At 44.5% G+C, this 56,955-nt stretch carries 59 protein-coding genes and 1 riboswitch (2 of these 60 cut by a window edge); of the genes, 19 read left to right on the forward strand and 40 right to left on the reverse strand.

Annotation, left to right across the window (positions count from 1 at the left end; genetic code table 11):
* Nucleotides 1-918: the 5' portion of a VanZ family protein gene (locus tag GQ367_RS08090; RefSeq protein ID WP_215290455.1), read on the reverse strand. 171 nt of this gene lie to the left of the window's left edge; only the first 918 of its 1,089 coding nucleotides appear in the window; its start codon is at nt 916-918; the stop codon falls past the left edge of the window.
* 26 nt (nt 919-944) lie between these two features.
* On the opposite strand from GQ367_RS08090, the gene GQ367_RS08095 reads away from it, so the two are divergent.
* Genes GQ367_RS08095 through GQ367_RS08105 form a run of 3 tightly spaced genes read left to right on the forward strand, consistent with a single transcriptional unit; the run spans nt 945 to nt 2,763 of the window.
* A complete protein-coding gene (locus tag GQ367_RS08095; RefSeq protein WP_215290456.1) occupies nt 945-1,727 on the forward strand; it encodes a biotin--[acetyl-CoA-carboxylase] ligase in 783 nt (260 codons plus the stop codon).
* Nucleotides 1,724-2,512: a type III pantothenate kinase gene (locus GQ367_RS08100; RefSeq protein WP_215290457.1), complete on the forward strand. Its 789-nt coding sequence runs from the start codon at nt 1,724-1,726 to the stop codon at nt 2,510-2,512. Before GQ367_RS08095 ends, GQ367_RS08100 begins: the two co-directional genes overlap by 4 nt.
* Nucleotides 2,512-2,763 (forward strand): hypothetical protein, encoded by a 252-nt coding sequence (locus tag GQ367_RS08105; RefSeq protein ID WP_215290458.1) that lies wholly within the window; start codon nt 2,512-2,514, stop codon nt 2,761-2,763. Before GQ367_RS08100 ends, GQ367_RS08105 begins: the two co-directional genes overlap by 1 nt.
* Here GQ367_RS08105 and rfaE2 read toward each other — a convergent pair.
* The 3 genes from rfaE2 to GQ367_RS08120 are packed head-to-tail and all read right to left on the reverse strand — an operon-like array spanning nt 2,728 to nt 5,745.
* Nucleotides 2,728-3,231, reverse strand: coding sequence for a D-glycero-beta-D-manno-heptose 1-phosphate adenylyltransferase (gene rfaE2, locus GQ367_RS08110; RefSeq protein ID WP_215290459.1), 504 nt, complete (start codon nt 3,229-3,231; stop codon nt 2,728-2,730). The genes GQ367_RS08105 and rfaE2 overlap by 36 nt on opposite strands.
* 20 nt (nt 3,232-3,251) lie before the next feature.
* On the reverse strand, nt 3,252-4,778 hold the full coding sequence (locus GQ367_RS08115) for a cryptochrome/photolyase family protein (RefSeq protein WP_251370158.1): 1,527 nt from the start codon (nt 4,776-4,778) through the stop codon (nt 3,252-3,254).
* 1 nt (nt 4,779) lies between these two features.
* Nucleotides 4,780-5,745, reverse strand: coding sequence for a MerR family transcriptional regulator (locus GQ367_RS08120; RefSeq protein ID WP_215290460.1), 966 nt, complete (start codon nt 5,743-5,745; stop codon nt 4,780-4,782).
* Nucleotides 5,746-6,050: 305 nt separating this feature from the next.
* Here GQ367_RS08120 and GQ367_RS08125 point away from each other — a divergent pair, with 305 nt between their 5' ends.
* The 7 genes from GQ367_RS08125 to GQ367_RS08155 all read left to right on the forward strand — a co-directional run bounded on the left by GQ367_RS08125 (nt 6,051) and on the right by GQ367_RS08155 (nt 12,017).
* Nucleotides 6,051-6,575, forward strand: coding sequence for a glutathione peroxidase (locus GQ367_RS08125; protein ID WP_371818559.1), 525 nt, complete (start codon nt 6,051-6,053; stop codon nt 6,573-6,575).
* Nucleotides 6,575-7,378 (forward strand): GTP cyclohydrolase FolE2, encoded by an 804-nt coding sequence (gene folE2 / locus GQ367_RS08130; protein WP_215290462.1) that lies wholly within the window; start codon nt 6,575-6,577, stop codon nt 7,376-7,378. The genes GQ367_RS08125 and folE2 overlap by 1 nt, the downstream gene beginning before the upstream one ends.
* A 110-nt stretch (nt 7,379-7,488) precedes the next feature.
* Nucleotides 7,489-8,820 carry an NAD(P)/FAD-dependent oxidoreductase gene (locus tag GQ367_RS08135; protein ID WP_215290463.1) on the forward strand — a complete coding sequence of 444 codons (1,332 nt, stop codon included), beginning with the start codon at nt 7,489-7,491 and terminating at the stop codon, nt 8,818-8,820.
* The gene (locus tag GQ367_RS08140) at nt 8,817-9,590 is read left to right on the forward strand and encodes a DUF1365 domain-containing protein (protein ID WP_215290464.1); all 774 of its coding nucleotides are present in this window, start codon (nt 8,817-8,819) and stop codon (nt 9,588-9,590) included. The genes GQ367_RS08135 and GQ367_RS08140 overlap by 4 nt, the downstream gene beginning before the upstream one ends.
* A complete protein-coding gene (locus GQ367_RS08145) occupies nt 9,587-10,819 on the forward strand; it encodes a cyclopropane-fatty-acyl-phospholipid synthase family protein (protein WP_215290465.1) in 1,233 nt (410 codons plus the stop codon). The genes GQ367_RS08140 and GQ367_RS08145 overlap by 4 nt, the downstream gene beginning before the upstream one ends.
* Complete coding sequence (locus GQ367_RS08150; RefSeq protein ID WP_215290466.1) at nt 10,809-11,588, forward strand: SDR family oxidoreductase; 780 nt, start codon at nt 10,809-10,811, stop codon at nt 11,586-11,588. Before GQ367_RS08145 ends, GQ367_RS08150 begins: the two co-directional genes overlap by 11 nt.
* Entirely contained in the window at nt 11,589-12,017 is a 429-nt protein-coding gene (locus GQ367_RS08155) for a nuclear transport factor 2 family protein (protein WP_215290467.1), read from the forward strand.
* Nucleotides 12,018-12,066: 49 nt separating this feature from the next.
* Here the strand turns inward: GQ367_RS08155 and GQ367_RS08160 are convergent, their stop codons facing one another.
* From GQ367_RS08160 to argS, 3 genes are read right to left on the reverse strand one after another with little or no spacing between them, the layout of a single operon-like run.
* The gene (locus GQ367_RS08160) at nt 12,067-12,723 is read right to left on the reverse strand and encodes a thiol:disulfide interchange protein DsbA/DsbL (RefSeq protein WP_215290468.1); all 657 of its coding nucleotides are present in this window, start codon (nt 12,721-12,723) and stop codon (nt 12,067-12,069) included.
* A 7-nt stretch (nt 12,724-12,730) separates the two neighbouring features.
* Complete coding sequence (locus GQ367_RS08165) at nt 12,731-13,294, reverse strand: SPOR domain-containing protein (RefSeq protein ID WP_215290469.1); 564 nt, start codon at nt 13,292-13,294, stop codon at nt 12,731-12,733.
* Nucleotides 13,295-13,306: 12 nt separating this feature from the next.
* Nucleotides 13,307-15,067, reverse strand: coding sequence for an arginine--tRNA ligase (argS, locus tag GQ367_RS08170; RefSeq protein ID WP_215290470.1), 1,761 nt, complete (start codon nt 15,065-15,067; stop codon nt 13,307-13,309).
* A 44-nt stretch (nt 15,068-15,111) separates the two neighbouring features.
* Between argS and GQ367_RS08175 the strand changes: the two genes are divergently transcribed.
* Nucleotides 15,112-15,441 (forward strand): DUF1840 domain-containing protein, encoded by a 330-nt coding sequence (locus GQ367_RS08175; protein WP_215290471.1) that lies wholly within the window; start codon nt 15,112-15,114, stop codon nt 15,439-15,441.
* Here the strand turns inward: GQ367_RS08175 and metH are convergent.
* Together metH and GQ367_RS08185 are read right to left on the reverse strand one after the other, a co-directional pair.
* The gene (metH, locus tag GQ367_RS08180) at nt 15,410-18,124 is read right to left on the reverse strand and encodes a methionine synthase (RefSeq protein WP_215290472.1); all 2,715 of its coding nucleotides are present in this window, start codon (nt 18,122-18,124) and stop codon (nt 15,410-15,412) included. The two genes, GQ367_RS08175 and metH, sit on opposite strands and share 32 nt — an antisense overlap.
* On the reverse strand, nt 18,124-19,161 hold the full coding sequence (locus GQ367_RS08185) for a homocysteine S-methyltransferase family protein (RefSeq protein ID WP_215290473.1): 1,038 nt from the start codon (nt 19,159-19,161) through the stop codon (nt 18,124-18,126). Before GQ367_RS08185 ends, metH begins: the two co-directional genes overlap by 1 nt.
* A 113-nt stretch (nt 19,162-19,274) precedes the next feature.
* On the opposite strand from GQ367_RS08185, the gene GQ367_RS08190 reads away from it, so the two are divergent.
* Nucleotides 19,275-19,736, forward strand: coding sequence for a PhaM family polyhydroxyalkanoate granule multifunctional regulatory protein (locus GQ367_RS08190; RefSeq protein WP_215290474.1), 462 nt, complete (start codon nt 19,275-19,277; stop codon nt 19,734-19,736).
* Here GQ367_RS08190 and GQ367_RS08195 read toward each other — a convergent pair.
* A complete protein-coding gene (locus GQ367_RS08195) occupies nt 19,660-20,718 on the reverse strand; it encodes an MBL fold metallo-hydrolase (RefSeq protein ID WP_215290475.1) in 1,059 nt (352 codons plus the stop codon). The two genes, GQ367_RS08190 and GQ367_RS08195, sit on opposite strands and share 77 nt — an antisense overlap.
* Nucleotides 20,719-20,824: 106 nt before the next feature.
* Here GQ367_RS08195 and can point away from each other — a divergent pair, with 106 nt between their 5' ends.
* A complete protein-coding gene (can, locus tag GQ367_RS08200; protein ID WP_215290476.1) occupies nt 20,825-21,499 on the forward strand; it encodes a carbonate dehydratase in 675 nt (224 codons plus the stop codon).
* A gap of 49 nt (nt 21,500-21,548) precedes the next feature.
* Entirely contained in the window at nt 21,549-21,686 is a 138-nt protein-coding gene (locus GQ367_RS08205) for a DUF1289 domain-containing protein (RefSeq protein WP_215291933.1), read from the forward strand.
* Nucleotides 21,687-21,786: 100 nt separating this feature from the next.
* Here GQ367_RS08205 and GQ367_RS08210 read toward each other — a convergent pair whose 3' ends face one another.
* The 4 genes from GQ367_RS08210 to glmU form a co-directional block, all read right to left on the reverse strand.
* A complete protein-coding gene (locus GQ367_RS08210) occupies nt 21,787-22,770 on the reverse strand; it encodes a tripartite tricarboxylate transporter substrate-binding protein (RefSeq protein ID WP_215290477.1) in 984 nt (327 codons plus the stop codon).
* Nucleotides 22,771-22,953: 183 nt separating this feature from the next.
* Complete coding sequence (locus tag GQ367_RS08215) at nt 22,954-23,382, reverse strand: putative toxin-antitoxin system toxin component, PIN family (protein WP_215290478.1); 429 nt, start codon at nt 23,380-23,382, stop codon at nt 22,954-22,956.
* Nucleotides 23,379-25,199, reverse strand: a complete 1,821-nt coding sequence (glmS, locus tag GQ367_RS08220) for a glutamine--fructose-6-phosphate transaminase (isomerizing) (RefSeq protein WP_215290479.1) — start codon at nt 25,197-25,199, stop codon at nt 23,379-23,381. The genes GQ367_RS08215 and glmS overlap by 4 nt, the downstream gene beginning before the upstream one ends.
* A 42-nt stretch (nt 25,200-25,241) precedes the next feature.
* The gene (glmU, locus tag GQ367_RS08225) at nt 25,242-26,609 is read right to left on the reverse strand and encodes a bifunctional UDP-N-acetylglucosamine diphosphorylase/glucosamine-1-phosphate N-acetyltransferase GlmU (protein ID WP_215290480.1); all 1,368 of its coding nucleotides are present in this window, start codon (nt 26,607-26,609) and stop codon (nt 25,242-25,244) included.
* A gap of 13 nt (nt 26,610-26,622) precedes the next feature.
* Here glmU and GQ367_RS08230 point away from each other — a divergent pair, with 13 nt between their 5' ends.
* A complete protein-coding gene (locus tag GQ367_RS08230) occupies nt 26,623-27,540 on the forward strand; it encodes a DUF6279 family lipoprotein (protein ID WP_215290481.1) in 918 nt (305 codons plus the stop codon).
* Here the strand turns inward: GQ367_RS08230 and ttcA are convergent.
* The 3 genes from ttcA to GQ367_RS08245 are packed head-to-tail and all read right to left on the reverse strand — an operon-like array spanning nt 27,488 to nt 29,514.
* Entirely contained in the window at nt 27,488-28,339 is an 852-nt protein-coding gene (ttcA, locus tag GQ367_RS08235) for a tRNA 2-thiocytidine(32) synthetase TtcA (protein WP_215290482.1), read from the reverse strand. The two genes, GQ367_RS08230 and ttcA, sit on opposite strands and share 53 nt — an antisense overlap.
* Nucleotides 28,336-28,728: a dihydroneopterin aldolase gene (locus GQ367_RS08240; RefSeq protein ID WP_215290483.1), complete on the reverse strand. Its 393-nt coding sequence runs from the start codon at nt 28,726-28,728 to the stop codon at nt 28,336-28,338. The genes ttcA and GQ367_RS08240 overlap by 4 nt, the downstream gene beginning before the upstream one ends.
* A 3-nt stretch (nt 28,729-28,731) precedes the next feature.
* Nucleotides 28,732-29,514: an SDR family oxidoreductase gene (locus GQ367_RS08245; RefSeq protein WP_215290484.1), complete on the reverse strand. Its 783-nt coding sequence runs from the start codon at nt 29,512-29,514 to the stop codon at nt 28,732-28,734.
* A gap of 43 nt (nt 29,515-29,557) precedes the next feature.
* Here GQ367_RS08245 and GQ367_RS08250 point away from each other — a divergent pair, with 43 nt between their 5' ends.
* A complete protein-coding gene (locus tag GQ367_RS08250; protein WP_215290485.1) occupies nt 29,558-30,745 on the forward strand; it encodes a class I SAM-dependent methyltransferase in 1,188 nt (395 codons plus the stop codon).
* 26 nt (nt 30,746-30,771) lie between these two features.
* Here the strand turns inward: GQ367_RS08250 and GQ367_RS08650 are convergent, their stop codons facing one another.
* From GQ367_RS08650 to GQ367_RS08265, 3 genes are read right to left on the reverse strand one after another with little or no spacing between them, the layout of a single operon-like run.
* The gene (locus GQ367_RS08650) at nt 30,772-31,872 is read right to left on the reverse strand and encodes a polynucleotide adenylyltransferase (RefSeq protein ID WP_215290486.1); all 1,101 of its coding nucleotides are present in this window, start codon (nt 31,870-31,872) and stop codon (nt 30,772-30,774) included.
* Nucleotides 31,869-32,786 (reverse strand): complex I NDUFA9 subunit family protein, encoded by a 918-nt coding sequence (locus tag GQ367_RS08260; protein WP_251370160.1) that lies wholly within the window; start codon nt 32,784-32,786, stop codon nt 31,869-31,871. The genes GQ367_RS08650 and GQ367_RS08260 overlap by 4 nt, the downstream gene beginning before the upstream one ends.
* A complete protein-coding gene (locus tag GQ367_RS08265; protein WP_215290487.1) occupies nt 32,783-34,735 on the reverse strand; it encodes a lytic transglycosylase domain-containing protein in 1,953 nt (650 codons plus the stop codon). Before GQ367_RS08265 ends, GQ367_RS08260 begins: the two co-directional genes overlap by 4 nt.
* A gap of 41 nt (nt 34,736-34,776) precedes the next feature.
* On the opposite strand from GQ367_RS08265, the gene GQ367_RS08270 reads away from it, so the two are divergent.
* On the forward strand, nt 34,777-35,343 hold the full coding sequence (locus GQ367_RS08270; RefSeq protein WP_215290488.1) for a 5-formyltetrahydrofolate cyclo-ligase: 567 nt from the start codon (nt 34,777-34,779) through the stop codon (nt 35,341-35,343).
* 7 nt (nt 35,344-35,350) lie between these two features.
* On the opposite strand, the gene metF is transcribed toward GQ367_RS08270, so the two are convergent.
* From metF to metK, 3 genes are all read right to left on the reverse strand, one after another.
* Nucleotides 35,351-36,193, reverse strand: coding sequence for a methylenetetrahydrofolate reductase [NAD(P)H] (gene metF, locus GQ367_RS08275; RefSeq protein ID WP_215290489.1), 843 nt, complete (start codon nt 36,191-36,193; stop codon nt 35,351-35,353).
* A 14-nt stretch (nt 36,194-36,207) separates the two neighbouring features.
* Complete coding sequence (gene ahcY, locus GQ367_RS08280) at nt 36,208-37,647, reverse strand: adenosylhomocysteinase (RefSeq protein ID WP_215290490.1); 1,440 nt, start codon at nt 37,645-37,647, stop codon at nt 36,208-36,210.
* Between the two features lie 70 nt (nt 37,648-37,717).
* Nucleotides 37,718-37,815, reverse strand: a riboswitch (S-adenosyl-L-homocysteine riboswitch).
* Nucleotides 37,816-37,824: 9 nt separating this feature from the next.
* Nucleotides 37,825-38,991 carry a methionine adenosyltransferase gene (metK, locus tag GQ367_RS08285; RefSeq protein WP_215290491.1) on the reverse strand — a complete coding sequence of 389 codons (1,167 nt, stop codon included), beginning with the start codon at nt 38,989-38,991 and terminating at the stop codon, nt 37,825-37,827.
* Between the two features lie 165 nt (nt 38,992-39,156).
* Here metK and dapF point away from each other — a divergent pair, with 165 nt between their 5' ends.
* Nucleotides 39,157-40,032: a diaminopimelate epimerase gene (gene dapF, locus GQ367_RS08290; protein WP_251370161.1), complete on the forward strand. Its 876-nt coding sequence runs from the start codon at nt 39,157-39,159 to the stop codon at nt 40,030-40,032.
* Nucleotides 40,033-40,049: 17 nt separating this feature from the next.
* Here dapF and pyrE read toward each other — a convergent pair whose 3' ends face one another.
* Nucleotides 40,050-40,721, reverse strand: coding sequence for an orotate phosphoribosyltransferase (pyrE, locus tag GQ367_RS08295; protein ID WP_215291936.1), 672 nt, complete (start codon nt 40,719-40,721; stop codon nt 40,050-40,052).
* 7 nt (nt 40,722-40,728) lie between these two features.
* Between pyrE and GQ367_RS08300 the strand changes: the two genes are divergently transcribed.
* A complete protein-coding gene (locus GQ367_RS08300; protein WP_215290492.1) occupies nt 40,729-41,508 on the forward strand; it encodes an exodeoxyribonuclease III in 780 nt (259 codons plus the stop codon).
* A gap of 3 nt (nt 41,509-41,511) precedes the next feature.
* Here the strand turns inward: GQ367_RS08300 and GQ367_RS08305 are convergent, their stop codons facing one another.
* From GQ367_RS08305 to gatA, 16 genes are all read right to left on the reverse strand, one after another.
* Nucleotides 41,512-42,402, reverse strand: coding sequence for a M48 family metallopeptidase (locus tag GQ367_RS08305; protein ID WP_251370162.1), 891 nt, complete (start codon nt 42,400-42,402; stop codon nt 41,512-41,514).
* A complete protein-coding gene (locus GQ367_RS08310) occupies nt 42,386-43,645 on the reverse strand; it encodes an AmpG family muropeptide MFS transporter (RefSeq protein ID WP_215290493.1) in 1,260 nt (419 codons plus the stop codon). Before GQ367_RS08310 ends, GQ367_RS08305 begins: the two co-directional genes overlap by 17 nt.
* A complete protein-coding gene (gene metW / locus GQ367_RS08315) occupies nt 43,614-44,198 on the reverse strand; it encodes a methionine biosynthesis protein MetW (RefSeq protein ID WP_215290494.1) in 585 nt (194 codons plus the stop codon). Before metW ends, GQ367_RS08310 begins: the two co-directional genes overlap by 32 nt.
* Nucleotides 44,195-45,337 carry a homoserine O-acetyltransferase gene (locus GQ367_RS08320; protein ID WP_215290495.1) on the reverse strand — a complete coding sequence of 381 codons (1,143 nt, stop codon included), beginning with the start codon at nt 45,335-45,337 and terminating at the stop codon, nt 44,195-44,197. Before GQ367_RS08320 ends, metW begins: the two co-directional genes overlap by 4 nt.
* Nucleotides 45,334-45,990, reverse strand: coding sequence for a nucleoid occlusion factor SlmA (slmA, locus tag GQ367_RS08325; RefSeq protein ID WP_215290496.1), 657 nt, complete (start codon nt 45,988-45,990; stop codon nt 45,334-45,336). Before slmA ends, GQ367_RS08320 begins: the two co-directional genes overlap by 4 nt.
* On the reverse strand, nt 45,987-46,676 hold the full coding sequence (locus tag GQ367_RS08330) for a pyrimidine 5'-nucleotidase (protein ID WP_215290497.1): 690 nt from the start codon (nt 46,674-46,676) through the stop codon (nt 45,987-45,989). The genes slmA and GQ367_RS08330 overlap by 4 nt, the downstream gene beginning before the upstream one ends.
* Nucleotides 46,677-46,692: 16 nt before the next feature.
* Nucleotides 46,693-47,595 (reverse strand): acetylglutamate kinase, encoded by a 903-nt coding sequence (gene argB, locus GQ367_RS08335; RefSeq protein ID WP_089514903.1) that lies wholly within the window; start codon nt 47,593-47,595, stop codon nt 46,693-46,695.
* A 128-nt stretch (nt 47,596-47,723) separates the two neighbouring features.
* Nucleotides 47,724-49,823: a TonB-dependent receptor gene (locus tag GQ367_RS08340; RefSeq protein ID WP_215290498.1), complete on the reverse strand. Its 2,100-nt coding sequence runs from the start codon at nt 49,821-49,823 to the stop codon at nt 47,724-47,726.
* Nucleotides 49,824-49,881: 58 nt separating this feature from the next.
* Nucleotides 49,882-50,235, reverse strand: coding sequence for a hypothetical protein (locus tag GQ367_RS08345; RefSeq protein WP_215290499.1), 354 nt, complete (start codon nt 50,233-50,235; stop codon nt 49,882-49,884).
* Between the two features lie 53 nt (nt 50,236-50,288).
* Complete coding sequence (dksA, locus tag GQ367_RS08350) at nt 50,289-50,705, reverse strand: RNA polymerase-binding protein DksA (RefSeq protein WP_089514906.1); 417 nt, start codon at nt 50,703-50,705, stop codon at nt 50,289-50,291.
* A 150-nt stretch (nt 50,706-50,855) separates the two neighbouring features.
* On the reverse strand, nt 50,856-51,938 hold the full coding sequence (locus tag GQ367_RS08355; RefSeq protein WP_215291938.1) for a GTP-binding protein: 1,083 nt from the start codon (nt 51,936-51,938) through the stop codon (nt 50,856-50,858).
* A 48-nt stretch (nt 51,939-51,986) separates the two neighbouring features.
* The gene (locus GQ367_RS08360; protein ID WP_215290500.1) at nt 51,987-53,192 is read right to left on the reverse strand and encodes a class I SAM-dependent rRNA methyltransferase; all 1,206 of its coding nucleotides are present in this window, start codon (nt 53,190-53,192) and stop codon (nt 51,987-51,989) included.
* The gene (xerC, locus tag GQ367_RS08365; RefSeq protein ID WP_215290501.1) at nt 53,192-54,151 is read right to left on the reverse strand and encodes a tyrosine recombinase XerC; all 960 of its coding nucleotides are present in this window, start codon (nt 54,149-54,151) and stop codon (nt 53,192-53,194) included. Before xerC ends, GQ367_RS08360 begins: the two co-directional genes overlap by 1 nt.
* A 13-nt stretch (nt 54,152-54,164) precedes the next feature.
* Complete coding sequence (locus GQ367_RS08370; RefSeq protein WP_215290502.1) at nt 54,165-54,767, reverse strand: DUF484 family protein; 603 nt, start codon at nt 54,765-54,767, stop codon at nt 54,165-54,167.
* Nucleotides 54,764-56,233, reverse strand: a complete 1,470-nt coding sequence (gene gatB, locus GQ367_RS08375) for an Asp-tRNA(Asn)/Glu-tRNA(Gln) amidotransferase subunit GatB (RefSeq protein WP_215290503.1) — start codon at nt 56,231-56,233, stop codon at nt 54,764-54,766. Before gatB ends, GQ367_RS08370 begins: the two co-directional genes overlap by 4 nt.
* Nucleotides 56,230-56,955 carry the end of an Asp-tRNA(Asn)/Glu-tRNA(Gln) amidotransferase subunit GatA gene (gene gatA / locus GQ367_RS08380; protein WP_215290504.1) on the reverse strand. It continues 777 nt past the right edge of the window, so the window shows 726 of its 1,503 coding nt (coding positions 778-1,503); its start codon lies off the right edge, out of view; its stop codon occupies nt 56,230-56,232. The genes gatB and gatA overlap by 4 nt, the downstream gene beginning before the upstream one ends.

Genomic DNA, 56,955 nt, shown 5'->3' on the forward strand with positions numbered 1-56,955 from the left:
AAGCATTCCGAGTAGAGCGGAAATCGCCATCAAATACAAATAAACCCTGTTCAACTGCAAAGCCCCAAATAACAGGATTGTTGAAAAAATCATTCCCCACAATGCAGGTGGCGTTAACCAAGAAAAACTTTTATCGGCTCCAAACTGCATGCCCGAAAACAAGCCCTTCAAAATAATGGTGGTGACCAGCAAGCAAAACAGCAGTGGTAATTTTGGCGCACCCTTGCGCATGGTCAATGCAATGCTGATACCAGCAAAAATCCAGGCCAACATGGTTGTGGCGATTTCAATCGTGGCGAAATTAAACGTGCTCGTCCAAGGCATGGAATTAGGCCACTTGGTCGCAAGCCCGCCCATGGCCAGCCAAGCTGTTTGAGGATAAATTTGCGCCCACGGGAATGCCATTAATAGCAAAATGCCGCTAGATCGAACACCAAACCATTCAATCCTCTTTCTTTGAAACACACTTCCAGAAAGCCAGGCTGGATCCAAGGTGATAGCAAACAGTGCACCTATTGCGACACCAGATATATTGGCCCACCAATCCACATTGCTGGGTATTCGAGTGACCAGCCAAGTTTGTAAAGACTCTAAGCCTCCGGAAAGACATGCCCCAACGATGATGGAGAACAATAGTGCACGATACGATTTCAGGCGAGGATAAACGGCAAAAACAATTAAAAATCCCAGCGGGATGTAGCCTAAGATATTCGTGAAGACATCAAACGAAGTGATGTATTGGGGGATTGGCGCAAACATCCAATCCAAATAGGTGGCGCCCACACTGACATTGAAATTAAATGGATAAATGCTGGCATAAATGATCAACAAAATATATGACAGGCATGCCATCCTTGCGGTTGGCATTGGCAAATCAGGCCAATTTAGGCGTTGAGGTCTCTGAAAATTTCCTGTCATAACCACATAGTACCTACAATAATGAAATGGCAATCAATTGGATCTTAGAAAGTATTGATCAAAGTCCTTCAACCAATGAAGACTTGATGGTCAGGTGGCGAGCTGGTGAGCTATGGGAGCCCATCGCCAGAAAAGCCATCACCCAAACATCTGGCAAGGGTCGCCTTGGCAGAACTTGGGTCAGCCATGCAAAGCAAGCCTTGACCTTCTCAGTTGCCTATCCTTTCAAGAAAAGCATTGCTGAACTCTCAGGGTTGAGCCTTGCTTGCGGACTTGCAGTGATCAAAGGCATCAGTCAGGCCACCGGAATTTCTCAGGAAGACTTAAAGAACTTAGGCTTAGGTCTCAAATGGCCAAACGACATTTTCTTGAATGATAAAAAATTGGCTGGCATGCTACTTGAAGGCGGTCAATTAAATGCATCGCAAGCAACTTGGATTGTGATCGGTATTGGCATTAACTTGACTGCAGATGAGCATCTTGAAAACAGCATCAAACGTCCGATTGCCAGCTTAGATCAAATCAGCCAAATTAAATCGATGGATGCTGATGTTTTGTGGCTTGCCATCCTCAAAGAATTGGCAGAAACCATTGAAGTCTTTGAGCAATATTCATTTGTGAAGTTTCAAGATGAGTGGAACTCTTGGGATATTTATAAAAATCAAACCTGCGCCATCGTTCAAAATGAGCAAATACAGTTGGAGGGTCTTGAGCGAGGTGTTGATGCTCAAGGTCATTTACTCATTGAATCTGACAATAAAATACAAAAAGTTATCAGCGGTGATGTTTCTTTAAAGGCAAAACCATGAGCATCCTATTGATTGATCTCGGCAACACCCGACTCAAATGGGCTTTAGCACCGAGCCATGGTGACATGAGCTCTGATTTCACCGAACAAGGCTTTAGTACTCATGACTCACCAAATCAATTGAGTCAATTTGATCAATTATCAAAAAATCAAATCATTGAAAAAATCATTTGCTCCAGTGTCATCAGTGAAGATAAAACTTTGGCCCTTAAGAAACATTGCCAAACAATCATGTCCCAAGCAGCATGGTTTCAAATTAATGGCACATCAGCAATAAAACATCTGGGCAGTCAATACGATGAGGAACAGCAATTGGGTGCCGATAGAAGATCGATGGCACTGGGCGCTCATGAGATGTTTCCTGGCAAACATATCTTGGTGGTTGGAGTTGGAACTGCGACCACCATCGACCTCATCACACCAACCCAACACATGGGTGGCTGGATTTTTCCAGGCATGTCCTTGATGACCAGTGCCCTTAATGCAAACACCGCTCAACTGCCCAATGTATCAACTGAGGATCAAACTTCATCATTGAAGATAGGCACCAACACCAATGATGGCATCTATCAGGGAATTTTGGCCAGTCATGTTGGCGCCATCATGATGGCGCAAGAGTATGTGAAGAATCAAAAAATGACCCTGGACCTCATGATAGTCACTGGCGGTAACGCTAAAAAATTAATTGGCTATTTAAAAGACTCTGGCTCATCATTAACAATTCATCATGAGGAGCAGCTGGTGCTTAAGGGACTTTTGGCCTGGAATAAGATGGGATTATCTTGATGAGCAAGAAACTAAAAACTCTTTTGATCATTGCAATCAGCATCGTGATTTTGCTGTGGCTACAAATTACTGCCAACTCTTTTAGAGCTCAAAGCACCATTAATTCTTGGGTTGAAACTGCGTTTCAAGGATCAACACAACAATCAACAGCGACGATTCAAGAAAACGATCAAATCAAAATTCTCAGCCCAGCTCAATTAGGCCCAAGCAATCAATCAAGCCCTGATCTTGTTGACAAGAGCCGTCGTTGATCGATCGTGGATGAATGGAATCGCATACGCTTTTCCACCCCAAGTTTTGACCAAAGCTGTTTCAGCTAAATCATCCATTTGATAATCGCCGCCTTTGACGTAAATGTCTGGCTTTACTTTAGCAATCAATTCAACCGGTGTTTTTTCTTCAAACATCACCACCAAATCAACAGACTCTAAAGCAGCCAATAAAGCCATGCGGTCGTCTTGAGCATTGAGCGGTCTTGCGTCTCCCTTGCCCAACATGCGCACAGAACTGTCTGCATTCACACCCAGCACCAAACTAGCCCCAAGGCTTTTAGCTTGAGCTAGATAACTCACGTGACCTCTGTGCAAAATATCAAACACACCATTTGTGAAAACGATTGGTTTTGGCAAACGAGCCAAAGCTTCCTGCAGATTCTCTACAGAACAAATCTTCTTCTCAAATGCTGGCAGCGGTAATTTATCAAGGTTTGGCGTTGTCATAAGCGACATCTTACAACCGACTAGATATTTTCTAAATTATTTAAGATTGTTTGAGCATGCTGACTGATCAGGAGCTGCTCTTTCTCATCAATTTTCTGCAGATTGGCCGTCATCAAACGAGTTCTTGGATTTTTCTCAAATTCTGCTCGATGATTGATTAAAAAATTCCAATACAAGGTTGTCATGGGGCAGGCATCTGGCCCATATCGTTGACTAGACTGATATGAGCAAGACTCACAATAATTACTCATTCTTTTGATGTATGCGCCACTCGCAACATAGGGCTTGCTGGTGAATCTGCCACCATTGGCAAACAGAGCCATGCCAGCCGTATTGGGTAACTCCACCCATTCAATGGCATCCACATAAATGGCGAGATACCACTCACAAACTTGCTGAGGCAATAGTTCAGCCAACAAAGCAAAATTACCCGTCACCATCAATCGTTGTATATGGTATGCGTAACCATATTTCAAAGTTTGCCCAATGGCATCTTTCATGCAGGCCATTTTGGTATCAGCAGTCCAGTACCACTTGGGTAACTGTCGTTGGTGCTGATAAAAATTATCCTCTGCCATTTTTGGCATATCCAAGTAATACATGCCTCGAATAAATTCACGCCAACCTAATATTTGACGCACAAAGCCTTCAACGGCACTCAAAGATACTTGCTTAATTTCATAAGCCTGAATGGCGGCATCAACCACTTCTTTGGGATCAATCAGCTTTAAGTTCAGCGATGTTGACAGTATGGAATGCCAACCAAAAGGTGTATTGGTCCACATGGCATCTTGATGAGTTCCAAATAGAGGCAAGCGATATTCAATGAAATGATTCAAGGCCAACAAAGCCTGCTCTCTGGTCACGGCCCATGCAAAGCTATCGAGCTCTCCAGGATGCTTGGGATATGTTGACTCAACATAAGCCAGCACTTCTTTACTGATGGCATCAGGCGTAAACCACATGGGTTCAGTGATTTGTCCTGGGCCCTTTTTGGGATAAGGCTTTCTGTTTTGCTCGTCAAAGTTCCACTGATCGCCTTCTGGCTCACCATTGGCTTGAATCAGGACCTTGTGTTTTTTGCGCAGGTAGCGATAAAAGTATTCAAGTCTGATTTCTTTTTTATCGCCCACCCATGCTTTGAATTCATCAAAGCCGCAATAAAAGTGATCATCCGGCTCAATCGTCAAATAGATCCCAAGCTCACTGGCTAAATCTTGCAACTCTTTTCTTAAGCGCCATTCGCCAGGCTCAACACAAACCAAATGAGTGAAATGATGTTTCTGAATATGTTCTTTAAGGACAGAGACTATGGATGATTTACTTTCCTTCACATAGGTCAGCGTGTATTTTTTCTTTTTCAATACTTCTGCAAAATGTCGCATCGCCGATAAGAAAAGAGCGATCTTTGCTTTATGTGTCCAAACATAATTAGCCTCGGACTCTGACTCAACCATGATCACTTCATCGGTTGCCACATCGAAATGATTAAAGGCCGAACTATCGGCCTTTAATTGATCACCTAAAACTAAAACAAGTTTTTTCAAATTAGCTGTCTGAGCGCTTTGAACGCCAACCTTTGACGTTCGCAGAAATATCTTGCAACGCAGTCATGACAGTCACTCCATCAGGCGTTCTCTTGCGAAGTGCCTGATTCTCGCCACCCACCCACAACTCAATGCCTGGGGCCAACTTTGACTTGAGCTCATTCAAACCATCGACCACTTGGTTTTGATTCATTTGTGATGAAAACGACAAGGCAATCACATCTGCTTTTTGAGCTCTGGCTGCTTGAGCAATTTCAAGAATCGGTGTTTGCGTTCCCAAAGACACACAAGAACATCCCTCCAAAGCCATCAATGCTTCAGCCATCAAAAGACCTAAGCTGTGATGCTCTTGTGGGAATGTTGTTAATAAAATTCTTGGTCTGGCCAACTCTTCGTTCTGACCAATGTGGCCACGTGGCACTGAATTGATTGCTGTTCTCAACAAATGCTTGATTTGCTCTGTGAACAAATGCTCTTCGTGGATCTCTAACTTGCCATTGGCCCAGTACTCGCCAATATTTCTAATGAGCGGTGCAACCACTTCAATCACAAAGCGGTCCAAGCCAATCTTCATCAAAGTTGTAGAAAGTGCCAATCTCAAGGCTTCAGTTTGATGAGATCTCAATAAATCTAAATACCGATCCATTTCCTCTTGAGAAATCATCGATAAAGAATGAGAACTGACTTCTGCCGCTTGATTGCTTCTAGAGCTTAACTCTTTGAGCGCCTCAATTGGTAGAGGCACGATGCGCCCAGGACGAAATCCTGAGTCTAATAATCTTTTTAAAATTCGAAGTTTTTCGATCTGATCGGCCGGATAAACGCGATCGTCATTCTTATCCCGAAGTGGCATCGGAAAGTTATAGCGTCTTTCCCACACCCGAAGTGTGTCTTTAGCAATGCCAGTGTCACGCTCGACTGCAGCGATGCTCAACATGTCCGGCAAGTTGTTAAATCTAACATTCATAAGGGGAAACTCAGGTTTGTCGCCAAGTTAATACGAGGTATCGACTAGTAAATTCTACACTGTCTTAGACATAATTTGCATTTATTTTGATTTATGCTTAATATTGCAACACATTGTTGATTTGCCCTAGACAAAACTAATAGTTGTCCATGGTCAACAACAAATACTTAAAAGAATGGGTCGAGGAGACAAACCCAATGATGGTCGGAACTGAGAGCAGATCCAGGGCCCCACAACAGGCAGTTAAAAGCCTGGGGGCTCATTTTTACAGAATGGCCTTTACAGCCCTTCTGTTGATCATTCTCATGTGGTCTTTTTGGCCAAAGGATGCTGTTGCCATGAATTGTTCAAAAACGCTGTCCCATACCTTTCTAAGACTTCAAGACGAAGCCCCTCAGAATCTGTGCCAATACCAAGGCAAAGTGGTTCTCATCGTCAATACAGCCAGTTATTGTGGTTTTACAAGCCAATATGACGGCTTAGAGAAGCTTTATAGCCAGTACAAAGACAAAGGTTTGGTGATTCTTGGCTTTCCTTCCAACGATTTTGGCAAACAAGAGCCTGGATCTAATAAAGAGATCGCTGATTTTTGCCACAATACCTATGGCGTGAAATTTCCGATGTTTGCCAAATCATCTGTGACTGGCCCGAATGTCAATCCGCTTTTCAAACATTTGATTGAACAAACGGGTACCAAACCTCGTTGGAACTTCTACAAATATTTAGTCGATCGTCAAGGCAATGTGATTGACGCATACAGCAGCATGACATCACCCACGAGCTCAAAGCTAGTTGCTCAACTTGAAAAGTTACTTCAGGAGAAACCGTAATGAATGCCCCAGAAAAGATTTTCCTTCCTGATGTTCAAGCAAGTCATGATGAACGCAACATTGTGATTCAAAAAGTTGGCATTAAATCTGTGCGTCATCCTGTCCAGATTAAAACCAAAGCAGGCTCACAGGCGAGCGTTGCGATGATTGATATGACTGTTAAGTTGCCATCAGATGTCAAAGGCACTCACATGTCTAGATTTTTGGAAGTTCTACAAAATCAACATGCGCCCCTTGAATTTGATTCTGTCAAAACATTGATGAGCACCATGCTTGACCGCCTTGAAGCAACAGAAGGTCACATTGATATGAAGATGCCACTTTTCTTAAATAAAGTAGCACCAGTGTCCGGTGTTGAGAGCTTGCTTGATTACGACTTACACATCAAAGCAGCTTTTGAAAAAGGCGCTCTACGTTACACGCTTCAAGTACAAGTACCAGTAACAAGCTTGTGCCCTTGCTCAAAGAAAATTTCTGAGTACGGCGCTCACAATCAGCGTTCACACATCGTGATTGCTGCTGAGATCACTGAAAATATGGACGCAGAAGATTTGATCAAAATTGCTGAACAAGCAGCTTCTTGCGAACTATGGGGCCTATTGAAACGCCCAGACGAAAAATACGTCACTGAAAAAGCTTATGACAATCCTAAATTTGTAGAAGATTTGGTCCGCGATATTGCTGTTGCACTAGATCATTCTGAAAAAGTAATTGCCTATGAAGTGTCATCAGAAAATTTTGAATCTATCCATAACCATTCTGCTTATGCATGGTTAGCCAAAGATAAAAGAAACACTCATTAACCCTTTTAACCACAAGACATGAAGCCCGCTGAGCGCAGTTTCTCTCCCTCCCTTATTTATGCTCAGGGGTGTCTTGTGGTTTTCTTATTCAAAGCCAATGAAAGAGTCTCATGAAAATAGCCATCGTTGGCGCTGGCATATCGGGCCTTGGCTGCGCATATGCTCTTAGCAAACTAGATAATTGCGAAGTCACTCTCTACGAAGGTGGCAATCACATTGGCGGGCACAGCAATACAGTTGATCTAACACTGGATACCCCATTGGGCAAAGTGAGCCATGGTGTAGACACAGGGTTTTTAGTCTTCAACCAAAGAACCTATCCAAGATTGATTCGTCTATTTCATGAAATTGACGTAGAGATTGCCAAATCTGACATGTCTTTTTCTGTGTCCATCCCAAAACAAAACGGTGATGTACTTGAGTGGTCAGGCACCAGCATTGATTCATTGTTTGCGCAAAGAAAAAATATCTTGAGCCCTTCGTTTTTACGCATGGTCAAAGACATCATTCGATTCAATCGAATCTGTACAAAATTGGCTGCAGATAAACAATTGGATGAGATTGATTTAACGGTTGGCGAATTTATTAAAAAACATCGCTTTAGTCAGCAATTTCAAGATTGGTATTTTTTACCGATGGTTGGCGCCATTTGGTCTTGCCCAGTGTCACAAATGTTGGCATTCCCAATTGCAACCATGATCAGATTTTGCTTTAACCATGGCTTGATTCAAATCGCTGATAGACCTCAATGGTTAACAGTCAAAGGTGGCTCAAGAGAGTACGTCAAAAAATTATGTGCTCATATTGAAAAGAATGGTGGCTCATTCATTCGTGAGCACGTCACATCTGTTTCAAGAAATGCGAATAACGTCAACATCAGCACTGCTCATGGCACCATCAGTTATGACCATGTGGTCATGGCTTGCCACAGTGATCAAGCCCTTGAGGCTTTAACAGATGCAAGCACTCAAGAAAACAATATTCTTGGCTCAGTTAAATATCAAGCGAATCGTGCCGTTTTGCACACGGATAGTTCTTTGTTGCCAAAAGAAGAAAAATGTTGGGCGGCTTGGAACTATGCAAGCACCCGAAGTGAAAACCTTCAAGATCAAGAAGTGTGCGTTAACTATTTGATCAACCAACTGCAGCCATTGCCTGAAAGCTGGGGCAATCAGCCAGTGATCGTGAGCTTGAACCCTGTGACTGAACCTAAAGCAGAAACAGTTCATGCAGACATTCAGTATGCACACCCCGTATTTGATCAAGCAGCCATTCTTGCTCAACAAAACCTATCTTTAATACAAGGTTCGAACAATACATGGTACTGTGGTGCTTGGACTGGTTATGGCTTCCATGAAGATGGCCTGCGTTCGGGCGAACTTGTTGCTGAAGCAATCCAGGAAATTTTAAGATCTCCGAGAAAAACACCACTATCAGCATGAGCATTGCAAAAATTTGTTTTGGTCAAGTTCGACATGCTCGGCTAAAACCTGCTATTAATAAGTTTGCCTATTCTGTCTTTACCTTGCGCATACCGATGCGTCAGAGAAAAACCAAGCCAAAAGGGATTTCTCAAATTGGCTTGGGCGACAACAAGCTTTCTTGGTTAACTTTCTATGACAAAGACCACGGCAGGGGTGAGAATGATTCTCTTGCATGGGCTCTTGCTCTAGTCAAAAGCGAAGGCATCACCGATATTGATGGAGAAGTTTGGTTACAAACATTCCCAAGAGTCTTAGGCTATGTTTTCAATCCAGTCAGTTTTTGGTTTTTTGAAAATCGCTCAGGAGAGTTAAAAGCCATCTTGGCTGAGGTCAACAACACCTTTGGCGAGAGACATTGCTATCTTTTGAGCAACCCAGACGGCCAAGCCATTCAATGGGGCCAAAGCTTTTTATCCAATAAGGTCTTCCATGTATCCCCCTTTTGCGAAGTCAAAGGGGAATACCATTTCAGATTCTTCTCAAAAGCTGGCTCTGGGCAACACGTTGCTCGGATTGAATATCATGACCAAGGCCCCCTCCTGATCACCAGCGTTAATGGGATCGAACGAGAAATTAATTTAAAAAGTATCATTTGGTCTGCGATTAGATATCCAGCCATGAGCATTGGAGTGATTGTCAGAATTCATTGGCAAGCTTTACGTTTATGGTTAAAAGGTGTCCAATTTCATAGCAAGCCAACACCACCTTCTACGGAAGTGAGTAAATGAGTTCAAACACCAATACCATCGATGGTTTCTTGCCAAGCTTGCCTTGGCACGCCAAGGCCGTTCTTTCACTTTTAAAGAATATCCAAGTTGGTCAATTACAAGTAATCAGCCCTGAAGGAGAGCAACTCACCTTTAAAGGCGCACACGCTGGTATCGAAGCAACCATTCAGATCCATGACTGGGAAGTTTGCAGAGCTTGTTTGAAATCTGGTGACATTGGCTTTGCAGAAAGTTATATCAAGGGCCTTTGCGACTCACCTGATCTTTTGGCTCTGCTTAGATTGTTATTGGCTAATAGACAAGAAATTGAGACCATCATCTATGGCAATTGGTGGGGTCGCTTAGGCTATCGCATCAAACATTGGTTCAATAAAAACACCAAAGCGGGCAGCAAAAAAAATATCCATGCGCACTACGACATCGGCAACGCTTTTTACGCTCTTTGGCTAGACCCGAGTATGACCTATTCAAGTGCTTGCTTTGATAGCAAAGACACGCCTTTGGTAGAAGCACAGATTGCCAAATATCAAAAAATCATTCAATCACTCAGTGTTGCTCCTGGAGAAAAAATTCTTGAGGTGGGTTGTGGGTGGGGCGGCCTCATGGAGCAAGCCTGCTTGAATGGCGTCAACATTGACTGCTTGACCATCTCTGAAGAGCAAGCCAAATATGCGCGCGAGCGTGGCGGAAGAATTCAGGCAAAAGATTTGGGTCAGCATCAAATTTTGTTACAAGACTACCGAGATCATCAAGAACAGTACGATGGCATTGCTTCAATTGAAATGTTTGAGGCTGTTGGCGAAAGTTATTGGCCAAGCTATTTCGAGATGATCAAGCGCTGCTTAAAGCCTGGCAAAAAAGCCTGCATTCAAACCATTGTGATTGCCGATGACTTATTTGAGAAATATCGCAATAGCTCTGACTTCATTCAACAGTACGTGTTTCCTGGTGGCATGTTGCCTTCAGAAGAAAAATTCAAAGAAGCCGCTGCCAAACAAGGTCTTATCACTGAAGCCGTCTATCGATTTGGGCAGGACTATCAAAAAACTTTGGTGATGTGGCATGAAAAGTTCAATCAGCAACTAGACGCCATCAAAGCACAAGGATTTGATCAAAAGTTCATCCGCCTATGGAACCTTTACTTGATGTACTGTGCCGCAGGTTTTGCTGAGAAGAGTACGGATGTTATTCAATTCACACTGAGAAAGCCTGACGAAAATGGCGCTTAATCAGCGAGTTATCAGTTTTTATAACAAGCGGGTCTGGATCATTGGCGCATCGAGTGGCATCGGCGAAGCTTGCGCCCAGGCTTTCCTGAGTCATGGCGCCAAAGTTGCACTCAGTGCGCGCCGCATGGACAAGCTCAAAGCCATTCAAGATAAATGGCCTGCCGATCAAACACTTTGCTTGCCAGCCAATGCGCAAAGCAATGATGAGCTGACTTCTACCTACCAATCAATCAAACAAGCATGGGGTGGCATCGATTTGCTCCTCTATGTTTCTGGCATCTATGAACCCATGCGTGCCGATAATTTTTATTTGGCCAAAGCCACTGACATCATCAACACCAACATCATTGGTGCGATGAGCGCCTGCTCAATCACTTTGCCTGATTTCATCCAACAACAATCTGGTGGCATTGCAATTGTGAGCAGTGTTGCTGGTTACAGTGGTTTGCCACAATCTCTTGCTTATGGCCCAAGTAAGGCAGCGATGATCAATTTTTGCGAAACCCTTTATTACGATCTAAAGCCAAAGAACGTGGCTGTTTATATGATCAATCCGGGCTTTGTGGCAACAGAGGCAACTGCTAAAAATGATTTTGAGATGCCAGCCTTGATCACCTCCAAAGAAGCTGCTGAAGAAATCTTGGATGGTATTCAAGCGGGGAAATTTGATATTCACTTCCCCAAGAGATTTTCATTTTTCTTAAAATTTTTACGCTTGCTACCTTACCCAGTTTATTTCTTCCTCATCAAAAAATTCATCAAGATTTAAATGACAAGTCAGCACATCCAACGAGTGATTGAGCAGTTTGAAAATGTCTCACCGAAGACCATTGATTCATTGGTGGCTCTTTACTCACGAGATGCGTTTTTCAAAGACCCCTTTAATGAAGTTAAAGGGCATGCTGATATCAGACACATTTTTACTCACATGTTCACGCAAGTGAACAATCCTCGCTTTGTGATTAAAAACACCCTAGAGAATGGCTCTCATGCCTGTTTAATCTGGGAGTTCATCTTCCAACTCAAGCAATCACCAAACCTTGATCAAGTCATCAGAGGTTGCACTTGGATGACGTTCAATGAAGCGCTGCTCATCACAGAGCACCGCGATTATTGGGATGCAGCTGAAGAGCTTTATGAAAAAATTCCAGTTCTGGGTGCGCTGATGCGCTGGCTAAAAAAAAGGGCCCGTCAATAGGGCCCATATAAAGATTTAAACAAGTACTTAATTTAATAAGTCTTGAGTTTTATTTCTTTTCTTTCCTGACCTTGTTCACTAAGAAATCCATGGCTTGAGTCGCTCTGACTTTTGATCCGCCGGCGATTGATGGTGATGTCAAATACTTGCCTTGTACCGCAACTGTTGGGACGCCATCAATTCTGTACGCCTGGGCAATTTGATTGGCTGCTCTTGCTTTTGATGTGACTGTGAATGATTTAAATGCTTTCAAAAAAGCTTGGCGATCAATTCCTTGGCTAGCAACCCAATCAGCTATCTCAGCCTCTGCTAAAAGCTTCTTCTTGTTAACATGCATTGCCACCATGACTTTGGCATGTAAATCATTTCTGCCCAAGCTATCTAAGGCATAAAACAACTGGCTGTGTGGCAGCAACTCATCTCTAAATGCAACCGGCACTTTTTTGACCACAACATCTTTACCCTGCTTGGCAATCCATGCGCTCAATTCAGGTTCAAAATCATGGCAGTGCGGACAGCCGTACCAAAAAAATTCTAAAACCTCAATCTTGCCTTTAGATTCAGTTACCTGAGCAACTGGCATCACACGATAGTCGAAGCCTTCCTCAATTGGTCTTGCTTGAGAGAGTGCCACATTAGAAAATCCGAGACAGAGAACGCCAAAGAAAATATTTCTAATCAGTGTGAATAAATTGATGTTTTTCATATAAGCATTAATTTGATTTATTGATGCGAATGATTGTAGAAGGAACGCCTGCACTTTGCAGTCTGGCCCTTGTTTGAGTCACTTCATTTTGCCCCACGAATGGGCCAACACGTACACGCCAAAGAGGGGCACCGTCTAATTCCCTTTCAGAAATAAGGGCTTCTAAACCTTGCATGGCTAGCATGGCTTTTTGGCGCTGAGCTTCTTCTTGATTCTTGTACGCTCCAGTTTGTAACCAATATTCAGGGCCTTGAGTTGCCGCAGCGATTGAGGCAATTGGATCCTTAGGGGCCATCTCACTTGGTAGTGGCACTTTACTTTGTAATGGCTTATTCAAATTAGGCTTATCTTCAACTTGAACTTCACCCTCTTCAATTGCTTCAACAGGCTTTGCTTTGCTGACAGCCTCTGGCGCTCTGAGGTTTAATTTTGGCTCCGGCGCTCCCTTGGTCAACATGATGGCAACACCAACAGCAATTGCCAAACCCAGCAATAAGCCGAGCACAAAACCCATCAGGGTTCCACCTGAAGAGCCAGCCTCTAGAGACAAGCGTTGATTATTGTTCTTCATCACATTAACTCCTCACATTTTTTCAGGTGCAGAAACACCCAAAATAGCCAATCCATTGCCAATCACTTGCTTGGTTGCTAAGAGTAAAGCCAAGCGCGCCAAGCGAATATTTTCTTCGTCAACCAATACTCTATCCGCATTGTAGAAAGTGTGGAAATCGCTGGCCAAATCTCTTAAATAAAATGCCAAGGAATGAGGTGTCATATCCTTTGCAGCCTCAGCCAATACCTCAGAATACTCAGACAAACGCGTCAAAAGCATATTTGATGCATGGCTATCAAGCGCAAGCAGAGAGGCTGACTTAAGGCTCAACTCATCTCCTGCCCACTGCCTCAAAATTGAACAAATTCTGGCATGCGCATATTGCACATAAAAAACAGGATTTTCATCATTTTGCTTTAATGCCAAATCAACATCGAAGACAAATTCAGTATCAGCTTTACGAGATATCAAGAAGAATCGAACAGCATCTCTGCCACGACGAATTGCATCTTGACGCTCAACATCATTCATTTCAGTTGTCACACCACCTGACCACTCAATCAGATCTCTCACAGTCACATAAGAGCCAGCGCGCTTAGAGATCTTCACCTCTTCGCCACCCTTCATCACGGTGACCATTTTGTGCAGCACGTACTGAGGGTAATCTTTTGGGATATCCCAAGAACGCTTTTGTGCAACACCCTGGATGCCAGAGCGAACCCTTGCAATCGTGCCATGATGATCACTGCCTTGGATATTGATCACATGAGTAAAGCCTCGTGACCATTTGCTCGCATGGTAAGCAACGTCTGGAACAAAATAAGTGTAGCTACCATCTGATTTTTTCATGACGCGATCTTTGTCATCGCCATCATCCGTTGTGCGCAACCAAAGAGCGCCTTCAGCTTCATAACTCTTACCAACAGAAGCCAAATCAGCCACCACCGATGCCACACTACCATCACTGTACAAAGATGACTCTAAGTAATAGCAGTCAAATTGCACCCCGAAGGAATTCAGATCAATGTCTTGCTCTTTGCGCAAATACGCCACGGCAAATTGTCGAATAGATTCAATATTATTGATATCGCCATCAGCATGAACGGGCTGACCATCTGAAGCAGCCACAGTGGCCTTTGCCAAATAGTCTTTTGCAATATCTGCAATGTATTCGCCGTTATACGCAGACTCTGGCCAATTCTGATCACCAGGATTAAGACCCTTTGCTCTTGCCTGAACAGAAATAGCTAAATTTTGTATCTGGACACCAGCATCGTTGTAATAAAACTCTTTATGAACAGACCAACCTTGAGTTCTTAAAATATTAGATAGAGCATCGCCTAAGGCTGCTTGGCGACCGTGCCCCACATGCAAGGGGCCCGTTGGATTAGCAGAAACAAATTCAACCAATACTTTTTTACCCAACTCTGCTTGCTGACCATAACAATTGCCATCGGCGAAGATCTTGCCGATCACCTGTAAACGAGCATTTTGGGTTAAACGTAAATTAATAAATCCTGGACCAGCAATTTCAGCGCTCGCGATTAATTCTTTAGCGCCCGATTGATTCAATAATTTCTCAACAAATACCTGAGCCAATTCTCTAGGGTTGGCTTTCCAGGCCTTAGATAACTGCATAGCAATATTAGTTGCCAAATCTCCGTGCTCAGCAACCTTTGGGCGCTCAACATGAGGTTCTGGTAGGGAATCAGCAATGCCTCGCTCTTTGGCTATCTGAGCCAAGGCATCTTGCATCAATGAAATAATTTGTTTTTTAATGGCTGGTAGCATAGAAGTTCAGTTTATCAGTTAACTTTTAGTGTTAATCTTTGCTTATGTTATATAAATTTCAATGTAAAAAATCTGCAGATGTTTTGATGTTAGAAGATTTAACCTCAAAAATATTTGCAATCATTGGCAGACCCTTGGAGCCAAGAGGCATCTTTTTGTTAGAGCAGCTGCCCATTGCGATTGCTAAATTAGAAGCGGCGGTCGCCGAAGACATTGAACGCAAAAAAAATGCCGCTGAAAACAGCCCCTCAGAATCTTCTGAAGAATCAGGCCACAACATCAACCATGATCGCTTAGGGCAAAGAGCATATCCATTCATAAGCTTACTCAAAGAGGCTTTGCTTAACGAAGAGATGGTGTCTTGGGGCGTTTAACAAAGTCCGCTTGCTGATCTTCACCAATGCGACCCACATCAAAGTATTGAGACTGCGGATTTGCTAAATAGAAACCGCTCACACTCGATGATGGCGTCATGGCCATCGACTCAGTCAAAGCCATATCAATTTCATCAGCCTTCAAGCATTCAAACATGTCCTTTTTAACCAAATGGTCTGGACATGCTGGATAACCAGGGGCCGGACGAATGCCTTGGTACTTTTCCTGAATCAAGTCCTCATTGCTCAAACCTTCATCAGAAACATAGCCCCAGAGTTCAGTTCTCACCCTCTGATGCATCTTTTCAGCAAACGCTTCAGCAAAACGATCAGCCAAAGCTTTCAGCATGATTGAACTGTAGTCATCATGCTTGTCTTCAAACTCTTTGAGTTTCTTTTCAATCGCATGCCCTGCAGTTACTGCAAACATGCCAACATAATCAGAAACACCAGATTCCTTAGGCGCGACAAAATCAGCCAAACAACGATTTGGTTTCTTAACGCCATCAACAACAGGTCGATCACTTTGCTGACGATAGTTCTTCCATGTCAATAAGACATCCTGGCGTGATTCATCGGCGTAGATTTCAATATCATCGCCAACGCTGTTCGCTGGATAAAGGCCAATCACAGCATGGGCTTGCAACCAACGGCCCTGAATGATTTTTTGCAACATGGCCTGAGCATCAGCAAACACCTTCTGCGCTGAATCTCCAACCACTTCATCTTTTAATATCTGCGGATATTTTCCAGCCAAATCCCAAGTCTGGAAGAACGGTGTCCAGTCAATGCACTGAGCAATGTCTGCCAAATCGTAATTCTTAAAAACACGGCGCCCGATGAATTTAGGCTTAACGATTGTCTGCTTAGCCCAGTCAATCATTTCTTTATTGGCTCTTGCATCTTCAATGCTGATGATTGGGGTTTGCTTTTTATTGGCATGCTGAACCCGAATTCTTTCGTAGTCCGCCTGCAAATCATCAATGTATTTATCCGCACCCTCTTCTGATAACAAGCTAGATGCCACTGAAACTGCTCTAGAAGCATCAGGCACATAAACAACTGGGCCTTCATAATGAGGGGCAATTTTGACTGCAGTGTGAACTCGCGATGTGGTTGCTCCACCAATCATCAATGGCATTTTTTTCGATCTGAAATAATCATCACGCTGCATCTCTTCAGCAACGTAAGCCATTTCTTCCAATGATGGTGTGATCAAGCCAGACAATCCAATCAAATCAGCTTTTTCTTCTTTGGCCTTTTTGAGAATTTCATTGCAAGGCACCATCACACCCATGTTCACAACATCAAAGTTGTTGCACTGAAGCACCACCGTCACAATATTTTTACCAATATCGTGAACGTCGCCCTTGACGGTTGCCATGATGATTTTTCCGCGAGAACGCACATCTCCGCCGCTCTCAAGAATCTGTCGTTTCTCTTCTTCAATGTATGGGATCAAGTGAGCCACTGCTTGCTTCATCACTCGGGCGCTCTTCACCACCTGCGGCAAGAACATCTTGCCTGCGCCAAACAAATCACCCACCACATTCATGCCATCCATCAAAGGTCCTTCGATGACCTCAATCGGGCGACCGCCTGCGTTTGATATCTCAAGACGCATCTCTTCAGTGTCTTCAACAATGTGTGACGTCACGCCATGCACCAATGCATGAGTCAAGCGCTCTCTGACAGAACCTTCGCGCCAAGCCAAAGTCTCTTCAGCGCGCGCACCACCGCCCTTGTATTCGTCGGCAATTTCTAGCAAACGCTCTGTAGGAGTTTTGCCATCTTTTTCAGTAAAGCGGTTTAAAACAACATCTTCAACACGCTCTTTTAACTTCTCATCCAAATCAGCATAAACACCCAACTGACCGGCATTCACAATGCCCATGTCTAAGCCAGCGCGAATCGCGTGATATAAAAATACTGTATGAATTGCTTCACGAACAACATCGTTGCCCCTGAATGAGAAGCTCACGTTAGAAACGCCGCCGCTTACTTTTGCACCAGGCAAGTTGGCTTTTATCCAAGCCGTTGCCTGAATAAAATCATTGGCGTAGTTGTCATGCTCATCAATGCCAGTGGCAATCGCAAAAATATTAGGATCGAAAATAATATCTTCTGGAGGAAAGTCCAGTTCATCGACCAATATCTTGTAGCTTCTTTCGCAAATCTCAATTTTTCTTTGGTAGGTATCCGCCTGACCTTTTTCATCAAAGGCCATGACCACAGTGGCTGCACCATAGCGTCGAATCAATTTCGCTTGCTGCCTGAATAAGTCTTCACCCTCTTTCATAGAAATAGAGTTAACGATGGCCTTACCTTGAACGCATTGCAAACCTGCTTCGATGACTGACCATTTTGATGAGTCAATCATGATAGGTACTCTAGAAATATCTGGCTCTGATGCAATCAAATTTAAAAAGCGCACCATCGCTGCTTTTGAATCGAGCATCGCCTCATCCATGTTGATGTCGATGATCTGCGCACCGTTTTCAACTTGCTGTCTTGCGACCGATAAAGCTTCATCGTATTGCTCATTCAAAATCATTCTTGCAAATGCTTTTGAACCTGTGACGTTGGTTCTCTCACCAACGTTCACAAAGCCCACGTGTGGGCTGATGTTGCATGGCTCTAAACCAGACAACTTCATTGGAGGGATCTGTTTTATTGCTGACATCACACAGACTCCTTATAAGCATTCCAGCGACGACTTGGTCTCTTTGCAACAGCATCCGCGATTGCCTTGATGTGCGCAGGCGTTGTGCCGCAGCAGCCACCCACCAAATTCACCAAACCATCTTTAGAAAACTCATCTAACAATCTAGATGTCATTTCTGGTGTTTCATCAAAGCCTGTGTCACTCATTGGATTAGGCAGGCCTGCGTTGGGGTAACAAGAAACAGCGACATCACATACTTTTGCCAGCTCAGCAATGTATGGACGCATCAGCGTTGCACCTAAAGCGCAATTAAGGCCAAACGTTAATGGTTTGGCATGACGCAAGCTATTCCAAAACGCTTCAACTGTTTGACCAGACAAAATACGTCCAGACGCATCTGTCACGGTTCCAGAAATCATGATCGGCAAACGAACCTGCTGCTCTTCAAAAAACTCATCAATCGCAAATAAAGCAGCTTTTGCATTCAAGGTATCGAAAATTGTTTCAACCAAAAACACATCGGCGCCACCCTCATACAAAGCCTCAACCTGCTCTTTGTAGGCTTGACGCAATTGCTCAAATGTCACGTTTCTAACAGCCGGGTCATTCACGTCTGGAGAAATGCTCGCCGTCTTTGGTGTTGGTCCTACTGCACCAGCAACAAATCTTGGTTTGTCAGGTGTTGAAAATTCATCACAAGCCTGTTTCGCTAATTTTGCTGCAGCCAAATTCATTTCTCTGGCCAATTCAGGCATTTTGTAATCGTCTTGCGCAATGGTTGTTGCGCCGAATGTATTTGTTTCAATTAAATCTGCACCCGCCGCCAAATATTGACGGTGAATATCTAAAATGATTTCAGGATGAGTGATATTGAGTAGCTCGTTATTACCTTTTAAATCAATCGCATGATTTTCAAAACGAGTTAACTCTGGCAAACCGCGGTATTGCTGCTCATTTAATTTGCGTTGTTGAATCATGGTGCCCATGGCACCATCCAAGACCAAAATACGGTCTTTTAATAATTGGGGCAAGTTTGCGCCGCGGGTATAAAGCATAAGTAAAACTCTTATTTGGCCGCAAATGATTGCGACAAATTGATTAAACCTATATTTTATCGGTATTACGTATATTTATCTGATTACATTAACTTTTTTATTTGGGGGTCACAATGTTTGGAGCGATGCCAGATTTCAATCAAAGTCTAGAAATGTTCAAAACCATGTGGGGTAATTCCCCCACCCCTGGCGATATGTCAGGCTTTGGGGCTGGAATTGGGGGCGGTGCCGGCATGCCTACCTTGGATATTGAAGAGCTTGATAAGCGGATTCAGGACCTTAAAAGCGTTGAAAACTGGCTCCAACTCAACATGAACGTCTTGCGCAGCACGATTCAAGGCCTGGAAGTACAAAGAGCCACTTTGGCGGCCTTGAAGAGCTTTAGTGCTGCAATGACCCCAGAAGCATTGGCTGAAGCCACCAAAGCAGCCCAAAAAGCCGCCAGCCAGGCAACCCAAGCAGCCTCTGATATGGCCACCGAAATGGCTTCGGGCAGCTTTACCGGCAAGAAAACCTCAAAACCCCGTCAGAGCAAACCTCGCGCAACAAGTACCCGCCGCGCCAAAGGTGATTAAGGTGGGCGATGGCCTCGCCCATCGCAAAGGTTAACTGATGCAAATCCAACTCCCGCTTGAATAAAACCGGGACTAAATCCCTGGCACTTTGAGGGCTGCTCTTGCAGGCCTCCAAAGTGTCAGCCAATCGATCTCGATGATGGTCATGAAGTTGTTCAATGCGCACATGCAGCCCCTTAAAAGGCTTTCCGTGGGACGGCAAAACCAAAGCATCCTCTGGTAATTGCTTTAAAGAAGTCAGTGACTCCAAATAAAGACCCAATGGATCTGCATCAGGCTCCGTATCAAAAACGCTGACGTTGGTTGAAATGCGCGGCAAAACCATGTCCCCAGAAATCAATGTTTGTGTTTTATCGCACCACAAACATGCATGCTCTGGCGCGTGACCATAGCCAACCAATACCTGCCAATCTTGCCCACCAATCTGAATAAGCTCTTGATCCATGATTCTTCTGAATCTTGGAGGAACCGAGGGAACCATATTGCTGAAATAATTTGCTCTGGCCCGAATCTTTATCAAGTCTTCTTCATTGGCTAGGCCATGACGCGCAAAATGATCTGCAGCTCCACCGCCACCTGCGACCGATCCAACTTCTGAACCCCTTGGATCAGACAACCATTTTGCTAAAACATAATCCGTCATCGTCATCCACAAAGGAGCCGACCATTTTTCTGATAGCCAAGAAGCCAAACCAATGTGGTCAGGGTGCATGTGAGTCACAATGATTCTCACGATGGGTAGATTTTCTAGCTCAGCATCAAAAATATTGAGCCATGCATCTTTAATAGCTTGGTTAGATACCCCACAATCTACCAAAGTCCAACCATCTCGCCCCTCGAAGCAATCCCTGATCAACCATAAATTAATGTGATCCAAAGCAAAAGGCAGAGGCATGCGCACCCACTTCAAGCCAGCATGAATCTCCTGCGTTGCACCGGTCTTAGGCATCTGATCATCAAATGGATAAATAATTTTTTTCATACCAATTTATAAGTTTTTTAAAACACTCGTATCAACTACCTGTAATATTCATCTATCAACATCCGTGACACATCATGATGTTCAATTAACACCGAAAATTAAGCCCATGATTACATCTAACAATCCTTATATTCTTAGCAAGCTTCTTGAGAACAATAAAGAGTGGGTTGACTCAGTGACCAAAAGCGATCCTGATTACTTTAGCAGACTTGTGCATCAACAAGCGCCTGAATATTTATGGATTGGCTGCTCAGACTCTCGCGTTCCTGCCAACCAAATCACAGGCCTCGCTCCTGGTGAAGTATTTGTTCATCGCAATATTGCCAACGTGGTTGTTCACACCGACCTCAACGCACTATCAGTTATTCAGTTTGCCGTTGATCAAATCAAAGTGAAACACATCATTGTGGTCGGACACTATGGTTGCTCAGGCGTGAAAGCTGCACAAATAAAAGCCAGAATTGGTTTGGCCGATAACTGGATCAGGCATGTTCAAGATGTTCAAGATAAACACGGCAAATATTTAGGGCAAGTTTTAAGAGAATCAGATCAGTTTGATAAGTTATGCGAATTGAATGTGATTGAGCAAGTCATGAATGTTTGCCAAACCACGAGCGTTCAAGATGCTTGGGCCAGAAATCAGGAAGTCACTGTGCACGGCTGGATTTATGACCTAAAAGATGGACAGGTACGAGACCTTGGTATCAGCATCAAAAATGCCGATGAATTAAATGCTCGCTATCAAACAATCCTAGAAAAAAATTACCCCCAAAGTGAATAAGCCAGAAATTATTAAGCGTCCAGAATCACCCTGCATTAATTTATGCACCATGGATGATGAAGACCGCTATTGTTTGGGTTGCCATCGAACCCTTGATGAAATTGCTCTATGGTCAAGTCTTGATCAAGAAGAAAAAGAATCGGTTTGGCTACTTCTTGAAGAGCGCTCAAACTTAAAGACTAAATAAATACCCATCTATAAATAAAGATGTAGAAACAATTTGGCCCCACCTACCAATAGGTAGATGGGGCCAATTTTTTACTGCAGTTATCTAATTAAATAACTAATTAATCTGCGTAAACGCCAGCCTTCTTGATGATTGGAGTCCACAAATCAATTTGAGATTTCAAATGAGCTTTGTGACCAGCAGCACTAGAATTCTTTGCATTAGGAATATTAGCGCCTAAGTCAGCCATCTTAGCTTTGTAGCCAGCATCGTTGATACCTGCTTGAAGAGCAGCAGAAATCTTGTCAGTTGCATCCTTAGGAGTTCCCTTTGGCGCATAAACACCGTGCCAAACGTTCACTTCAAAGTTCTTCAAACCTTGCTCATGCATTGTTGGAATGTCTTTGAATGCAGCAATACGTTGCATTGTTGTTGCACCATAAGACTTCACTGAACCTGCCTTCAGTTGGCCTGCCAAGTTTGTTGTTTGATCGCACATCAATTGAACTTGACCACCAATCAAATCTGTCAAAGCCGGGCCAGTACCTTTGTATGGAACAGTTGTCATGTCTTGCTGAATAGCGCTCATGAACAACAATCCGCATAGGTGTGAAGCAGAACCAAGACCAGCATTTGCATAGTTAACTTTAGTTCCGTTTGCTTTGATGTAAGCAAGCAATTCAGTTAAGTTTTTAGCTGGCAAATCCTTGTTAGCAACCATCACCATTGGCACATCTGCAACCATTCCAAGGTGCTCAAAATCTGTCATTGGATCGTAGCCCAAGTTTTTGTACAAACCTGGAGCTGTTGACATACCAATGTGATGAATCAACACGGTATAACCATCTTTAGGGGCATTCATTACTTTTTTAGCAGCAATCGTACCGCCAGCACCTGGTGAGTTATCAATGATCACCTGCTGTTTTAATGTCTTACCCATTGCTAAAGCAATTTCACGAGCAACTTTGTCTGTTGGACCACCAGCAGCAAATGGAACAACCATTGTTACTGGCTTGTCAGCTGGGAATGCTGCGTGTGCGCCAGCAGAAAGGCTGCCAGCGATAATACCTACTGCCAACATGGCATGACGAATACTTTTCTTCATAAATATCTCCTATATGGTTGTTGCCGTAAAAGAAGCAAATCAACAATACGATTGTAAGGAATTATTAAGAAAAATCACCAAAAGTAATTCTGAAATAGACTGGTATTTACCCTAGGGTTGCCGAATTTACTTGATAAATCAGGGATTCCGACAGTTTCAAAACCCATGTCTAACTTAAGGGATTTACTCAGGGAGACTCATGCCAAGCAGGTGGTCTGATGTGATGGTGACTTTTTCTTTGATGGCACGTTTGGCAATTTTTAAGACTTGCTTATCTTTGCTGATCAAAGCAGATGGTCTAAGACTGTAGGCCAAGTTAATGAACACTTGATCATCGCGGTCTTTACATTTCCATGGCGCTTGGCAAAGCTCATCATCAGAAATGATTCTTGCCCAATTTTTCCATTGCTCACTGATGAGCTGTTGCTGATCTTTATCTAAAGAAAATTGTTCTCGTCCGATAACGTCCAGAAACTCTGCAAAAGTTTTTTCAGTGGCAACGGCGTCTAATTGTTTGGCATCAAGAGCTGCTCGCAAAGGATGGGCTCGTTCATCATCAAATACCAAAACATCCAAAAGAATATTGGTATCTAAAACAATGGTTGGCTTCACTCCACCGTCACCGATTTTGCAAGATTACGAGGCTTATCAACATCAGTGCCTCTGGCGCATGCCGTGTGGTACGCCAGCAATTGAAGTGGGATGACGTGCAAGATAGGTGATAAATCACCATAGTGCTCAGGCATGCGAATCACATGGATGCCATCTTCAGCACGTATTTGTGTATCGCTATCGGCAAAAACAAACAGCTTTCCGCCACGCGCTTTCACCTCTTGCATATTCGACTTGAGCTTTTCTAACAAAGCGTCATTGGGTGCCACTGTCACTACTGGCATTTGTTCTGTGACCAATGCCAACGGCCCATGCTTTAACTCTCCAGCAGGATAAGCTTCTGCATGGATATAAGAAATTTCTTTTAACTTGAGCGCACCCTCAAGTGCGATTGGATAGTGAAGACCACGCCCTAAAAATAAAGCGTTTTCACATTGAGCAAAAGCCTCGCTCCATGCAATGATTTGTGGCTCAAGGGCCAGCACTGCATGAATCGCTGAAGGCAAATGACGCAAATGATTGAAGGCGTTCCGCTCTTGCTCAATCGTTAAACAGTTTTTATTTTTCGCTAAAGATAAAGCCAACAAATACAAACCAACCAATTGAGTCGTGAAAGCTTTGGTTGAAGCAACGCCGATCTCTGTGCCAGCATGCGTTAAGAATTGATACTTTGTTTCTCGAACCATCGCACTGGTCGCCACGTTACAAACTGCCAGAGTTTCTTGATGACCCAAGGATTGAGCATGTCTTAATGCTGCCAAGGTGTCCGCTGTTTCTCCTGATTGAGAAACCACCACAACCAAGGCGCGAGGATTCGGCACAGTTTTGCGATACCTGTATTCACTGGCAATCTCAACTTGAGTTGAAATACCTGCCACATCTTCAATCCAATACTTAGCCGTGCTCGCTGCGTAATAACTGGTGCCACAAGCCAAAATCAAAACACTGTCAATGTTTTTCCAATCAACTTGCTTGGCGCCAAACAAACTGAGCTCAGCAGACTCTGCATGACCCAAAGTATCTGCAACAGCGCGCGGCTGCTCAAAAATCTCTTTTTGCATGTAGTGTTGATATGGGCCTAAATCAACTTCAGCACTTTGCGTTGGCACTGGCTTTTTAGTTCGCTCTTGAACTTTGCCAGACACATCGGTGATGATGACTTGATCTGTTGTTAAAACAGCGATGTCACCTTCTTCTAAGTACGCCATCATGCTGGCATGATCAGACACAGCCAATGCGTCTGAAGCTAAGAAATTTTCTTGATCGCCATAAGCCACCACCAATGGTGAACCAACTCGTGCACCAATCAATAAACCTGGCGCATCTTTGGCAATCACAGCAATCGCATAAGCACCGTGTAACTTTGGCACAACGGCACGCACAGCTTTTGCCAAATCTCGCACAGACATGTTGATGTATGTTTGATGAATCAAATGCGCAATCACTTCGGTGTCCGTTTGAGACACAAACACATAGCCCGCGGCCTTCAATTCTTCGCGCAAGCTCTCATAATTTTCAATGATGCCGTTGTGCACCAAGCCAATCAAATCACCAGAAAAATGTGGGTGAGCGTTGACAGTGTCTGGTTTACCGTGCGTGGCCCAACGGGTGTGAGCAATACCAACATTGCCTGACATCGTCTGACCTTGATCAGCCAAATCAGCCACTCTTGCAGTGGTGCGTGCACGCACCAACTCTTGACCACTTAATAAAGCAAAGCCACAGGAATCGTAGCCACGATATTCAAGTCGGCGCAGACCTTCGACCAAAATACTGACGACATTTTTTTTAGAAACTGCACCAACGATCCCGCACATGATTTTTCCTGTTCCCTTGCTTAGCAATACTTCAAAAAGTATTTACTTTGATTTTTTTGTGGGCCTTTGCCAATTCAATGAAACTTGCTTGACCCTTGTGACAGTCAATTGATTGGCAGGGGCATCTTTGGTCAATGTTGTTCCAGCACCTAAGGTGGCACCTTTGCCAACAGTGACAGGAGCTACCAACTGAGTATCAGAGCCAATGAATGCCTCATCTTCAATCACTGTGCGATGTTTATTCACACCATCGTAGTTACAGGTGATGGTGCCAGCACCAATGTTTACTTTTTTACCGATGGTGGCATCGCCAACATAAGCCAAATGATTGGCTTTACTGCCTGTACCAACATCGCTATTTTTAATTTCAACAAAATTACCCACGTGAACTTCTTCGGCAAGCACTGTGCCTGGGCGCAATCTGGCATAAGGTCCGATCACACTGCCAGCACCAACGGTTGCTTGGTCAATATGAGTGAAGGCTTGAACCTTAACGTTGGCATCAATGACAGCGTCTTTGATCACGCAATGCGGACCAACCGATACGCCTGAACCAAGGACAACCTTTCCTTCAAAGACGCAACCGATATCAATTTGAACATCGGTGCCACATTGAAGTTCTCCACGAATATCTATGCGAGATGGATCCAATAATGTGACGCCTGACTCTAATAAACGATTGGCCAACTCGCGCTGCCAAACTCGCTCCAAGTCAGCCAATTGAGCGCGACTATTAACGCCGACTGTTTCCCAATCATTGCTGGCTTGAGTTGTATAAACCGGAACACCTTCGGCAACTGCCAAAGCAATCACGTCGGTCAAGTAGTACTCGCCCTGCGCATTGTTTGGCTTCAATTCTTTTAACCAGCCTTTTAATTTCTCAGTTGGCAACGCCATGAAGCCAGTATTAATTTCAGTGATTTGACGAATCTCGGCGCTGGCATCCTTTTCTTCAACAATCCCGGATACATCGCCATCTTGATTGCGCAGTATTCGTCCATAACCGGTTGGGTTGGCCATATGTTGAGTCAACAAACCAAGGCCGCCAGATGCTGCCAACCCTGCCAACTGTTGCAAGGTTTGGGTCTGTATCAAGGGCACATCCCCATAAAGGATCAATGTCACTGGATCATCAGATAATTGATCGCAGGCCTGTAAAACAGCGTGGCCAGTGCCTTTTTGCTCTGACTGAAGGGCTGTTTTGGCTTGAAATGCTGTTTTTGAGAGAAATTCTTGAACAAATTCACCGCCATGCCCCAGAACGAGGATGGTTCGATGCTCGCCCTCCAAGGCTTTGGCACTGGTGAGTACGTGCTCAAGCATGGGCCGTCCGGCGATTGGATGGAGCACCTTGGGAAGCGTTGACCGCATGCGCTTTCCCTGTCCAGCAGCTAATATGACAATATTCATTAATAATAATTATATGAGCTTATCCAAACCTCTCCAAACAATCAAAATAACGGCCATTTGCTGCGTTTTTTTACTGATCACTGCCTGCAGTGCGGTGAGGTTTGTCTACAACCAGGGTGACACCCTGGTTCGATGGTGGATAGATGATCACATTGGCTTAACCGCCGAGCAAGAAATTCTCACGCGCGAACTCTTAGAGCAACAATTCTGGTGGCATCGCACAGAACAACTGGCCGGCGTTTCTAAAACATTAGAGCAATTGCGCCGCCAGCTTAAACGCCCGCTCTCAACCGATGAGGTCAGCCAGTTTGCGGATGACCTCAAAAAGTTCATGTATGCCATCGCGAAAAAAACAACTCCGGATGCTGCCAAGATTTTTACTACTTTACAAAGTAATCAAATCGAAGCAATGCAAAAAAGGATGCAAAAGGGCAATGAGAAATTCGCTAAGGAATGGCTGCCCCCAACTTTAGAAAAACAAAATAAAGTTCGCGCAGATAAAGTCATTGATCGAGTGGAGTGGCTGTTTGGTAGCATCAATAAAGAACAAGAAGAAAAAATCAGGCAGCACATCAACAGCAATCCATTAGATATGAACATGGTGTATCAAGAGCGCTTACGCCGTCAAAGTGACTTAATCAAGATTGTTAAATCAATCCAACAAAATAAATTAAATCAGCAACAGGCCGAAGATTTGCTGACAACCTACATCAAAAACTTTGAATACGGCACCACCAAAGAACAACAAGAATTTGGCAAAAGAAGAAATGCTCTAGGCATTCAGCTGAGTGCGTTCATCACTCAAATCATGAATGATGAACAAAGAAAATACGCGAGCGGTCGAGTTGAAACGTGGGCCTTGGATGTTCAAGAGCTGATCAAAGAGTCATCTGTATTGGCTGCCAAGCGTTCTGCTCTGCAGAATCGCTAGAACCAACATCCTGACTTAAATCTTTGAAGTCAAATTGAGTAGCATCCATTAAATGTGAAGGCACCACATTTTGAATAGAACTGAATAGGCTCTCTACGCGACCTGGGTATTTCTTTTCCCATTCCTTGATCAAGGCCTTCATCGCATTTCTTTGTAGATTTTCTTGGCTGCCGCACAAGTTACAAGGAATGATTGGGAAGTCCATCTGCGCAGCATATCTTTCAAGATAACTCTCTGGCACATAAGCCAATGGTCTGATCACAATGTGCTTGCCATCATCAGACTTTAATTTTGGTGGCATGCCTTTTAACTTGCCACCATGAAACATATTCATCAATAGTGTTTCAATAATGTCATCACGGTGATGACCCAACGCAATCTTGGTGGCCCCAAGCTCGCCAGCCACTCTGTACAAAATGCCACGCCTTAAACGAGAGCAAAGACCACACGTTGTTTTTCCCTCAGGAATCACACGCTTCACAATCCCATAGGTATCTTGGTCTTCAATATGAAACTCCACACCCAATTTTTTAAAATAATTGGGCAAAGTTTCTTTTGGAAAACCTGGTTGGTTTTGATCCAGGTTAACGGCCACCAAATCAAAATGAATCGGGGCGCGCTCTTTCAATTTCAACAAAATATCGAGCATGGCATAGCTGTCTTTACCGCCCGACATGCAAACCATGACCTTGTCACCATCTTCAATCATGTTGTAATCGACGATGGCTTGCCCTGCTAGACGACAAAGCTTTTTGTCTAGCTTATTTTCTTCGTAGGCTACTTTGCGTGGATCTTTCATTCTTTGATCAAGAAAATTTCAACACCAACTGCTTCACAATCAGGATAAACATCTGGCTTTGCAGTTGAAACTTTAACGGCTCTGACATTTGGATGAGCCAACATGATTTTTGCAACATCATCACATAAAGTTTCTTGAAGATGAATGTGTCCCTTAGAAACTCTTTCTAAAATGCTTTGGCGCATGAAATCATAATCAACGACTTCATCCAGACTATCTTTTGATGGTGTGTTTTCTACCAAAGGTACAAATAAATCAACATTGATTAAAACGCGCTGCTCTCCGCGCTTTTCAAAATCATGAACTCCAATATTGATATAAACCTCGTAATTGCTCAGAAATAATCTTCGGCAATCCATCAAGCGAGGGTGAGATAACAATGCTTGCATAATTTACTCCGTCAAAAACATCACGTCACGATTAGTCGAAAGTAAATGCTGCCCACCATCAACATACAAAGTTGTACCAGTTATGGCTTTTGCTTTGGCCAAATAAATCACTGCATCAGCAATATCATCAGGGGTTGATGATTGCTCCAAAGGAGTCATGCTGTGGGCTTTAGCAAAGCCATCTTCAGATTGATCACCTGACACCATCGTGATTCCAGGAGCCAGTCCCACAACCCGCAAATTAGGTGCAAAAGATTGCGCCAACAAATTGGTTGCCGAATTAAGCGCGGCCTTTGACAAGGTGTAAGACAAAAAGTCTGGGTTCAAATTCTCTAATTTCTGATCAAGCAAGTTAATCACCACCCCGCTTGGACCACGAGAGTCGACAGTTCTTAGCTTTGCATGCTGACGATACAGATCTCGAGACAAGATCAATGGTGCAGCCACATTGGTGAGCATGTGACGATCAAGTGAAGCATAGCTAAAGCTTGAAGCCACGTCGTATTGGAATAAAGAAGCATTGTTCACCAAACAAGTGGGCAAACCAAGAGCTTCACAGCACCGATTGATCAACTGACTGGCCTGAGATTCATCTGATAAGTCTGCTTGTAAAGCAACGCCACGCTGCCCAGTTGCCAAGATATCTTTAACCGTCTGTTCCGCAGCGTCTTTGGAGTTGCCATAGTGAATGGCAACATCCCAGCCATCCTTGGCCAAGCCAATCGCAATAGCGCGACCAACGCGCTTGGCGGCTCCGGTTACTAAGGCAATTTTTGGGTTTTTCATATTATTTGCAGCATCACTTATAAGAGTTGTAGACTCGCGAGGTATGGATATTAACCCTAGTAACGAAGAAGCGTCTCATAGTCAAACGCTGGCTCGTTTAATTCAACAAGAAATTCAGGCTCAAAACGGGCAAATTTCTTTTGCTAAGTATATGGAAATGGCCCTGTATGCGCCAGGGTTGGGCTATTACGCCGCAGGCAAACACAAGCTTGGCAGCCAGGGGGATTTCACCACAGCCCCTGAAATCAGCCCTTTATTTGGGGCAACGATTGTTCAAACCTTGCTACCCATCATTGAACATCTTCAAAAACTCAATCAAGCGGTCCAAATCCTAGAATTCGGAGCTGGAACAGGCGCCTTAGCCGAATCGATTTTGACAGAATTAGAGCGCCAAGGCATTGCAGTTCATAGCTACAGCATTCTTGATTTATCAGCTGACTTAATTGAACGGCAACAATCAAGACTGTCCCCTCAATTTGATCAGGTCACCTGGATCAACCAATTACCAAAAAACTTCACAGGGATCATCCTTGCCAACGAAGTTTTGGATGCCATGCCTATTGAGTTGATCACTTATCAAAATCAACAGTGGGTGTTTAAAGATGTTGCCTTGACCACAGAGTCATCTGAAGATGCATCAGAAGCTACCATCGGCTTCAGACATTGTTTGGGCAAGGAAGTTCCTCAAGCAATGCTTCCAGAATGCTTGCAACAACAATCAATCGAAAATGGTTACACCACTGAAATCAATATAAATGCCAAAGCCTGGATAAACAGCATCTCCGAGATCCTAGACATGGGAATCGTATTAACGATTGACTATGGATTTCCTGAGCATGAGTACTATCACTCTCAGCGGAATCAAGGCACTGTCATGGGTCACTATGCGCACCATGCCGTTCAAGATCCATTCTTTTACCCTGGGCTTTGCGATCTAACAGCTCACGTTGATTGGACGAGCATGGCAAAGACCGGTATCAGTTCGGGTCTATCACTTCTGGGATATACAAGCCAAGCTGCCTACTTATTGGATGCAGGCATAGGATCCTTATTGATGGAAAAAGTTGATCCATCGAATGTCACAGAATTTATGCCGCACTCAAACGCCATTCAAAAATTATTATCAGAAGCAGAAATGGGTGAGCTATTCAAAGTGATGTGTTTTGGCAAAAGCGTGCCTTTTGAAGAAGGTGATTTGCCTGGGTTTAGATCAAGGCCCCGACCTTTGTAATTCTTTGTAACTCTCTACAAACCTATTTAATTGCCTTTGATTGCCAAGAGCCTTCGCTCTTCAATCAATTGTTTGATCTTCACTCCAGTCGACGAGCCTTGCTCACCCACCTCTTGAACAATCTGAGTAATATCAACTTTTTTCGCTCGGTCATATGAGTTGAGCAACTGCTTCGTCGGAAGCCTTAATAAATCAGCCACCGCAACAAGCTCATCAAATCGTTCAGGCTTTCTCCAAACATCCACACGATTTAATAAATTCAATAGATTGCGAGGCTCAAGAGTTGCTGACTGCAAACCCATCTGCAATTCACGAACAAGCACAGCGTGATCGCGACACTCCACTGGAATGCCCCACAAGGCCGCCCAAGCATTGATGTCTTCAATACTTAAACTTGATAACAAGACTGCGCAACGCTGAGACAAATTCAATTGGTGATTTGCTGCCAAATCAATGTCGTTCAATAAAGATGAATTTGTTGGATTTAGTTTGGGGAAAAATAATTCAAAAACACCCATCTCAAGCAATACTTCCAACATCCTGGATGGCTTCTCAGACATCAAACCCCTAGAAACTTCTTGCCAAACTCTTTCCTTGACCAATGCGTCTAACTCGCCACTCGAATGAATCTCTTTGAGCAAGGTGAGCGTGGAAGGCTCTATTGAAAAATCAGAAAAACGTGCGGCAAATCTTGCGATGCGTAATAAGCGGACCGGGTCTTCACTGAAGGCTGGGCCAATGTGTCTGAACAATTTATTATTGATATCTTTTTGACCACCATAGGGATCAATCAGATCGCCAATCGGTTGACCATTCGCATCAGCCTCTTTGGCCATTGCATTGATGGTCAAATCACGTCTTGCCAAATCTTGCTCTAAAGTCACCTCTGGGTCCGCATGAAATACAAAACCTTTATAACCAGGCGAAACCTTTCGCTCAGTTCTGGCCAAGGCATATTCTGCGTGCGTGACAGGATGCAAAAACACTGGGAAGTCTTGCCCAACTGGGGTGTATCCCTTAGCCAGCATTTGCTCAGGAGTTGCACCAACAACAACGTAATCAAGATCCTTTACTGGTAACCCCAATAATTGATCTCTGATGGCACCCCCAACAACATAAATCTTCACTTGATTAAAACATCCAATGATTGTGGATTGATCGCAAATACTTTTTCCAAAGCATTTTCAGAACCCGCTGGCAAAACATTGTCTTCGCTCATCGAAGCCAAATTATCTCGAGACATCAAGGTCGGCCCTGGCATCATTTCTAATAAGCCAGCTTGCAAATAGGCCAATGGTTTTGGCAAAGGAATAACAAAACTTTTTCTACCGCCCACCATGCCAGCAAAATTCACCAACTCAGCCAAGGTATACACACGAGGCCCTGCCAAATCAAATACTCGGCCAATCGTCTCTGACATTAAAACTGACTTTACAAATGCCTGCGCAACATCGGACACATAGACTGGCTGAAATTTAACGCTTGCCCCACCCAAAGGCAGAACCGGTGCAAACTTTTGTAGAGATGCAAAGAGATTGATGAATTTATCTTTTTCACCAAACACCACAGACGGTCTAAAAATCGTCCAATCCAAATCACTGGCCTTGACCAAATTCTCTGCATCACCTTTGCTGCGCTGATACATCGATGCGCCTGAGCTACTAGCGCCTAAAGCACTCATGTGAATGTAACGCTTTAAGTGCGCAGCACCCATGGCAGCAATGATTTTTTTAGTTAGCTCAACATGGTTTTTTAAAAACCCTGGGCCATAAGGTGTTCCTGTTTTGTCATGCAACACACCGACCAAATTAATCACCACGCCATCAGGGCCTAAACGTTGGCACATATCAGCCAATACAGCAGGATCATGAATGTTTGCTTCAATCACTTGAAGCTTGGGCAAAACCCACAACTCTTTGGCATACGCAGCTTTGCGGGTTGGCAATAAAACAGTGTGGCCTAGGGCACTCAAGCCACTGGCTATTTTCTGACCAATGAAACCACTGCCACCTATCAATAATATTTTTGCTTCGTTCATCATGGCAATTCCGACAATACAGATGCTTTAGGAGAAACCATCCCAAGATTTTGTTTCAGCGATGGGGTTTTATTGCTAGATAAAGCTGTGTAATAGCTGGCGTTGGCTAAAACATTTTTGACATATCCCCTGGTTTCATTGAAGGGAATTGTTTCTGCAAAAATCGCACCTTCAACTGCTCGAGGTAATTTTTCACGCCACATCTTAGGTCTTCCAGGGCCGGCGTTATAGGCGGCAGATGCCAAGGCCCATGAACCATCCAAGTCCTGTAAAACCATATTCAAATAATTACTACCCAAGGTCAAGTTAACTTTCATGTCATCCAATTGAGATGGCTTAAAGCTATTCATGCCAATTTTTTTGGCCACGTACTTGGCAGTAGCTGGCATCACCTGCATCAAGCCAGAGGCTCCGACATGGGAACGTGCGTTCATGATGAAACGTGATTCCTGACGAATCAAACCATAGGCCCAATTGGTATCTAAACCAATTGATCCAGCGATAGGGGTAAGAGACTCTTTGAATGGGGTTGGGTAACGCAAACTGAAGTCATGCTCTAACTTTGTTCGATCAGCCGTGTTAACTGCACGATCATATAAACCAATTCTCTTAGCGTGCTCAGCCACTGCAATCAATTGCTTATCGCTGAGACTGCGCAATTCCCAATTCCATTCTCTATTGCCCTCAAAACGCATGCCAATGTCATAAAAGCGCACCGCTCTTGCGAAGGCTTTATTTGATGATGCTTGCTTGACCAAACTTTCGTCAGCTGCAACGCGCTTGGGCACATAAATCTTCATGCCCAGATCTTCTCGGGCCAACTGCCCATAAAAATGGTACTGGTCCACCAAGGCTTGCCAACTTTCTTTTGCCAAAGATTCATCACCCAATTCTTTTTGCGCTCTGGCATACCAATAAGTCCAAGCAGGGTCACGCTTTCTGACAGATGGTGTCATATGATCAATCGTTTCTTTGACCATGCGCCAATCACCTTCGCGCAATGCAGCCCTGACCTTCCACTCTTGAGTTTCTGGAGTCAGCAATTGATGATGACCCAACTCATGTTGTAGCTTGAATGCTTTCATGGCATTGGGATCTAACTTCTTGGCCAAATACTGACCAATACTTCCCCATGCGGAAACCGTGTTCTCTTTACTGGTGCGCCATGATTTTTTATCAAAATCTCGAAAAGCAGCCTCAGGTGATTTTCTGGCACTTCTGACAACATCTGCCATTGGATCAGGCACATCGAATCGATTGGCCAAAGTTTCAAAATTATTTTCTATGGCCATTCTTGAAAATGTGGCCACTTCGTATTTTGAAAATCCATTGGCCTTGTAGATTGAGTTCACAAGATCTGGACAAGCATCACCAAAGTAGCGAGAGTCCAACAAAATATTTCTTGCTTCAGAAGCCAGGGCATTGACCGGCTCACCCTTGGCAAATCTTGATTGAAGCGCATAACACTTCACCTGCGTGTCATCATTCAAAACAAATTGGGCATACTCACGATCAAAATTAGACCAGTCTTTGCGCTTACCTAAAACCAAGAGCCAATCATTTCGCAATCTGTCAGCCAGTGCAGTGCCCGCGTATTTTTTTAAGAACTGGTCGACTGCATCATCGGCATTTGTTTCAGCTATGGCAACACCACTTTTATCGAATAGGCGAGGTTTGATTTGGAAATATGTCACATAATCAGCAACGTCATAGCTTGACAACTTTTGACCCAAATTTTTAGCCTTGGTCGCATCATTATTTTTAGAAGCCTCTCTTAATTCAAGAAACATCCTGTCATCAGAAGTTAAACTGATGTCTGAAGATTTTTTCTTCGTGGATGCTTGATTCTTTTGAGCATGGCTAAGGTCTGCAGAAGTTGATGCAAAAGCGACGAGCACCAAGCTCAGCAGTAAATGTTTATTTATCAATTTTGTGGTTTTTCGTTGTAGCATAGCCCTAATCATGCCTTATTTTTTCTACTTTTGAATAGCTTGTGAAAACTTTAAATCATTTAAGACAAGAATTACTCGCCAAGAGACTCGATCTTCATCAAGATTCGAGTCTTCGCGACGAACTTGAAGTCAAAATAACTCAGTTCTTAAATGAAACCGATGCCAACTGTGTGGGTATTTATTGGCCGATCAAAAGCGAATTTGACTTGCGTCCTCTGGCGCTCGATTGGTCCTCCAAAAATCCCAAGAAAAAATTAGCGCTCCCGATTGTGAAGCTCAACGAGCCATTGATCTTTGGTGAATGGAATCAAGACACCACTTTGGTCAAAGGCCCTCAAAACATCAATGAGCCCTTGCTTGATTCATTCAGCTCCAAAATCGACCCAGACCTGCTCATCATTCCTTGCCTTGGCTGGTCAGCACAACATGATCAATTTTGGCGAATTGGCTATGGTGGTGGGTATTACGACCGAACCATTGCTGAATTCAAAAAAAATAAGCATGCCGTTAAAACGGTTGGCGTGGGATATAAAGCTTTAGAAGTAAAAGAGGGCGCATGGCGCCCTCAAAGTCATGATCAAGCACTCGACTTGATGATTGTTGCTTAAAGTTCGATCAAGCCTTTAACAAGTCCAAATTCTTAGCGATTGCCAAAGTGGTTTCAGCCTGATTCAGGCTGTAGAAATGCAAGCCTGGAACACCCGCAACACGCAATTGATCACACAAGTCCGAGACCACATCCAAACCAAATGACTTGATCGATGCAGAGTCGTCACCAAATGACTGTAGACGCAAACGAATCCAGCGAGGAATCTCTGCACCACAAGCATCAGAGAAGCGTAACAACTGAGTGCTATTCGTGATCGGCATGATGCCTGGAACGATTGGTTGATCAACGCCTAACTTATAGGCCTCATCCACAAATCTGAAATAAGCATCACTGTTGAAAAAGTATTGGGTGATGGCTGAGTCTGCACCCGCCTTCATCTTATTAGCAAACATCAAGATGTCATCACTCATTGATTTCGCCTGAGGATGCATCTCTGGATAAGCCGCTACCTCGATATGGAAATGACTGTCAGTTTCTGAGCGAATAAATCTGACCAACTCTTCAGCATGATGAAACTCTCCGTATTGACCCATGCCAGAAGGCAGGTCGCCACGCAAAGCCACAATGCGACGAATACCGATGTCTTTGTATTGCTTCAGTAGCTCACGAATCTTTTCTTTTGAACTGCCCACACAAGAAAGATGAGGCGCGGCCTCTTGGCCTGCCTCATGGATTTCTTTAACGGTCGACAAAGTACCGTCTTGTGTTGAGCCGCCTGCACCAAACGTTACAGAAATAAATGTTGGCTTAAGCGCTGCGGATAACTGCTCTCTAACAGAGCGAAGCTTGGCAGCTCCCTCTTCTGTTTTTGGTGGGAAAAACTCAAGGCTTAATTCCATGTCATTCATTCCTGATCACGTTTTTAATAACGGTATGTTTCAGGCTTGTAAGGGCCTTCTTTTTTCACGTTGATGTAGTTAGCTTGTTGCTCTGACAATTCAGTGAGCTGAGCGTTCAGTTTCTTCAACTGCAAACGAGCCACTTTCTCATCAAGGTGCTTAGGCAATGTGTACACGCCCACTGGATACTTAGTGGTGCCAGCAGATTGCCACAACTCGATTTGTGCAATCGTTTGGTTGGCAAATGATGAGCTCATCACGTAAGACGGGTGACCTGTACCGCAACCCAAGTTAACCAAGCGACCTTTTGCCAAAATGATGATGCGCTTTTCTGGTTGACCATTGCTTGCAGGGAAAATCACGTGATCCACTTGTGGCTTGATCTCTTCCCACTTGTACTTCTCAACACCAGCGATATCGATTTCATTGTCAAAGTGACCAATGTTACAAACGATGGCTTGGTCTTTCATTTTTGCCATATGGTCATGAGTGATCACATGGTAGTTACCTGTTGCAGTAACAAAGATGTCTGCCTTATCTGCAGCGTAGTCCATGGTCACAACACGGTAGCCTTCCATGGCTGCCTGAAGTGCGCAAATTGGATCAACTTCTGTCACCCATACTTGAGCTGACAAGGCACGCAAAGCTTGTGCTGAACCCTTACCCACGTCGCCATAACCAGCAACCACAGCCACCTTGCCCGCAATCATTACGTCTGTGGCACGTTTGATACCATCGACCAATGATTCACGGCAACCATACAAGTTATCAAACTTGCTCTTAGTCACTGAGTCATTCACGTTGATCGCTGGGAACTTTAATTCGCCCTTAGCGTGCATTTGATACAAGCGATGCACACCTGTTGTGGTTTCCTCTGTCACGCCTTTTACTTTCTCAAGACGAACTGAATACCAAGTTGGGTCAATTTTTAATTTGGCTTTGATCGAAGCAAACAACACTGTTTCTTCTTCGCTCGTTGGGTTGTTCAATACTGACAAATCTTTTTCAGCTTTTGTACCCAAGTGCAACAACATCGTGGCATCGCCGCCGTCATCCAAAATCATGTTTGAGTAGCCACCATCTTGCCATTCAAAAATACGGTGCGTGAATTCCCAGTATTGCTCAAGCGTCTCGCCTTTGATCGCAAACACTGGTGTACCGTTTGCAGCAATCGCAGCGGCTGCGTGATCTTGTGTTGAGAAAATATTGCAAGACGCCCAGCGCACTTCAGCACCAAGAGCTTCTAATGTTTCAATCAAAACAGCTGTTTGAATTGTCATGTGCAAAGAGCCAGTGATGCGAGCACCGCGCAAAGGCTGGCTAGCAGAAAACTCTTCACGAATCGCCATCAAACCAGGCATTTCAGTTTCGGCGATGATAATTTCTTTGCGACCCCATGCAGCCAATGAAATATCGGCGATGGCGCAATCTTTAAGCATATTTAAATCAGCAGGTTTGTTCATATCCACTCCAAGCTAGTAAGGAAGATCATGGAGGGCAAATAAAAAAAGCCCGCCAACCAATCACTTCACAGGTTAGCGAGCGTCGTTGCTAAAGGCCTGGGGCCTTCCTCTAAGCCTAGGGTGTTTAAGACTTAGAGACTTAAACACCTCGCAACGCTCCTTAGAGATTTCGCAAAATTATAAACCAGCAGCGGCCCTTAAGGCTGCAGCCTTGTCTGTGGCTTCCCATGTGAACTCAGGCTCTTCACGGCCAAAGTGACCGTAAGCAGCTGTTTTGCGGTAGATTGGACGCAACAAGTTCAACATTTTCACGATGCCCTTTGGTCTTAAATCAAAGTGAGCACGCACTAACTCAGCAATCTTCTCATCTGAAATCTTGCCTGTGCCATAGGTGCTGACCATCACAGAGGTTGGCTGAGCCACGCCAATCGCGTATGAAATCTGCACCAAACACTTGCTGGCCAAACCAGCGGCCACGATGTTTTTAGCCACATAACGACCCGCATAGGCAGCTGAACGATCCACTTTCGATGGGTCTTTGCCTGAGAAAGCACCGCCGCCGTGAGGGGCTGCACCACCGTATGTATCAACAATGATTTTGCGTCCTGTCAAACCGCAATCACCCTGTGGTCCACCGATCACAAAACGACCCGTTGGGTTCACCAAGTACTTGATTTCGCCTTTGATCAATTCTTTTGGAAGTACTGGCTTGATGATTTCTTCAATCACAGCTTCACGAAGCTTCTCTAAAGAAATATCTGGAGAGTGCTGAGTAGACAAAACAATCGTGTCAATTGAATCTGGCTTGCCATCAACGTAACGCAAAGTCACTTGTGACTTTGCATCTGGGCGCAACCAATTCAAACGACCATCACGACGCAAATCGGCTTGACGCTCCACTAAGCGGTGTGACAAATGAATTGGTAAAGGCATTAATTCTGGGGTTTCATCAACCGCATAACCAAACATCAAACCTTGGTCGCCAGCACCTTGATCAAGACCATCGTCATGGGCTTTATCAACGCCCTGAGCAATGTCTGGACTTTGCTTGTCATAAGCCACCAACACTGCGCAGCCTTTGTAATCAATACCGTACTCAGTATTGTCGTAACCGATTTGACGAATGGTGTCTCGTGCGACGTGGATGTAATCAACGTTCGCTGTTGTGGTGATTTCACCTGCAAGAACAACCAAGCCAGTGTTGCAAAGAGTCTCTGCAGCTACACGTGCGGTTGGGTCTTGGGCCAAAATGGCATCAAGAATTGCATCAGAAATTTGATCAGATACTTTATCTGGGTGGCCTTCAGAAACTGACTCTGAGGTAAAGAAATAATTGTTCGCCATGAATGCTCCTTAGTTAAATAAGCGACAACACGTGCCGAGTATTACTAAGTGCGGCGACGCTTTAGCGGATATTTTGAATTCGCCCCGCAAGTTGTCTTAACTCGGCGAATAGCCTAAATTCTATAACATTCTCACTTTTGATGGCAAACCTGTATATTTACCCCTATGACGAGCACAAGATTACGCTTCACCAAAATGCATGGCGCAGGCAATGATTTCATTGTCTTGAATGGCATATCTCAGGACCTTTCTGGCATCACCAAAGAGCAGTGGGCAAGACTTGCCCATCGTCAATTTGGCATTGGTGCTGATCAAATCCTTTTGGTAGAAAAGCCAACCGTGGCTGAGGCAGAATTTCGCTACAGAATATTTAACTCTGATGGCGGTGAAGTCGAGCAATGCGGCAATGGGTCTCGTTGCTTTGTTCGCTTTGTGAGAGACAAGGGTTTGACCAAGAACAAAACAGTCAAAGTACAAGTGGCTCACACCATTCTGTCTCTGACTGAAAATGACGATGGGCAAGTCACAGTCAACATGGGTGCCCCCATCCTATCGAATGAAGCGATTCCTTTTAACTCTTCAGCTCTTCAAGAAAAAGTTGAAGGTGGGACGAACCTATATCAACTCGAACTGTCTGATCATGCTGTGTGGATCAATGCCATCTCTATGGGCAATCCACATGCCGTGCAAATTGTGCAAGATCTTGATACTGCCCCCGTTGCAAAAGATGGTCCGCAGATAGAAAAACATGTGGCATTTCCGAAGAAGGTGAATGCTGGCTTCATGCAAATTCAGAATCGCCACGAAATCAAACTGCGCGTCTTTGAAAGAGGCTCAGGAGAAACCTTGGCCTGTGGAACCGGTGCGTGCGCAGCGGTTGTGTCTGGCATTTTGAGAGGCCATCTGGACTCTCCAGTGACGGTTCATACACGCGGTGGAGATCTGAGCATTGCATGGGACAGCGCTTCATCAATGCAACATCCGGTCATGATGACCGGACCCGCTCAAACTGTTTTTGAAGGCGAGATCACTCTCGACTAAGCGTTAGCTTAATGACATTAAACGCCGTACTGATCTCGGTAGGCCTTCACAGCTGGTAAGTACTGTTGCAATTCTTTGCTTTGGCTTGACTCCAAAAAACTCATCAAGCTTGCTAGATTTGCAATTGATACCACTGGCATACCAAATTCTTTTTCTACGTTTTGAACAGCCGAGCTATCAGCGATCTCAGTCGCCGTGCCAGCTCTTTCCATGCGATCCAAAGCAATCAAAACAGCCGCCGGGTTTGCGCCCGCGTGACGAATGATGTCAACCGATTCGCGCACCGAAGTGCCTGCAGAAATCACATCATCAATGATCACCACTCGACCTTTTAATGGTGCACCCACCAAAGTGCCGCCTTCACCATGATCTTTGGCCTCTTTGCGATTAAAACAAAACGGCACTGGACGCCCCATGCCAGCCAAGGCAACAGCAGTCGTGGCCGCCAAAGTAATTCCTTTATAGGCTGGGCCAAACAACATATCAAACTGAACACCTGAGTTAATCAATGCTTTGGCATAAAACTCACCCAAAGCTTTGAGGAGTGCGCCATCATTGAAACCACCGGCATTAAAAAAGTAAGGAGATAATCGACCCGCTTTTGTTTTAAATTCGCCAAAAGCTAACACTTTGGCATCTAAGGCAAAATGGATAAATTCGTTTTTAAAGTTTTCTTGATTGGAAGTCATAACCGAGATGTTACGCATCATTACCGCCAACCTCAATGGTATTCGTTCAGCAGCTAAAAAAGGTTTCTTTGAGTGGGCCAATACTCAAAGCCCTGACATCCTTTGTATTCAAGAGCTTAAGGCTCAAGAAGCTGATTTAGACAGCGCCTTGATGAACCCCAATGGCTATCATGGATTTTTTCAATACGCCCTCAAAAAAGGCTATAGCGGCGTTGGGCTTTATTCAAAAAAAGCACCTGACAGCATCAAAATTGGTTTTGATGATGGCGAGTTTGATGCCGAAGGTCGTTATGTTGAGGCAAGGTTTGGCAATCTGATTGTTATTTCCGCTTACTTTCCTTCGGGCTCGAGTGCCCCTGAGCGTCAAGAAGCCAAATTCAGATTTCTTGATCTGTTCATGCCCCACATCAAAAAACTGAAATCAGAAGGCCTAGAAATTGTTCTTTGTGGCGACATCAACATTGCCCATAAAGAAATCGACTTAAAGAATTGGAAAGGCAATCTTAAAAATTCAGGCTTCACACCTGAAGAGCGCGAATGGATGACGCAACTGTTTAGTGAAGCAGGTTTCATGGATGTGTACCGACTCCTCCACCCCAACACCGAAGACGAATGCTACACATGGTGGAGTCAAAGAGGTCAAGCTTATGCAAAAAATGTGGGCTGGAGAATTGACTACCAAATTGCAACTCCTGGAATTGCCAAGAAAGCACAACGAGTTGAAATTTATAAAGGTGAAAAATTCTCTGATCACGCCCCGCTGATCATTGACTACGAAGGCGTATAAATCTTAAGGCTTGTAGTTGGGTAATTTATCAACGGTGGTATTTTTGGCGCGCGCATACAAAAATAAAGCCTCGTTGATATTTCTTTGAATTTCATAAATTCGACTATCACCCGATGGATGCGTAGAAAGCCACTCTGGCTGCTTGTCTTTTGATAGCTGACCCATCTTTTGCCACAAAGAAATTCCTGCGCGCGGATCATAGCCAGCCCTAGCAGCAATATCCATACCAACCAAGTCAGCATCTCTTTCATCAGCTCTTGAAAAACTCAAGCCTAAGATTTGCAGGCCCTGGCCCAAAGCTTGCCCACCCAGATTACCCAAGCCCAAAGCTGAAGATAAAACGCTGGCACCTAAATTACTCAACTGTGCTTTAGCGATTCTGTCTCTGGCGTGCTCGCGCAAAGCATGGGCAATTTCATGGCCCATGACAGTCGCAACTTCATCATCATTTAACTTGAGCTTTTCTATGATGCCGGTATAAAAAGCAATCTTTCCACCAGGCATACAAAATGCATTCACCTCATCAGAAATGAATAAATTAACTTCCCACTTCCAAGCCTGAGATTCTGGATTCCAGGCATAGGCATGCGGCAATATCTTTTTCGAAATCGCACGCAAACGAATCACTTGCGGATGATTGTCAGGTGCCAAGGCATTTTTTTGAGAGGCCTTTTGCTTCATGGTGTTATATTGCTTGGTGGCAGACGCCTCCAGCTGACTGGCAGGAACCATGTCCTTTAAGCTCGAGCTATTACCAACTCTCACGCCATCGGTCGGACCGGTTTGCCTTGAGGAACTGCTGCAAGCTCCCAACAAAGCAATCAGAGAAAATAAAAAATATCTTTTAAAATTTAAAGAAATCAACACAGTCATCTGATCACGCAGTTTTTTCAAATGGAGATTTTTTTTCTTCACGCCATGGTGCAATCTTAGGCAACAACATCAAACCAGGCAATGCCAACACAACGCAAATAATGAAGAAGTTGGTCCACCCCGTGAATTCAACAATGTAACCAGTCAATGCATTGATAAAGGTTCGCGGCACAGCTGATAAGCTGGTGAACAAAGCAAACTGAGTGGCCGTGAAGCGCGGATTGGTCTCTAAAGCAAGATACGCCGTGAATGCGGCTGTTCCAAGACCTGCCGTGATTGCCTCAAAACCAATCACCCATGACAAGACCCACAAATCAGGGCCTGATTGAGCAAGCACCACAAAACCAAAAGTGGCCACCGCCTGCAACACACCAAAAATCCACAAGCCTTTATTGACGCCCGTTTTTAACATCCAATAAGCGCCAAGGATTCCTCCTAGGATGCTGGCCCAAAGACCTGCATTTTTGGCAACGATGCCAATTTCAGTTCGGGTAAAACCAAGTTCAATATAAAAAGGCGTGGCTAAAGCACTCGCCATAGAATCACCCAGCTTATAAAGAAAAATAAATAACAAAATTAAAGCGGCGTGCTTCCAACCAGAGCGATGAATGAACTCCTTAAAAGGTTCAATCACTGCCTCTTTCATGGTCAGCGGCGGAGGGCCGTACTCTCTTGGCTCTGACACCAACAGCGTTGTCAAAATACCTGGGAGCATGAATAAGCCAGTGATAAAAAACACCCAATCCCAAGTGATGATGTCTGACAAAATCAATGAAAGTGATCCGGGCACCAGTGTTGACAACTTATAAGCATTCACAAAGAGCGCTGTACCAGAACCCATTTGACCTTCGGTCAACCATTCGCGTCGATGAGCATCAACCACGATGTCTTGGCTTGCGGAGAAGAAAGCAACAATCGATGCTAAAAAAACCACGATCCAAATTTCAGTGCTGGGATTGAATTGACCCATCAAGATCACAGCCAGCATCACAGCAATTTGTGTCACGACCATCCAACCGCGACGGCGCCCCAAAAATGGCAACTTGAATCGATCCATCGCCGGAGCCCACAAGAACTTCCATGTGTAGGGCATGCCGACCAAGGCAAACAAACCAATGGCTTTTAAATCGACGCCCTCACTTTTTAACCATGCTGAAAGCAGGTTATAAAGAATGAACAAAGGCAGTCCACTAGAAAACCCTAGAAAAATACAAACAAGTAATGCTTTGGTTCTACTTGGCCCGACGTGCACGATAGACTGCAAGGCTTCCCCTCAGGTTAGGCAAAAATTCCACAGACTGTCCGTCATGGAAAACCACGCGATCAAGTAATTCAAGACCAACCGCTGGTGCTAAAGCTTCAAAATCAGCAATCGTTAAAACTCTGACGTTGGGCGTGTCGTACCATTGGTATGGCAGCGACTTAGAAACTGGCATTCTGCCCAATAAAACTGCTGAGCGATGTGACCAATGACCAAAGTTAGGGAATGAAACCACACATTCTTTTCCGACCCTGGCAATTTCACTCAAGATCCTGGCTGTTTGATGAATCGTTTGTAATGTTTGCGAGAGGATCACTTTGTCAAAGCTTTGATCTTCAAACAAAGCCAAACCACCTTCAAGATCCTGCTGCACAACATTCAAACCTTTTTGCGCACAAGCCAAAACTTTGTCATCAGCCAACTCAACGCCATACACATGGGCTTGCTTGGCTTCTTTTAAGTGGTGCAATAAGCTGCCATCACCACAGCCAACGTCCAACACCTGAGAGCCGGGCTCTACCCATTTCGCAATCGCGGCAAAATCTGAACGCATCATGATTGAAGCTCCTGGGCAATTTGCTCAAAGTAGGCTCTTACCAAGTTGTGATATCGAGGGTCTTCTAATAAGAAGGCATCGTGACCATGAGGCGCATCAATCTCGCCATAAGTGACATCCAACTTGTTGTCCAACAATGCTTTAACAATTTCACGACTGCGCTCTGGCGCAAAGCGCCAATCGGTTGTGAAACTCACCACCAAAAACTTGGCAGCAATATTTTTCATGGCTGCACTGAGATTATTGGCAAAAGCTTTTGCCGGATCAAAGTAATCCAAGGCACGAGTGATCAGTAGATAAGTATTTGCATCAAAATAATCTGCAAACTTCTCGCCTTGATATCTCAAATAACTTTCAACTTCAAACTCAACATCAAAATTGAAGTTGTATTCATCAGAATCGCCATCGGCTCGTCTTAATTCACGGCCAAATTTTTCAGCCATGTCATCGTCTGACAAATAAGTGATGTGGCCAATCATGCGTGCCACTCTCAAGCCACGGCGCGGCTTGACATCATGAGCGTAGTAATCACCCCCATGAAAATCTGGGTCGCTCAAAATCGCACTGCGAGCCACTTCATTGAAAGCAATGTTTTGTGCTGATAGCTTAGGCGTTGATGCAATCACAATGCAGTGACCAATGCGCTTTGGATACATCATGCTCCAAGCCATGGCCTGCATGCCGCCAAGGCTGCCACCCATCACTGCAGCAAATTTATCAATTTGAAAATGATCGGCCACGCGTGCCTGGGCATTAACCCAGTCCTCAACCGTCACAACCGGGAACGATGCGCCGTATGGCTTGCCTGTTTCAGGGTTCACACTCATCGGTCCCGTAGAACCAAAACATGAACCCAGATTATTAACACCGATCACAAAAAATCGATTTGTATCAACTGGCTTGCCAGGACCGACCATGTTGTCCCACCAACCCACATCATTTGGATTGCTCGCACTGACACCCGCCACATGGTGAGAAGCATTGAGCGCATGGCAAATCAGAATGGCATTACTTTTTTTGGCATTTAACTGCCCGTAGGTCTCAACCATCAAGTTGTAATCAGCAATACTTGCCCCACTTTGCAACTTCAATGGTGTTGCAAAATTAAGTACTTGAGGCGTTACAAGCCCTAGACTCATGCTGAGAATAAAACTCTCATTGGTAACTCGTTAAATTCAGTCGGCGACTTCTTAAAGCCACTTCTTGCGTAACGATGCCAGCGACCCACCACATAGCTCATCATCATGGCTGCTCTGGCGCTCACTTCTTGACCGTCTGAAGACTGCGTCAAGCGGCCCTGAGTTTGCGCAATGCGCAAAGATTGTTTCAATGAAGATTCAATGCGTTCAAAAATCTGCAAGATTCTTTCTTGCAAACGCTCATCTTCAAGCCATAAAGCATCGCCCAATAACACCCGAATCATTCCTGGGTTCTTTTCTCCAAAACCCAATAACAACATCAAAATTTCTTGAGCTTGGCGATCACCTGCTTCTTCACGCTCTGTGATTTGATTGATCAAGCCAAAAATAGTTTGTTCAATAAAAGCAATCAGCCCCTCAAACATCTGCGCCTTGCTAGCAAAATGTCGGTACAAAGCTGCTTCAGAAACCTCTAGCTTTGCAGCCAAAGCAGCAGTGGTCACGCGATCACCCTTTGGGCTTTCTAACATTTCTGCCAATACTTGCAAAATTTGTATTCTTCGCTCGCCCGGGCGAGGACGTTTACGAACTGGAGCCGATGCTGTGCTCTCGGCTTCGTCAGAGATGGGCATTTGATTAAATGGTGAGTTCATTTGAGTTTTTGCCAACTTTTAAATAAGTGATGCATTGATTGTACTTCCAGAGACACGCTTCCTCGATTTTGAGTGTAAGCCCTAACATGTCTTTTAAACCATACGGTCTTTATGCCCAATTTTGAATACTCTAGCAAATGACCCAATGTGTCATCCACCAAAATCGCTCTTTGAGGCGCGCATCGGTACTTATTCAAGAGTCTTTTGAGCATCAAGTGATCGGGTTTGGGTCGCCATTGTTGATGAAGCTCCATATCTTCGACGGCCTCTATCGCTTTGAAGCAACCCATGAGGCCCAGCTCCTTCAAAACCTTCAATGCATAGGCTTTTGGGGCATTGGTGAGTATGATTTTTTCGCCAGGCAAACGATTCAATATCTGCCGAAGGCCTTTTTCACCACGAACCATTCCTGAGAGATCTTGCAAATGCTTGCCGCTGACCTCGTTAAAGAGGTGGGTTTCACGCAAAAAATGGTGTGGATCAACCGCATGATGTTTGACCAAGCCCAACAATGTTGCGCCATACATGCGCCAGTAATGGTCTCTTAATTGACTGGCAGATTGGGTGTCTAAATTTAAATGACGAGCCACATAGCTCGTCATTGCATGATTGATAGAAGGAAAAATTGCACTTGATGCATCGTGCAAGGTGTTATCTAAATCAAATAACCATAAAGGTTGGCGCATGCCAATCTCAATTAGCTCAATGAGATCGGATCATCGTACCAAAAGCTTGCTCGGTCAGAATTTCCAAAAGCAAGGAATGTTCGATTCGGCCATCAATGATGTGAACTGAATTAACACCACTCTTAGCAGCGTCTAATGCTGAAGAGATCTTTGGCAACATGCCGCCAGAAATTGTGCCGTCCGCAAACAAGCCATCAATTTCTCTGGCAGTTAAATCAGTCAACAGATTGCCGCTCTTGTCCATCACACCAGGGATGTTGGTCATCATGACCAATTTCTCGGCCTTCAGAATCTCAGCCATCTTACCCGCCACCAAGTCAGCATTGATGTTGTACGCCTGGCCATCTTCACCGAAACCAATCGGTGAGATCACTGGAATGAAAGCGTCATCTTGCAAGGCTTTTACAACCGCAGGGTTGATCGAATCAATTTCACCAACAAAGCCGATGTCTAGCATCTCACCTGGCTTTTCTTTATTTGGGATCATCATTTTGCGCGCATGAATCAAACCGCCATCTTTACCCGTCAAGCCAACTGCCTGGCCGCCAAAATGATTGATCAGCATCACGATGTCTTGTTGCACTTCGCCGCCAAGAACCCACTCCACAACTTCCATGGTTTCTTCATCGGTCACGCGCATGCCCTGAATAAAAGTTCCAGCCTTGCCAACTTTTTTCAAAGCATCGTCAATTTGTGGACCACCGCCGTGCACCACCACAGGATTCATGCCCACCAATTTCAACAAAATCACGTCACGAGCAAAACCTTCTTTTAGACGATCTTCAGTCATGGCGTTTCCGCCGTATTTGATAACAATGGTTTTGCCATGGTACTTCTTAATGTACGGCAAAGCCTGTGCCAAAACCTCGGCTTTGACTGCAGGGGAAACGTCTTTAAGTTCAGCTAGTGGTGTGCTCATGCGCGGATTGTAAGATCAGTTGCCATGCTTGGCTAGAATTTTTATTCAATTATGCAAAAAGGCGGCCTAAAGCCGCCTTTTATAAGGAAAACTTTCATGAAGCTTTCCTAAGTAGCCATCAGGATTGCTTAGAAGTTGCCTCTTAAGCCGACCCTGATAGCGCGAGCGCCTGCAGGAGCCATATCACGCAAAACAGATGAGGCATTGCGAGCTTCTACATCGGTAAGGTTGTCCACTCTCATGAAAAGATATGCAGACTTCATGCCAGAAATAGCTGTTTTGTAAGAGGCCCCCAAACCAAACATCGTGTAACTTGGCGTAGCACCTAAATCATCGGCATAACGATTCTGACGAGCCGCATACTGCACATCCACTTGGCTTGAATACTTACCTTCCGAGTAAACCAAGGCAGAGCTCAAACGAAATGGTGAGATGCGAGGCAGCGCGCCGCCGGTTGAGCGATTTTCACCGCGCACATAGTCCGCCTTCCAATCCATGTTCAGCTGACTAGCTTTGCCAAACAAGCCAGAAGCCAAAGGCAAACGCCCATCCGCCTCTAAACCATATAAGCGGGCTTTGATGCCGGTGAAGTTGTATTTGGGGACGCAATGACCGAAATTTGTATTGCAAGTATTTAAGTCACTATTCCCATCTCCACCATCATCCTCATCTACATAACCATCTTGCACTAACCCAATGAAATTACTGAACTCTGTGACATAAGCTCCAAAATTGGCGCGCGTTGTTGGGGTCTTGAATTTCATCCCCAACTCAAGCGTTGTGCCTTTTTCTTTTTTGTTATTCACATTACCGGCTTCATATGTTTCTGTGGCGTGATGCATGCCGTTGGCATAAAGCTCATAGAATGTTGGGGCACGTTCGGTGTATGACAAACCGCTGGTAGCCGTCCAACCAGAACCCATGTCTTGGCGATATCCGACTGAAGCACTGAATGGTTTGAATTTTTTACTATCAGCAGTGAATAGCTCGCCTTCACCATTATCTCCACCACCAAAACTATCCACCTTCACAGATTCAAGCCTTAAACCTGCGTTAACAGCTTTACCTTCGGCAAAAGAAAGTTCTTCAAACACAAACAGAGCCATGCTATTGGTCTGTGTGTTGGGAACAAAAGTTGCCTCTTCGCTACTGGCAGAAAATTTAAAATCGGAGCCCTGAACACCCCATGCACCCTTCAAAGAACCCAAAGAAGTTTGGATAGGTAAATGAGTTCCTTCAATGCGGCTATCCCAACCTTTATTTTTAAAGGTTGACTCAACTGCACCACCCGCTGATTCTTCGTGCTTGTAATCGGTTGTGCTGAATGAGCCTCTGATAGATTCAAAAGGACCGGCTTTGCCTGATAAATTTCTTTGCTCACCAGCAAGCGTTAATTTGTCTTGCTTTAATTTGATTCTGGTTGGTCTGGCAATATTGCCCTCTTCATACAAACCAGTGCCGTATTCATTGCGATAAGTGTCAACTGAAAATCCCAGATACCCATGATCATTGGTCAAAGAAAATCCAGCCGCTCCACCCTGTTGATCAGCATCACTGTTTAATAAAGTGCCTGAATTTAAAAAATCTCCACGGCCCGCTTGCTTAGGCACCTTAAGGTTGTCTGTTTTTCTGCTAGAACCATCGACATGGATTGCAAAAGCACCATCGCCTGCAGTTACTAAACCAGCTGCCGCTTTTTCTGATTCGGCACCACCAGCTCTTACCTCAGCACGGCCATGAACGCCTTTCACAGGAGCCTTTGGTATGCGGTTATCAATCACGTTAACCGCGCCTCCAATGGCACTGCCACCATACTGAAGAGCTGCTGGCCCGCGGACCACTTCAATTTGTTCAACCAACAAAGGCTCTATTGCAACTGCATGATCGTAAGACAAAGTTGAAGCATCCAAACTTGCTCCACCATTACTCATCACACGAACACGATCGCCATCCAAACCTCGAATGGTTGGCCGACTAGAGTTTGGCCCAAAGTCTGTTGAGCCAACGCCTGGCAAACCATTCAGGGTCTGACCCAAAGTACTTGATTGTTTTTGTGCCAATTGGTCGCCACGCAAAACGCTGACCGGGGTGATTAAATCATTGATATCTGCACCAAGAGGATTGGCACTGACAACCACAGGCTCTAATGTTTGTTGCGCATGAGCGAATTGAATTGATAAAGCAGCAATAGCTGCAGCACTGAAAGCAGTGCGCATAAAGACTTGCATGTGTTTCTCCTAAACATGAATAAAGATCACGCAGTTGGCGTGAAGAACATTTCAATGTTTAAGAATTAGGCGGACCCCTGACATCAAAAGGTCGATAGGCTTCGATTGAAGCCTGATAGGTTAGGTAGCTATTGATAGCCGCATTGGTTTTATCAATGACCGGCAAACTCAACAGAGGTGCCGGCATTGCCATGCTCAATGTTTGTGAATCATAGGCAGCACAATGATGCTTACCGTCTGAATCATGCCCATGATGATGCTTAGCATGTTGATCATCACAAGCATCTTGATGTTTTGCAACATCCGCTAAATCGGCGCTCTTTTTGGCATCGGACGCCACATGTTCAGTCGCAGCTAAACCATGAGCAATACCATGGCTAAAACCCTGCCACTGGGCTACAAATAAGCCCATGACAAGGAAAATCAAAAAGGAAATTGTGCGAGCTTTAAACACCAAGATTGTGCTTAATTACCAAACAATTTTTGGCGTAGTTCGCGGCGCTCTTGCGCTTCTAAAGATAAATTCGCTGTTGGACGCGCCAACAAACGTGGAATGCCAATTGGCTCACCAGTTTCTTCACACCAACCATAATCACCAGACTCGATGCTCAATAAAGACTGTTCTACTTTTTTGAGAAGCTTGCGCTCGCGATCACGTGTGCGCAATTCCAAAGCATGCTCTTCTTCAATCGTGGCACGATCTGCTGGATCAGGAACCAAAACGTTTTCGCGTAGATGCTCAGTGGTTTCGTTTGCGTGCAGCAAAAGGTCTGCCTTCAAAGCCAATAACTTTGCTTTGAAAAATTCTAGTTGAGCAGCATTCATATAATCCTTCTCAGGCATTTTTACGATATCTGCTTCAGTTAATGCTTTCTTGCTCATCTCTTGTCCTTTCGGGACTTTGTTCTTACTTCGCTAAATTTAAAACTCTTGCTGTCTCTTTACAAGCTCTTTAGAAGCTATTTTTGCTCCGCAATATCCCTTAATTTTTATAAGAGCTCAGGGCGCGGATTCTACTCTAATCTATAAAGATTACACCAAACATGTTTCAAGGCCACCCAATAAAACATCTTTAGGTAGGTCAATTCCAATGAAAACCATCCTGGTTTCTTTTTTATCTTTACCCCAAGGCGCGCCCATATCGGAGCCCATCATTTCATGAACGCCCTGGATGATGACTTTACGTGCACCACCCTTGATATACAAAACACCTTTATATCTCAACATCTTAGCGCCAAATACCGACAAAATTCCACCCAAAAAGTCCTCAAGCTTCTGAGAATCAAATGGTCGATCGCTTCTAAAAACAAAGGATTGGATTTTGTCTGTGTGGGTCTTTTTCATGAATTGCACAGGTTGAGCGTGCTGGTGACCATGCTGATGGTCATGCCCGTGGTTGCAGTCTGGGCCATGCTCGTGATGATCGTGACCACAATTTGCATGATCATGGTCTTCTTGCTCCAAGAAATGCGGGTCAATATCCAACTTGTCGTTCAAATTGAAGCCGCGCAAATCCAAGACCTGATCCAAAGACACGGTGCCTTGAGTAATACCTGTGATTGGTGCACGAGGATTCATGTGCATCAATCGATGCTTTAACTGATCAACCGCTTTTGCATCCACCAAATCTGTTTTGGTGATAAAAATTCTGTCAGCAAAACCAACTTGCTGTTGCGCTTCTTCATGTTGGTCCAATTGTTGATTGCCGTGCTTGGCATCAACCAAAGTCACAACGGCATCCAAAATATAGTGACTGGCAATCTCATCATCCATGAAGAATGTTTGCGCTACTGGACCAGGATTGGCAACACCCGTGGTTTCAATCACCACGCGATCAAAAGAAATCTTCTTGTCTTTGCGAGACTCGAATAAATCATTCAGCGCTTTGACCAAGTCACCGCGGATGGTGCAGCAAACACAGCCATTGCTCATCTGAACAATTTGCTCATCACTGTCCTGAATCAAAATGTCATTATCGATATTCTCTTCACCGAATTCGTTTTCAATCACGGCAATCTTTTTGCCATGGTTTTCATGAAGAATATGTTTGAGCAAAGTGGTCTTGCCACTACCTAAAAAACCGGAAAGAATTGTTACTGGTATCAAAGCCATGATTGCATCCTTGTGTGATCTATTAATTATGAGCCTATCGAGTGCAGATGGCTATAGCCTCTGAAGCAACAAGCCCTTTAAGTAATCCCCCTCGGGGAAACTTGTTAAAAGTGGGTGATCGGCGCCAGAAGATAAACGCTGCATCAATCTAAAGTCCATCGAGGTGCTGCCTGAATGTGCCATCGCCTCAGCGCTGGCCATAGCAATGGTTCTTTCGAACAATGCTGAATCAACCGCGCCAGAGCAAGAAAACGTGAACAGCAAGCCACCTGGTTTTAAGAGTTGCATGCCAGCACGATTAATCTCTTTGTAAGCACGCAAAGCCTTATCCAAATGATGTGACGATGGGGCAAATTTAGGCGGGTCTAAAACAACGATGTCGAATTGCTTTTCTTCTTTTCTTAACTGCGTCAAAACTGCGAACGCATCTGAATCAATCCATGTGGCTCGTGACTCATCAAATCCATTCAACAGCATCTGTCTTTGCGCCATCGCCAAAGCTTCACCTGAAGAATCAACGGAAGTGACATGCTTTGCACCACCTTTTAAGGCTGCCAAAGAAAAGCCGCCGGTGTAGCAAAACATATTTAAGACTTCTTTATCCTTTGATAGCTCACTTAAAAGATGTCGGCTATCTCTTTGGTCAATATAAAAACCTGTTTTGTGGCCATGCACCACATCCACGCTGTAAAGAACACCGCATTCATTCACATTGACAGGAGCCTCTGGCATCTCACCAAACAAAGCGCCAATGTGTGGCTCAAGACCTTCACGGGCGCGAACTGCGGCATCTGATCTCTCAACAATGGTCTTACACCCTGTTTGCTGAACCAATACCTGCACGATCGCTTCTTTCCAATGCTCCATGCCAACAAATAAAAATTGGCAAACCAAGGTATCTGCGTACTGATCAACTACCAACCCCGGCAAGCCATCGCTCTCACCAAAAATCAAACGAATCGCGTTGGTGTTTTTTACCCACTGCGCTCTGTGCGCAAGAGCTTTAGAAATACGCTCTTTAAAAAAAGCATGGTCAATTGTTTTGCCTTCATCCCAAGTCAGCACCCGCACCCTGATTTGCGATGTTGGACTGTAAAGGCCTTTCACAATGAACTTGCCTTCATCAGATAAAACTTGAACGGTTGCGCCAGGATAAATCTTACCGTCGACGCGCTCGATCGCATTCGAATACACCCAAGAATGTCGTCTTAGGAGTGGGCGTTCTTTACCGGCTTTTAATGTGATGCTCGCTTGCATTATTCACTCTTCTTATTTTTAGCTCTTGGATGCGCCAAGTCATAGGCCTGAGCCAAATGCTGAAAATCCAAGGCGGTATAAATCTGCGTACTAGTGATGCTGGCATGACCCAACATTTCTTGAACTGCACGCAAATCACCCGATGATTGTAGAACGTGGCTGGCAAAACTATGTCTCAACATATGTGGGTGAACATGTGTAGGCAATCCTGCCTTGACTGCCAGCGCTGCCAAATGTTGCTGAACAGTTCTTGCTGAAGCTCGCTTACCTTGTTTATTGATAAAGAGAGCCTGAGCCACACCTTTATCAGTCGACGCGTAATTGGCCCGCACCACCACCCAATCTTTCAAAGCATGAAGGGCTGCCCCACCAACAGGCACCGTTCTTCTTTTTTTACCTTTACCCAAAACCATCACTTCACCAGCTTCAAAATCAATCCAACCAGCTGAGGCATATTCTTTGGTTTCGATTGGGGTCAGATCAACGCCGAGCAATTCAGATAAACGCAAACCAGAGGAATACAGTAATTCAACAATCGCCCGGTCTCTTGCTCTTAAAAAATCATCTGCTTGGACGCTTTCTTTATTAGCGCTTTCCACCAAATTGATCGCCTGCTCAACCGACAGAGCTTTGGGTAAAGGCTTGTTGCGTTTGGGAGCGTTGATATCACTCATAGGACTTTTATTGACCAAACCTTTTTGATTGGCCAACCACAAATAAAAACCTCTCCAAGCCGACAACATCCTTGCAATGCTTCTTGATGCTTGACCCTGAGAGTGGAGCTTTACAACCCAGGACCGCACTTGATCTGATGTGACATCCGCCAGCTCCAGTCTTTGCTCATCAAGTCTGGCCAACAAATAATCAAGGTCTTTTGTATAGGCAGCAATTGTGTGCTGAGATACCTGTCTGACCACATGAAGTTCACGCAGGTATTCTTGCGCGAGCAAAGACTTCATGATTAGATCAATCCTATTCTTTTGAGCGGGTTAATGCTGCTAAAGCGAGTTCGCCGATTTGATCCAAGTAAACGCGGCCCATGTCAGATGTGAACTTTTCGACATTGCGACTAGCAAGCAATATTTGAACTTTTAACGGTGATAGATTCACCACTGCAAAACTCTTCATCTCTTCGTTTAGATGAGCTTTGACAGCTTCGCTGACCTGATCAGCTGAGCCACAAAAATTATCATGCTCGCCATCGAGAAGCTCAACTTGCTCAATATCAAAAATCTTGGCCAGTCCAGAGCTGATGGCAGCTCTGACGTCGGCTTCAGATTTGGCGGACAATAAATTTGATAACCACTGAATCATCAAACCCTGAGTTTTATCGTTTTGACTACCAAAGCGCAGCATGTCTGAAAGACGCTGATTCAAGGCTTGGTTTTGTTGACGCAAAACACCCAACTGACGCTCTTGCAAAGAAATGGCGCGATCACCATGTGGATTTTTTAATTGAATGTCTGCCAATAAATCAGCATGTCTTTCAAAAAAACCTGGGGTTGCCAAAAGCCACTCTGCCACTAGAGCTTCGCGCTCTTGTTGCTCAGCCGTTTGATTGTTTGCTTGTGTCATGATTGATTTAACTTATCCGTGAGTAATTTGTTGACTTGCTGTGGATTGGCCTTGCCTTGAGTTGCTTTCATGATCTGACCAATCAAAGCATTAAACGCTTTTTCTTTGCCAGCGCGGAACTCCTCTACCGACTTTTGATTAGCCGCCAACACTTGATCAATGATCGCCTCTAAAGCGCCGCTGTCACTGATTTGCTTGAGTCCTTTTGCTTCAATGATGCGATCAACCGCATCAAGGTCTGATGCTTTCTCATCCCACATCGCCGTGAAAATTTCTTTCGCGATTTTGTTAGAAATCGTGCCATCAGCAATGCGTTGAATTAATTGCGCCAACTGAGAAGGGTTCAGTGGTGATTGCGCTGCACTGATGCCTTCTTTATTCAGAGCTGAAGCAAATTCACCAGTCATCAAATTAGCGGCTGCCTTGGCTTGATCTTTGCCCACTTGTTTAAGCAAGTCTTCATAAAAATCAGCCGTGGCTCGCTCTTGCGTGAGAACCTGGCAATCGTAGGCAGACAAACCAAACTCAGACTGCCAACGCTCTGATTTTTGTGCTGGCAATTCTGTCATTTCAGCACGCTCTTTAGCGATCCACTCTTCAGAAATCATCAGTGGCAATAAATCAGGATCCGGGAAATAGCGGTAGTCATTCGCGTCTTCCTTGCTGCGCATGCTGCGTGTTTCTTTTTTGTCTGGATCGTATAGTCGCGTTTCTTGAATAACTCGGCCACCGTCTTCGATCAATTCAATTTGACGACGAACTTCGTATTGAATCGCCTCTTCTAAAAAGCGGAAAGAGTTCAAGTTTTTAATTTCGCAACGGGTGCCGTATTCTTTTTGCCCAACGGGTCTAACTGAAACGTTGGCATCGCAACGGAAAGAACCTTCTTGCATATTGCCATCGCAAACGCCCAACCAAACCACCAAACTATGCAGCGCCTTGGCATAAGCCACAGCTTCAGCTGCACTTCGCATATCTGGCTCTGTGACAATCTCCAGCAAAGGTGTGCCGGCACGATTCAAATCGATGCCACTGGATGATTCGCCATGAGGGCCTCGGAAATCTTCATGCAATGATTTACCCGCATCTTCTTCCAAATGGGCTCTGGTCAATTGCACAGTTTTAGCTTCACCGTCTAAAACAATGTGAACCTTGCCACCTTGCACCACTGGGATTTCAAATTGACTGATTTGATAACCCTTAGGCAAATCAGGATAGAAATAGTTCTTACGAGCAAAAATACTCAATGGTGCAATGTGTGCACCAACTGCCAAACCAAAACGAATCGCGTGGGCCACTGCGCCTTTATTTAAAACAGGTAAAACGCCTGGCAAAGCCAAATCAACCGCACACGCTTGTCTGTTTGGCTCTGCACCAAACTCAATCGAGGCGCCGCTGAATATCTTTGAATTGGTTCTTAGTTGCGCATGGGTTTCCATGCCAATCACGACTTCCCATTTCATCACGCACCACCTTTCACTGCAAAAGGTGATTGGGCTTGATGCCAATTGGTTTCTTGTTGATAAGCATGCGCCACTTGTAGCAAAGCAGCTTCAGAGAAGTAATTACCAATTAATTGCAAACCAACCGGCATGCCATGATCGCCAAAACCACACGGCACACTCATCGCTGGCAATCCTGCCAAATTTGGTGAAAGCGTATAAATATCTTCTAAATACATTTGCGTTGGATCTGAAACTTTTTCACCCAGCTTGCCAGCAACATTCGGTGCAACTGGTCCTGCGATGATGTCGCACGCATCAAATGCATTTTGAAAATCTTGCGCAATGATGCGACGAATTCTCTGTGCTTTTAAATAATAAGCATCGTAATAACCGTGCGACAAAACGTAAGCACCAATCATGATGCGACGCTTCACTTCTGAACCAAAACCTTCAGATCTTGAGCGCTTGTACATGTCTGATAAATCGCTGTACTCTGCAGCGCGATGTCCATAACGAACACCATCAAAACGACTCAAATTACTCGATGCTTCTGCAGGAGCCAAGACGTAATACACCGGAATCGATAACTCTGTTTTAGGCAAAGACACAGGCACACACTCGGCGCCCATTTTTTTCAATTGCTCAATGGCAGCATCAACAGCAGCTCTAACGTCCGCATTCAAGCCATCACCAAAATACTCTTTAGGCAAGCCGACTCTTAAACCTTTGAGAGGCAAGCCTGG

The sequence above is a fragment of the Polynucleobacter sp. MWH-CaK5 genome (assembly GCF_018687615.1).
Taxonomy (GTDB): domain Bacteria; phylum Pseudomonadota; class Gammaproteobacteria; order Burkholderiales; family Burkholderiaceae; genus Polynucleobacter.

What these genes read in the sequence shown, in the direction of transcription:
- GQ367_RS08095 (WP_215290456.1), top strand. Translation starts at nt 945, where the DNA reads ATGGCAATCAATTGGATCTTAGAAAGTATTGATCAAAGTCCTTCAACC.
- GQ367_RS08100 (WP_215290457.1), top strand. Translation starts at nt 1,724, where the DNA reads ATGAGCATCCTATTGATTGATCTCGGCAACACCCGACTCAAATGGGCT.
- GQ367_RS08105 (WP_215290458.1), top strand. Translation starts at nt 2,512, where the DNA reads ATGAGCAAGAAACTAAAAACTCTTTTGATCATTGCAATCAGCATCGTG.
- rfaE2 (WP_215290459.1), bottom strand. Translation starts at nt 3,231, where the DNA reads ATGACAACGCCAAACCTTGATAAATTACCGCTGCCAGCATTTGAGAAG.
- GQ367_RS08120 (WP_215290460.1), bottom strand. Translation starts at nt 5,745, where the DNA reads ATGAATGTTAGATTTAACAACTTGCCGGACATGTTGAGCATCGCTGCA.
- GQ367_RS08125 (WP_371818559.1), top strand. Translation starts at nt 6,051, where the DNA reads ATGTGGTCTTTTTGGCCAAAGGATGCTGTTGCCATGAATTGTTCAAAA.
- folE2 (WP_215290462.1), top strand. Translation starts at nt 6,575, where the DNA reads ATGAATGCCCCAGAAAAGATTTTCCTTCCTGATGTTCAAGCAAGTCAT.
- GQ367_RS08135 (WP_215290463.1), top strand. Translation starts at nt 7,489, where the DNA reads ATGAAAATAGCCATCGTTGGCGCTGGCATATCGGGCCTTGGCTGCGCA.
- GQ367_RS08140 (WP_215290464.1), top strand. Translation starts at nt 8,817, where the DNA reads ATGAGCATTGCAAAAATTTGTTTTGGTCAAGTTCGACATGCTCGGCTA.
- GQ367_RS08145 (WP_215290465.1), top strand. Translation starts at nt 9,587, where the DNA reads ATGAGTTCAAACACCAATACCATCGATGGTTTCTTGCCAAGCTTGCCT.
- GQ367_RS08150 (WP_215290466.1), top strand. Translation starts at nt 10,809, where the DNA reads ATGGCGCTTAATCAGCGAGTTATCAGTTTTTATAACAAGCGGGTCTGG.
- GQ367_RS08155 (WP_215290467.1), top strand. Translation starts at nt 11,589, where the DNA reads ATGACAAGTCAGCACATCCAACGAGTGATTGAGCAGTTTGAAAATGTC.
- GQ367_RS08160 (WP_215290468.1), bottom strand. Translation starts at nt 12,723, where the DNA reads ATGAAAAACATCAATTTATTCACACTGATTAGAAATATTTTCTTTGGC.
- GQ367_RS08165 (WP_215290469.1), bottom strand. Translation starts at nt 13,294, where the DNA reads ATGAAGAACAATAATCAACGCTTGTCTCTAGAGGCTGGCTCTTCAGGT.
- argS (WP_215290470.1), bottom strand. Translation starts at nt 15,067, where the DNA reads ATGCTACCAGCCATTAAAAAACAAATTATTTCATTGATGCAAGATGCC.
- GQ367_RS08175 (WP_215290471.1), top strand. Translation starts at nt 15,112, where the DNA reads ATGTTATATAAATTTCAATGTAAAAAATCTGCAGATGTTTTGATGTTA.
- metH (WP_215290472.1), bottom strand. Translation starts at nt 18,124, where the DNA reads ATGTCAGCAATAAAACAGATCCCTCCAATGAAGTTGTCTGGTTTAGAG.
- GQ367_RS08185 (WP_215290473.1), bottom strand. Translation starts at nt 19,161, where the DNA reads ATGCTTTATACCCGCGGCGCAAACTTGCCCCAATTATTAAAAGACCGT.
- GQ367_RS08190 (WP_215290474.1), top strand. Translation starts at nt 19,275, where the DNA reads ATGTTTGGAGCGATGCCAGATTTCAATCAAAGTCTAGAAATGTTCAAA.
- GQ367_RS08195 (WP_215290475.1), bottom strand. Translation starts at nt 20,718, where the DNA reads ATGAAAAAAATTATTTATCCATTTGATGATCAGATGCCTAAGACCGGT.
- can (WP_215290476.1), top strand. Translation starts at nt 20,825, where the DNA reads ATGATTACATCTAACAATCCTTATATTCTTAGCAAGCTTCTTGAGAAC.
- GQ367_RS08205 (WP_215291933.1), top strand. Translation starts at nt 21,549, where the DNA reads ATGGATGATGAAGACCGCTATTGTTTGGGTTGCCATCGAACCCTTGAT.
- GQ367_RS08210 (WP_215290477.1), bottom strand. Translation starts at nt 22,770, where the DNA reads ATGAAGAAAAGTATTCGTCATGCCATGTTGGCAGTAGGTATTATCGCT.
- glmS (WP_215290479.1), bottom strand. Translation starts at nt 25,199, where the DNA reads ATGTGCGGGATCGTTGGTGCAGTTTCTAAAAAAAATGTCGTCAGTATT.
- glmU (WP_215290480.1), bottom strand. Translation starts at nt 26,609, where the DNA reads ATGAATATTGTCATATTAGCTGCTGGACAGGGAAAGCGCATGCGGTCA.
- GQ367_RS08230 (WP_215290481.1), top strand. Translation starts at nt 26,623, where the DNA reads ATGAGCTTATCCAAACCTCTCCAAACAATCAAAATAACGGCCATTTGC.
- ttcA (WP_215290482.1), bottom strand. Translation starts at nt 28,339, where the DNA reads ATGAAAGATCCACGCAAAGTAGCCTACGAAGAAAATAAGCTAGACAAA.
- GQ367_RS08240 (WP_215290483.1), bottom strand. Translation starts at nt 28,728, where the DNA reads ATGCAAGCATTGTTATCTCACCCTCGCTTGATGGATTGCCGAAGATTA.
- GQ367_RS08245 (WP_215290484.1), bottom strand. Translation starts at nt 29,514, where the DNA reads ATGAAAAACCCAAAAATTGCCTTAGTAACCGGAGCCGCCAAGCGCGTT.
- GQ367_RS08250 (WP_215290485.1), top strand. Translation starts at nt 29,558, where the DNA reads ATGGATATTAACCCTAGTAACGAAGAAGCGTCTCATAGTCAAACGCTG.
- GQ367_RS08260 (WP_251370160.1), bottom strand. Translation starts at nt 32,786, where the DNA reads ATGATGAACGAAGCAAAAATATTATTGATAGGTGGCAGTGGTTTCATT.
- GQ367_RS08265 (WP_215290487.1), bottom strand. Translation starts at nt 34,735, where the DNA reads ATGCTACAACGAAAAACCACAAAATTGATAAATAAACATTTACTGCTG.
- metF (WP_215290489.1), bottom strand. Translation starts at nt 36,193, where the DNA reads ATGAATGACATGGAATTAAGCCTTGAGTTTTTCCCACCAAAAACAGAA.
- ahcY (WP_215290490.1), bottom strand. Translation starts at nt 37,647, where the DNA reads ATGAACAAACCTGCTGATTTAAATATGCTTAAAGATTGCGCCATCGCC.
- metK (WP_215290491.1), bottom strand. Translation starts at nt 38,991, where the DNA reads ATGGCGAACAATTATTTCTTTACCTCAGAGTCAGTTTCTGAAGGCCAC.
- dapF (WP_251370161.1), top strand. Translation starts at nt 39,157, where the DNA reads ATGACGAGCACAAGATTACGCTTCACCAAAATGCATGGCGCAGGCAAT.
- pyrE (WP_215291936.1), bottom strand. Translation starts at nt 40,721, where the DNA reads ATGACTTCCAATCAAGAAAACTTTAAAAACGAATTTATCCATTTTGCC.
- GQ367_RS08300 (WP_215290492.1), top strand. Translation starts at nt 40,729, where the DNA reads ATGTTACGCATCATTACCGCCAACCTCAATGGTATTCGTTCAGCAGCT.
- metW (WP_215290494.1), bottom strand. Translation starts at nt 44,198, where the DNA reads ATGATGCGTTCAGATTTTGCCGCGATTGCGAAATGGGTAGAGCCCGGC.
- GQ367_RS08320 (WP_215290495.1), bottom strand. Translation starts at nt 45,337, where the DNA reads ATGAGTCTAGGGCTTGTAACGCCTCAAGTACTTAATTTTGCAACACCA.
- slmA (WP_215290496.1), bottom strand. Translation starts at nt 45,990, where the DNA reads ATGAACTCACCATTTAATCAAATGCCCATCTCTGACGAAGCCGAGAGC.
- GQ367_RS08330 (WP_215290497.1), bottom strand. Translation starts at nt 46,676, where the DNA reads ATGCGCCAACCTTTATGGTTATTTGATTTAGATAACACCTTGCACGAT.
- argB (WP_089514903.1), bottom strand. Translation starts at nt 47,595, where the DNA reads ATGAGCACACCACTAGCTGAACTTAAAGACGTTTCCCCTGCAGTCAAA.
- GQ367_RS08340 (WP_215290498.1), bottom strand. Translation starts at nt 49,823, where the DNA reads ATGCAAGTCTTTATGCGCACTGCTTTCAGTGCTGCAGCTATTGCTGCT.
- GQ367_RS08345 (WP_215290499.1), bottom strand. Translation starts at nt 50,235, where the DNA reads ATGGGCTTATTTGTAGCCCAGTGGCAGGGTTTTAGCCATGGTATTGCT.
- dksA (WP_089514906.1), bottom strand. Translation starts at nt 50,705, where the DNA reads ATGAGCAAGAAAGCATTAACTGAAGCAGATATCGTAAAAATGCCTGAG.
- GQ367_RS08360 (WP_215290500.1), bottom strand. Translation starts at nt 53,192, where the DNA reads ATGCAAGCGAGCATCACATTAAAAGCCGGTAAAGAACGCCCACTCCTA.
- xerC (WP_215290501.1), bottom strand. Translation starts at nt 54,151, where the DNA reads ATGAAGTCTTTGCTCGCGCAAGAATACCTGCGTGAACTTCATGTGGTC.
- GQ367_RS08370 (WP_215290502.1), bottom strand. Translation starts at nt 54,767, where the DNA reads ATGACACAAGCAAACAATCAAACGGCTGAGCAACAAGAGCGCGAAGCT.